The sequence below is a fragment of the Dactylosporangium sp. NPDC000521 genome, assembly GCF_042898305.1.
Taxonomy (GTDB): Bacteria; Actinomycetota; Actinomycetes; order Mycobacteriales; family Micromonosporaceae; genus Dactylosporangium.
In genome coordinates, this window is sequence record NZ_JBIAYW010000006.1 from 43,536 (window position 1) to 101,206 (window position 57,671).

Annotated in this window: 47 protein-coding genes (1 of these 47 only partly in view); 21 read left to right on the forward strand and 26 right to left on the reverse strand. The window is 72.2% G+C overall.

Annotated features, from left to right (window positions below):
* Window positions 1-481: hypothetical protein (locus ACFY3L_RS20875; RefSeq protein ID WP_389326227.1), on the reverse strand; the 481-nt coding region annotated here is incomplete at its 3' end.
* Between the two features lie 640 nt (window positions 482-1,121).
* Between ACFY3L_RS20875 and ACFY3L_RS20880 the strand changes: the two genes are divergently transcribed.
* The 4 genes from ACFY3L_RS20880 to ACFY3L_RS20895 all read left to right on the forward strand — a co-directional run bounded on the left by ACFY3L_RS20880 (window position 1,122) and on the right by ACFY3L_RS20895 (window position 5,773).
* Window positions 1,122-3,197 (forward strand): M4 family metallopeptidase, encoded by a 2,076-nt coding sequence (locus ACFY3L_RS20880; RefSeq protein ID WP_389326230.1) that lies wholly within the window; start codon window positions 1,122-1,124, stop codon window positions 3,195-3,197.
* A gap of 193 nt (window positions 3,198-3,390) precedes the next feature.
* Window positions 3,391-3,918 (forward strand): hypothetical protein, encoded by a 528-nt coding sequence (locus tag ACFY3L_RS20885; protein ID WP_389326233.1) that lies wholly within the window; start codon window positions 3,391-3,393, stop codon window positions 3,916-3,918.
* A 77-nt stretch (window positions 3,919-3,995) separates the two neighbouring features.
* On the forward strand, window positions 3,996-5,033 hold the full coding sequence (locus ACFY3L_RS20890; protein ID WP_389326235.1) for a sensor histidine kinase: 1,038 nt from the start codon (window positions 3,996-3,998) through the stop codon (window positions 5,031-5,033).
* Window positions 5,030-5,773 (forward strand): response regulator, encoded by a 744-nt coding sequence (locus tag ACFY3L_RS20895; protein ID WP_389326238.1) that lies wholly within the window; start codon window positions 5,030-5,032, stop codon window positions 5,771-5,773. Before ACFY3L_RS20890 ends, ACFY3L_RS20895 begins: the two co-directional genes overlap by 4 nt.
* A 13-nt stretch (window positions 5,774-5,786) precedes the next feature.
* On the opposite strand, the gene ACFY3L_RS20900 is transcribed toward ACFY3L_RS20895, so the two are convergent.
* The 4 genes from ACFY3L_RS20900 to ACFY3L_RS20915 all read right to left on the reverse strand — a co-directional run bounded on the left by ACFY3L_RS20900 (window position 5,787) and on the right by ACFY3L_RS20915 (window position 9,914).
* Window positions 5,787-6,467: a class I SAM-dependent methyltransferase gene (locus tag ACFY3L_RS20900; protein ID WP_389326241.1), complete on the reverse strand. Its 681-nt coding sequence runs from the start codon at window positions 6,465-6,467 to the stop codon at window positions 5,787-5,789.
* 452 nt (window positions 6,468-6,919) lie between these two features.
* Window positions 6,920-7,840, reverse strand: a complete 921-nt coding sequence (locus ACFY3L_RS20905; protein WP_389326244.1) for an alpha/beta hydrolase — start codon at window positions 7,838-7,840, stop codon at window positions 6,920-6,922.
* Window positions 7,841-7,938: 98 nt separating this feature from the next.
* Window positions 7,939-8,604 (reverse strand): response regulator, encoded by a 666-nt coding sequence (locus ACFY3L_RS20910; RefSeq protein WP_389326247.1) that lies wholly within the window; start codon window positions 8,602-8,604, stop codon window positions 7,939-7,941.
* Window positions 8,601-9,914, reverse strand: coding sequence for a sensor histidine kinase (locus tag ACFY3L_RS20915; protein ID WP_389326250.1), 1,314 nt, complete (start codon window positions 9,912-9,914; stop codon window positions 8,601-8,603). Before ACFY3L_RS20915 ends, ACFY3L_RS20910 begins: the two co-directional genes overlap by 4 nt.
* 105 nt (window positions 9,915-10,019) lie before the next feature.
* Between ACFY3L_RS20915 and ACFY3L_RS20920 the strand changes: the two genes are divergently transcribed.
* Window positions 10,020-12,665: an RNA repair domain-containing protein gene (locus ACFY3L_RS20920; protein WP_389326253.1), complete on the forward strand. Its 2,646-nt coding sequence runs from the start codon at window positions 10,020-10,022 to the stop codon at window positions 12,663-12,665.
* 129 nt (window positions 12,666-12,794) lie between these two features.
* Here ACFY3L_RS20920 and ACFY3L_RS20925 read toward each other — a convergent pair whose 3' ends face one another.
* The 6 genes from ACFY3L_RS20925 to ACFY3L_RS20950 form a co-directional block, all read right to left on the reverse strand.
* Window positions 12,795-14,372 (reverse strand): glycoside hydrolase family 13 protein, encoded by a 1,578-nt coding sequence (locus tag ACFY3L_RS20925; protein WP_389326256.1) that lies wholly within the window; start codon window positions 14,370-14,372, stop codon window positions 12,795-12,797.
* Between the two features lie 33 nt (window positions 14,373-14,405).
* Window positions 14,406-17,312: a CBM35 domain-containing protein gene (locus ACFY3L_RS20930; protein ID WP_389326259.1), complete on the reverse strand. Its 2,907-nt coding sequence runs from the start codon at window positions 17,310-17,312 to the stop codon at window positions 14,406-14,408.
* Between the two features lie 34 nt (window positions 17,313-17,346).
* Window positions 17,347-18,216, reverse strand: coding sequence for a carbohydrate ABC transporter permease (locus ACFY3L_RS20935; protein WP_389326262.1), 870 nt, complete (start codon window positions 18,214-18,216; stop codon window positions 17,347-17,349).
* The gene (locus tag ACFY3L_RS20940; RefSeq protein WP_389326265.1) at window positions 18,216-19,148 is read right to left on the reverse strand and encodes a carbohydrate ABC transporter permease; all 933 of its coding nucleotides are present in this window, start codon (window positions 19,146-19,148) and stop codon (window positions 18,216-18,218) included. Before ACFY3L_RS20940 ends, ACFY3L_RS20935 begins: the two co-directional genes overlap by 1 nt.
* A 2-nt stretch (window positions 19,149-19,150) precedes the next feature.
* Window positions 19,151-20,446 (reverse strand): ABC transporter substrate-binding protein, encoded by a 1,296-nt coding sequence (locus tag ACFY3L_RS20945; RefSeq protein ID WP_389326268.1) that lies wholly within the window; start codon window positions 20,444-20,446, stop codon window positions 19,151-19,153.
* Window positions 20,447-20,748: 302 nt separating this feature from the next.
* Entirely contained in the window at window positions 20,749-21,744 is a 996-nt protein-coding gene (locus ACFY3L_RS20950) for a LacI family DNA-binding transcriptional regulator (RefSeq protein ID WP_389326271.1), read from the reverse strand.
* Between the two features lie 95 nt (window positions 21,745-21,839).
* Between ACFY3L_RS20950 and ACFY3L_RS20955 the strand changes: the two genes are divergently transcribed.
* Window positions 21,840-22,841, forward strand: coding sequence for a nitronate monooxygenase (locus ACFY3L_RS20955; protein WP_389326274.1), 1,002 nt, complete (start codon window positions 21,840-21,842; stop codon window positions 22,839-22,841).
* A gap of 480 nt (window positions 22,842-23,321) precedes the next feature.
* The gene (locus ACFY3L_RS20960) at window positions 23,322-24,653 is read left to right on the forward strand and encodes an FAD-dependent oxidoreductase (RefSeq protein ID WP_389326277.1); all 1,332 of its coding nucleotides are present in this window, start codon (window positions 23,322-23,324) and stop codon (window positions 24,651-24,653) included.
* 100 nt (window positions 24,654-24,753) lie between these two features.
* On the opposite strand, the gene ACFY3L_RS20965 is transcribed toward ACFY3L_RS20960, so the two are convergent.
* The 7 genes from ACFY3L_RS20965 to ACFY3L_RS20995 all read right to left on the reverse strand — a co-directional run bounded on the left by ACFY3L_RS20965 (window position 24,754) and on the right by ACFY3L_RS20995 (window position 32,814).
* Window positions 24,754-26,127, reverse strand: a complete 1,374-nt coding sequence (locus ACFY3L_RS20965; RefSeq protein WP_389326280.1) for a pectate lyase — start codon at window positions 26,125-26,127, stop codon at window positions 24,754-24,756.
* Between the two features lie 141 nt (window positions 26,128-26,268).
* Window positions 26,269-26,613 (reverse strand): cupin domain-containing protein, encoded by a 345-nt coding sequence (locus ACFY3L_RS20970; RefSeq protein ID WP_389326283.1) that lies wholly within the window; start codon window positions 26,611-26,613, stop codon window positions 26,269-26,271.
* Window positions 26,601-27,611 carry a Gfo/Idh/MocA family protein gene (locus ACFY3L_RS20975; RefSeq protein ID WP_389326286.1) on the reverse strand — a complete coding sequence of 337 codons (1,011 nt, stop codon included), beginning with the start codon at window positions 27,609-27,611 and terminating at the stop codon, window positions 26,601-26,603. Before ACFY3L_RS20975 ends, ACFY3L_RS20970 begins: the two co-directional genes overlap by 13 nt.
* Window positions 27,608-28,912, reverse strand: coding sequence for a mannitol dehydrogenase family protein (locus ACFY3L_RS20980; RefSeq protein ID WP_389326289.1), 1,305 nt, complete (start codon window positions 28,910-28,912; stop codon window positions 27,608-27,610). Before ACFY3L_RS20980 ends, ACFY3L_RS20975 begins: the two co-directional genes overlap by 4 nt.
* Window positions 28,900-30,192 carry an enolase C-terminal domain-like protein gene (locus ACFY3L_RS20985; RefSeq protein WP_389326292.1) on the reverse strand — a complete coding sequence of 431 codons (1,293 nt, stop codon included), beginning with the start codon at window positions 30,190-30,192 and terminating at the stop codon, window positions 28,900-28,902. The genes ACFY3L_RS20980 and ACFY3L_RS20985 overlap by 13 nt, the downstream gene beginning before the upstream one ends.
* Entirely contained in the window at window positions 30,189-31,616 is a 1,428-nt protein-coding gene (gene uxaC, locus ACFY3L_RS20990) for a glucuronate isomerase (protein ID WP_389326295.1), read from the reverse strand. Before uxaC ends, ACFY3L_RS20985 begins: the two co-directional genes overlap by 4 nt.
* Window positions 31,609-32,814, reverse strand: coding sequence for a Gfo/Idh/MocA family protein (locus ACFY3L_RS20995; protein WP_389326298.1), 1,206 nt, complete (start codon window positions 32,812-32,814; stop codon window positions 31,609-31,611). The genes uxaC and ACFY3L_RS20995 overlap by 8 nt, the downstream gene beginning before the upstream one ends.
* A 146-nt stretch (window positions 32,815-32,960) precedes the next feature.
* On the opposite strand from ACFY3L_RS20995, the gene ACFY3L_RS21000 reads away from it, so the two are divergent.
* From ACFY3L_RS21000 to ACFY3L_RS21020, 5 genes are all read left to right on the forward strand, one after another.
* The gene (locus ACFY3L_RS21000) at window positions 32,961-33,941 is read left to right on the forward strand and encodes a LacI family DNA-binding transcriptional regulator (RefSeq protein WP_389326302.1); all 981 of its coding nucleotides are present in this window, start codon (window positions 32,961-32,963) and stop codon (window positions 33,939-33,941) included.
* A gap of 82 nt (window positions 33,942-34,023) precedes the next feature.
* Complete coding sequence (locus ACFY3L_RS21005; protein WP_389326304.1) at window positions 34,024-35,283, forward strand: ABC transporter substrate-binding protein; 1,260 nt, start codon at window positions 34,024-34,026, stop codon at window positions 35,281-35,283.
* Window positions 35,284-35,293: 10 nt separating this feature from the next.
* Entirely contained in the window at window positions 35,294-36,253 is a 960-nt protein-coding gene (locus ACFY3L_RS21010) for a carbohydrate ABC transporter permease (RefSeq protein ID WP_389326307.1), read from the forward strand.
* A complete protein-coding gene (locus ACFY3L_RS21015) occupies window positions 36,250-37,080 on the forward strand; it encodes a carbohydrate ABC transporter permease (protein ID WP_389326310.1) in 831 nt (276 codons plus the stop codon). Before ACFY3L_RS21010 ends, ACFY3L_RS21015 begins: the two co-directional genes overlap by 4 nt.
* A 5-nt stretch (window positions 37,081-37,085) precedes the next feature.
* Window positions 37,086-37,673 (forward strand): hypothetical protein, encoded by a 588-nt coding sequence (locus ACFY3L_RS21020; RefSeq protein ID WP_389326313.1) that lies wholly within the window; start codon window positions 37,086-37,088, stop codon window positions 37,671-37,673.
* 97 nt (window positions 37,674-37,770) lie between these two features.
* Here ACFY3L_RS21020 and ACFY3L_RS21025 read toward each other — a convergent pair whose 3' ends face one another.
* The 4 genes from ACFY3L_RS21025 to ACFY3L_RS21040 are packed head-to-tail and all read right to left on the reverse strand — an operon-like array spanning window position 37,771 to window position 40,857.
* Window positions 37,771-38,349 (reverse strand): TerD family protein, encoded by a 579-nt coding sequence (locus ACFY3L_RS21025; RefSeq protein ID WP_389326316.1) that lies wholly within the window; start codon window positions 38,347-38,349, stop codon window positions 37,771-37,773.
* Between the two features lie 34 nt (window positions 38,350-38,383).
* Window positions 38,384-39,019, reverse strand: coding sequence for a hypothetical protein (locus tag ACFY3L_RS21030; protein WP_389326318.1), 636 nt, complete (start codon window positions 39,017-39,019; stop codon window positions 38,384-38,386).
* Window positions 39,020-39,061: 42 nt separating this feature from the next.
* A complete protein-coding gene (locus ACFY3L_RS21035) occupies window positions 39,062-40,222 on the reverse strand; it encodes a DUF475 domain-containing protein (RefSeq protein WP_389326321.1) in 1,161 nt (386 codons plus the stop codon).
* A gap of 50 nt (window positions 40,223-40,272) precedes the next feature.
* Complete coding sequence (locus ACFY3L_RS21040; protein ID WP_389326324.1) at window positions 40,273-40,857, reverse strand: TerD family protein; 585 nt, start codon at window positions 40,855-40,857, stop codon at window positions 40,273-40,275.
* Between the two features lie 323 nt (window positions 40,858-41,180).
* On the opposite strand from ACFY3L_RS21040, the gene ACFY3L_RS21045 reads away from it, so the two are divergent.
* The 5 genes from ACFY3L_RS21045 (at window position 41,181) to ACFY3L_RS21065 (ending at window position 45,349) form a co-directional block, all read left to right on the forward strand.
* The gene (locus ACFY3L_RS21045; RefSeq protein WP_344504625.1) at window positions 41,181-41,759 is read left to right on the forward strand and encodes a TerD family protein; all 579 of its coding nucleotides are present in this window, start codon (window positions 41,181-41,183) and stop codon (window positions 41,757-41,759) included.
* A 58-nt stretch (window positions 41,760-41,817) separates the two neighbouring features.
* Window positions 41,818-43,017, forward strand: a complete 1,200-nt coding sequence (locus ACFY3L_RS21050) for a toxic anion resistance protein (RefSeq protein WP_389326327.1) — start codon at window positions 41,818-41,820, stop codon at window positions 43,015-43,017.
* Between the two features lie 7 nt (window positions 43,018-43,024).
* On the forward strand, window positions 43,025-43,522 hold the full coding sequence (locus ACFY3L_RS21055; RefSeq protein WP_389326330.1) for a hypothetical protein: 498 nt from the start codon (window positions 43,025-43,027) through the stop codon (window positions 43,520-43,522).
* A 118-nt stretch (window positions 43,523-43,640) separates the two neighbouring features.
* Window positions 43,641-44,210 carry a TerD family protein gene (locus ACFY3L_RS21060; RefSeq protein WP_389326333.1) on the forward strand — a complete coding sequence of 190 codons (570 nt, stop codon included), beginning with the start codon at window positions 43,641-43,643 and terminating at the stop codon, window positions 44,208-44,210.
* Window positions 44,207-45,349, forward strand: coding sequence for a hypothetical protein (locus tag ACFY3L_RS21065; protein WP_389326336.1), 1,143 nt, complete (start codon window positions 44,207-44,209; stop codon window positions 45,347-45,349). The genes ACFY3L_RS21060 and ACFY3L_RS21065 overlap by 4 nt, the downstream gene beginning before the upstream one ends.
* On the opposite strand, the gene ACFY3L_RS21070 is transcribed toward ACFY3L_RS21065, so the two are convergent.
* A complete protein-coding gene (locus ACFY3L_RS21070; RefSeq protein ID WP_389326338.1) occupies window positions 45,295-45,909 on the reverse strand; it encodes a CGNR zinc finger domain-containing protein in 615 nt (204 codons plus the stop codon). The genes ACFY3L_RS21065 and ACFY3L_RS21070 overlap by 55 nt on opposite strands.
* A gap of 78 nt (window positions 45,910-45,987) precedes the next feature.
* Here ACFY3L_RS21070 and ACFY3L_RS21075 point away from each other — a divergent pair, with 78 nt between their 5' ends.
* Window positions 45,988-47,619 carry an aminotransferase class I/II-fold pyridoxal phosphate-dependent enzyme gene (locus tag ACFY3L_RS21075; protein ID WP_389326341.1) on the forward strand — a complete coding sequence of 544 codons (1,632 nt, stop codon included), beginning with the start codon at window positions 45,988-45,990 and terminating at the stop codon, window positions 47,617-47,619.
* Window positions 47,591-48,448: an oxygenase MpaB family protein gene (locus ACFY3L_RS21080; protein WP_389326344.1), complete on the forward strand. Its 858-nt coding sequence runs from the start codon at window positions 47,591-47,593 to the stop codon at window positions 48,446-48,448. Before ACFY3L_RS21075 ends, ACFY3L_RS21080 begins: the two co-directional genes overlap by 29 nt.
* Here ACFY3L_RS21080 and ACFY3L_RS21085 read toward each other — a convergent pair.
* The 3 genes from ACFY3L_RS21085 to ACFY3L_RS21095 all read right to left on the reverse strand — a co-directional run bounded on the left by ACFY3L_RS21085 (window position 48,390) and on the right by ACFY3L_RS21095 (window position 51,677).
* Window positions 48,390-49,037, reverse strand: a complete 648-nt coding sequence (locus ACFY3L_RS21085; RefSeq protein WP_389326347.1) for a hypothetical protein — start codon at window positions 49,035-49,037, stop codon at window positions 48,390-48,392. The two genes, ACFY3L_RS21080 and ACFY3L_RS21085, sit on opposite strands and share 59 nt — an antisense overlap.
* A gap of 97 nt (window positions 49,038-49,134) precedes the next feature.
* Window positions 49,135-50,382, reverse strand: coding sequence for a sugar efflux transporter (locus ACFY3L_RS21090; protein ID WP_389326349.1), 1,248 nt, complete (start codon window positions 50,380-50,382; stop codon window positions 49,135-49,137).
* An 86-nt stretch (window positions 50,383-50,468) separates the two neighbouring features.
* Complete coding sequence (locus ACFY3L_RS21095; protein WP_344504613.1) at window positions 50,469-51,677, reverse strand: ROK family protein; 1,209 nt, start codon at window positions 51,675-51,677, stop codon at window positions 50,469-50,471.
* A gap of 313 nt (window positions 51,678-51,990) precedes the next feature.
* Between ACFY3L_RS21095 and ACFY3L_RS21100 the strand changes: the two genes are divergently transcribed.
* Both ACFY3L_RS21100 and ACFY3L_RS21105 read left to right on the forward strand, forming a co-directional pair.
* Window positions 51,991-52,890 (forward strand): DUF4132 domain-containing protein, encoded by a 900-nt coding sequence (locus ACFY3L_RS21100; protein WP_389326352.1) that lies wholly within the window; start codon window positions 51,991-51,993, stop codon window positions 52,888-52,890.
* A protein-coding gene (locus ACFY3L_RS21105; protein ID WP_389326355.1) for a hypothetical protein crosses the window boundary here: on the forward strand, window positions 52,887-57,671 show its 5' portion. The gene runs 9 nt beyond the window's last position; only the first 4,785 of its 4,794 coding nucleotides appear in the window; it begins with the start codon at window positions 52,887-52,889; its stop codon lies beyond the right edge, outside the window. The genes ACFY3L_RS21100 and ACFY3L_RS21105 overlap by 4 nt, the downstream gene beginning before the upstream one ends.

The window sequence follows — 57,671 nt, forward strand, 5'->3', positions numbered from 1 at the left end:
CAGCCAGCCCGGATCGCTCAGCCAGCCCGGATCGCTCAGCCAGCCCGGATCGCTCAGCCAGCCCGGATCGCTCAGCCAGCCCGGATCGCTCAGCCAGCCCGGATCGCTCAGCCGGCCCGGATCGCTCAGCCGGCCCGGACGAGTGGACCCGGCCGGAGACCTGCCCGGATGGGTCGGCTTGACGGGACAGATCGGGGGTGTCCGGTAAGACGGATTTGTCAGGCGATGGTGGTGAATATGGTTGCTTGGCGTGGGATTGGGTCGTGAAGCGGGTGCGGTAGGTGCCGGGTAAGCGGAGGGTGCCGTTGCGGGAGGTGTGGAGGTCGGGGCCGGCGGCGCGGAGCAGTTGCTCGGCGGTGCGGCGGGGCAGGGCATGCTCGCGGATCAGGTCGTCGAGGGTTGTCGGGGTGGTGGCCAGGTGAACGAGGGCCTCGCGGAGGCGGCGGGCGGCGATGCCGGCGGATTTGATCAGGTCGGTCACCGCGTCCAAGGGCGTCAGGCCCGCCGGGTTTTCGTCGGGCTGGGGCACCGACTCAGCAGCCGGGCCTACCGGAGCGGCAGCCGGACCCGCCGAGGAAGCAGCCGGACCCGCCGGGGCATCAGCTGAATCCCGTGCCGCAGCAGTCGAATCCGTCGCAGCGGCGGCCGGATCCGGTGTGGATGAGCCTGCCGCGGAAGGAGGGGGTGTGCCGGGGGTCGGGTGGGAATCCGATGCGGAGGGGGCGGCTGGCGGCGTCATCGTCGTTCACCTTACGGGGCGGGGCACAGCGGGCAAGACCGGTAAAGGTCATCGATGAGTTAAAAGTTAATGACCTGCAGTTATTCAACGACAGGAGCGTGAATTCAGTTAAACCGTTTCGGTGGTGTTTCGGGGCGGCGGTGGGGTTGAAGTACAGGGTGGCGGCAAGGGTGGGCGGAGGGCATCAAGTCTTGTCCCGGCGATTCCGGCTGTGTGATCGTCCTGAAATCGCCAAGAGTCGATGAAGCTTGCGGTTGGCCGATCGGCGCGCGCACGCCGGCCGTTGCTCCAGTGATTCGACGCTTGCGTGTCTCGATTGGTTCCGGCGCACACCCGACGTTGCACCCCCGGCACGGTGCGCCGCCCCGGAAAGAAGGCACCCTTGAAGCTGTCCCCACGGTTCGCTACAGCGGCCGGAGTGCTCGCGGTCGGGCTGGCAACAGCCGGCACCGCCGCAGCCGTTCAAGCCTCACCCCCGCTGCCGGCGCCCACAGGCGTCGAGGCAGCCAATGCCGTCGCGGCCAAGTCGGCCGAGACGTTCGTGTCCAGCCGTCCGAGCGTGCTGCAGCCCAGCAGCGACGACGCCTACGTGCAGAAGTCGGTGACCGCGTCCGGCAGCGCGAAGTACATCGCGTACGAGCGGACGTACAAGGGTCTGCCGGTCGTCGGTGGTGACTTCGTGGTCGTCACGGACGCGGCGGGCGCGACCAGGTACACGTCGGTGGCGCAGACGCAGGCGATCGGCAGCCTGTCGACGACGGCGAAGATCAGCTCGGCGGACGCCGAGGCGGCCGCGCGCAAGCTGCTCACGTCGGTGAACGCCGTCGAGAGCACCAAGCTCGTCGTCTACACGCTGGACGGCGCGGCGAAGCTGGCGTACGAGACGACGCTGAACGGCACCGGCGCGGAGGGCGCGAGCCGCCTCACCGTCAACATCGACGCCACCACGGGCGCCGTGCTCAGCAAGCGTGAGCGGGTCATGCACGGCACGGGCACCGGCTGGATCGTCGGCAACGTGTCGATCAACACGACGCTGTCCGGCAGCACGTACAGCATGAAGGACCCGAGCTACCCGACCATCGTCTGCCAGAACGCCACCGGCAACGCGACGTTCACGGGCCCCGACGACGTCTGGGGCAACGGCGACGGCACCAACCGGGAGACCGGCTGCGTGGACGCCCTGTACGCGGCGCAGAAGGAACTCGGGATGCTGTCGTCGTGGCTGGGCCGCAACGGCTTCAACGGCAGCGGCGGCGGCTGGCCGATCCGCGTCGGCCTGAACGACCAGAACGCGTACTACGACGGCACGCAGATCCAGATCGGCAAGAACACCGCCGGCAAGTGGATCAGCTCGCTGGACGTCCTCGGCCACGAGGTCGGCCACGGCATCGACGACACGACCCCGGGCGGCATCTCCGGCAACGGCACCCAGGAGTTCGTCGGTGACGTGTTCGGCGCGGCCACCGAGGCGTTCGCCGCCAACCCGAACGACCCGGCCGACTACCAGGTCGGCGAGGAGGTCAACCTCGTCGGCAGCGGCCCGATCCGCTACATGTACAACCCGTCGCTCGCCGGTGACGACAACTGCTACTCCAGCAGCACGCCGTCGCAGGAGGTCCACGCGGCCGCCGGCCCCGGCAACCACTGGTTCTACCTGCTCGCCGAGGGCACCAACCCGACCAACGGGCAGCCGACCAGCACCACGTGCAACGGCTCGACCGGCCTCGTCGGCCTCGGCATCCAGAAGGCCACGAAGATCTTCTACAACGCGATGCTGATGAAGACCTCGTCGTCGTCGTACCTGAAGTACCGCACCTGGACGCTGACCGCGGCCAAGAACCTGTACCCGGGCAGCTGCACCGAGTTCAACGCGGTCAAGAACGCGTGGACGGCCGTCAACGTCCCGGCGCAGTCCGGTGACCCGACGTGCACCGGTGGTGGCACCACCCCGCCGCCCACCACGTCGAACCCGCCGACCTCCAACCCGCCGACCGGCAACTGCTCCGGCCAGAAGCTGCTCAACCCCGGCTTCGAGTCGGGCACCGCGTCGTGGAGCGGCACCACCGGCTCCATCGGCCAGTGGGCCAGCCAGGGCCAGGCCGCGCACGGCGGCACCTACAGCTCGTGGCTCGACGGGTACGGCTCGACGCACACCGAGGCGATCCAGCAGTCGGTGACCATCCCGGCCGGGTGCAAGGCCACGCTGACGGCCTACATCCACATCGACTCGGCCGAGACGACCACGACCGTCGCGTACGACAAGCTGACCATCACGGCCGGCTCGACCACGCTGGGCACCCTGTCGAACCTGAACAAGGCGTCCGGATACGTCCTGCGCACGTACAGCCTGAACGCGCTCGCCGGCCAGACCGTGGTGATCAAGTTCAGCGGTTCTGAGGACTCGTCCCTGCAGACGTCGTTCGTCCTCGACGACCTCGCAGTGACGCTGAGCAACTAAGTCCGAAGCAACGCCGCACGAAGCAGCACCAACCCGAAGCAACGCCGCACGAAGCAGCACAGCAACACAGCAACATCCAGGGAGGAAGCCCGGGTCGCGCGCCGGCCCGGGCTTTTCCTGTGGGCGGATCCCCACCCGGTCTCCACCCGTGGGTGGCGGCGCTCCACCCGGCCCGAAACCTAGCGTCATCCTCATGAATCTCACCACGATCCTGCTGATCGCCGCCGCCATCGTGTACGTCCTGATCCGCCGCCTCACGGGCGAGCCCTTCGACGTGCGCCACCTGGTGGTGCCGCCGGTGCTGCTGATCGCGCTGGGCGGCTACCAGGTCTCGCACACCTTGCAGAGCGGCCTGTCGCACGCGGTCCGCGACGGGGTGGTCCTCGGCGCGGGTGCGGTGCTCGCCGTCGCGGGCGGCATCGTCAGGGGACTGACGGTCCGGGTCTTCGTCCGGCAGGGGTCGCTCTGGTACCGCTACACCGCGTGGACGGTCGTCGTCTGGGTCGCGGTCATCGGGGTGCGCTTCGCCGAGAGCTCCGCCGGCCTGGCGCTCGGCGCCGACACGGCCGCCGTCGCCGCCGCGCTGCCGCTCATGTTGGGGCTGAGCCTCCTCGGTGAGGCCACCGTCATCGCCCGGCGCGGCATCGCCACCGGGGTGCCGTTCGCGACGAACGTCCGTGCGGCACGGCGGGCGGCGCGCCACGATCTGATCAGCAGCTGAACGCCACCACGGTGGAGACTGGCACGGTGTTCACGGTCACCGATACCGCGGTCGCCAGATGGCGTCAGGCGCGCAGCATGGCGTTCCTCGTCTTCATGAGCGCCGCACTGGTGCACACCACCCCCCGGCCGGGACTCACCGGCCGGGGGCTCGCCGTCCTCGGATTCGGCGCGGTCGCCGCCGCCGCGTGGATCGCGATGACGTTGCTGACCGGCAACCGGCAGGCGGTGGGCGTCGGGGTGTGCGCGGCCGCCGGGCTGGCGGTGTCGGCGCTGGACACCCGCGGGTTCGCGCCGCTGTACCTCATCGCCGCCGGCACGGTCGCCGTGGCCGCGCTGCCGATCAGGCAGGCCGCGGGCGGCACGGTCGCCGCCGCCGGCGGCCTCACGCTCGTGCTGTGGGCGCAGGGCGAGGGCTGGCTGGAGATGCTCGTCTGGGCCGGGTCGCTGGCACTGGTGCTGCTGCTCGGCGTGGTCCGGCGGCAGCGGGAGGAGCAGGCCCGCCAGGCGAAGCAGGTCGCGGCCCTCGACGAGCGGGCCCGGGTGGCCCGGGAGATCCACGACGTGCTCGCGCACTCGCTGTCGGCGCTGTCGGTGCAGCTGGAGACGGCGGCGGCGCTGCTGGAGAAGGACCGGACGGCGGACGCGGCCGTGCTCGTCGAGCGGGCCGGCCGGCTCGCCCGTGACGGGCTCACCGAGACGCGCCGGGCCGTCGGGGCGCTCCGCGGGGATCCGGTGCCGCTCGGCGAGCTCGTCGGCGCGCTCGCCGACGGGTACCGCGCCGACCTGGACGCACCGGCGGACGTCACCGTGTCAGGCACCCCGCGGCCCCTGGCGGCCGAGCCGGGCCTGGCGCTGTTCCGCACCGCGCAGGAGGCGCTGACCAACGTGCGCAAGCACGCGCCGGGCAGCGCGGTCACCGTCCACGTCGACTTTCAGCCCGACGCGGTGCGGCTCACGGTCCGCAACGACGGCGACGCGCCGGCGGGTAGGAAACCGCCGAAGGGCGGGCACGGGCTCACCGGGATCCGGGAGCGGATCGGGCTCGCCGGCGGCACCGTCACCGCGGCACCGGACGGCGGCGGGTGGCTCGTCGATGCGAGGATCCCCGGATGATCAGGGTGGTGGTGGCCGACGACCAGACGGTGGTCCGGGAAGGCCTCGAGGTGCTCCTCGGTCTGCTCGACGACGTCGAGGTCGTCGGCACGAGCGGCGACGGCGACGGGGCCCTCGACCTCGTCGCCGCGCACGATCCCGACGTGGTGCTGATGGACCTGCGGATGCCGGGCTGCGACGGGGTCACCGCGACCGCCAGGATCCGGGCCGGGCATCCGCGGACGCGGGTGGTGGTGCTGACGACGTACGCCGACGACGCCGACATCCTCGGCGCGATGCGGGCCGGCGCGCTGGGCTACCTGACCAAGGACGCCGGCCGGGCACAGATCGCGCAGGCGGTGCGGGCCGCGGCGGCCGGGCAGTCCTTCCTGGACCCGATCGTCCACGCGAAACTCGTCGCCGCGGCGACAGGATCCACGGCGGCTGGGCCCGCGCCGGCCGGGCCCGCGCCGGCCGGACAGCCGCCGACGGGGCAGCCGCCGACGGGGCAGGCGACGGCCGGGCAGTCGGTGGCGCCGGTCGTACAGACGCCGCAACCGCTGCCAGACGGGCTGACGGCACGCGAGGCGGAAGTCCTGGGCCTGATCGCGGCCGGATTGTCGAACCGGGAGATCGCGAAGCGGCTGTTCGTGACCGAGGTGACCGTCAAGTCGCACGTGAACCGGCTGTTCGCCAAGACCGGGGTGCGGGACCGGGCGCAGGCGGTGCGGTACGCGTACCAGCACGGCCTGACCGGCTGAACAGGCGCCGGCGCTACAGGTAGGCGAACAGCATCGGGTTCGCCGTCGCCGCCGCGTGCACGGGGGCGGCCAGCCGCAGCTTGTGCTTGAGCCCGACGAGCCGGTCGTGGGTGTCGGGGTCGGCGGCCGGTGACGCCGTCAGGTGCCCGATGCCGTGCCGCCGCAGCCAGCCGAGCACGACGGCGCCCTCGCTGACCGGCCACGGGCGCCGGCCGTGGAACACGTCGTGCACGGCGACGGCGGCGCCCGGCCGGAGCCGTTCGAAGAGCGTCGCGGTGTACCAGCGGGCGAAGCGCACCGTGTGGGCGGCGTCGACGAGGACGAAGCCCGGGTCGTCGGGCAGCGGCCCGTCGCGCACGTCGCCGCGGGTGAACCGCCAGCGGTCCGCGCCGAGCTCCCGCGGCACGGCCGCCGCGGCGTCGCCGGTGAGGTCGAACGTGTGCAGCTCCCCGGTGCCGTTGTCCGCCAGCGCGCGCAGCAGCCACGTCGTGGACCAGCCGCGGGCGGAGCCGATCTCCAGGACGGCCCGCGGGCGCAGCGCCCGGATCGTCAGGTAGCTGATCTCGGCCTCGAGGTCGTCGAGCCGCGGCCGCATCGGTCGCTGGGCGAGCAGTTCGCGTTGGGCGTCGCGGGCGGCGCGGAGGTCGTCGGCGTACGTCCGGTACCAGCTGACGAGCGTGTCGAGCGGCAGCATCCAGGTCTCCGTTCGCGGTCGCGGTGAGGGCCGGAGGTCACGCGTGCCGGGCGGCGATGGCGGGGCGTTACGAGCGCCCCCCGATCTGGCCCTCCGGCCACCCGGCGTAGCCTCCACGTACCTCTCGGTGCCTCACGCTTTCGGGGTGTGGGCAGGGTAAACTACGGACAGCGATGACGCCGGAGATCAATTTCCTGGCGTGGGCTAAGGTCCTGGAGGAAGCGGAACCCAGGGCACACGACTTCCTTCGTCGCCCCGGTCACCGCCCTCGGAACGTTTCCACCAGTCACCGCCGACGCGGCATCGAGGTTCACCGCCGACGCGGCATCGAGGTCGCCATACGCGAGGGCCGGGCGTCACGCGTGCCGGGCGGTGGCATCGAGGTCGCGAGAGCCGGGCGTCACGCGTGCCGGGGCGGCGGCATCGACATCGCCGTACGCGAGAGCCGGGCATCACGCGTGCCGGGCGGCGGCATCGACGTCGCCGTTCGCGATGGCAGCGAGGGCGTCCAGGGAGGCGGTGCCGGGCACGAAGTAACCGTCATGGCCGGTGACGCCGTCGACGGGCAGTGGGGCCGCCCCGAACGCGGGGTCCGTCGGGTGCGTGCCATGGCCGGCGCCGAGGACGCGCAGCCCGGGCAGGCGGCGGGTCCAGTCCCGCGGCGCGCTCCCGGCCCAGACGCGGGCGGTGGTGCGCAGGTCGGCGGCCCGGTCGACGCCCATGCCGGGGCTGCCGAGCGCCACGATGTCGGTGACCCTGCCCCCGGTCCCCGCGTCGAGCCGCCCCGCCGCCAGGCCGATGACGGTGGAGCCGTAGCTGTGCCCGACGAGCACGAGCCGCGGCGCGTCCACGTCCCGGAGGAACCGCAGCAGCGCGTCCGCCCCGCTCGCCGCGGCGTCCTCCCGGACCGCGTCGAGCCGAATCCCGCTCGGCGGGTGGTACCCGAGCCAGGCGATCACCGCGACCCCGTCCCGCCCCGCCGCGACCCCATCCCGCCCCGCCGCGACCCCGTCCCGCCCCGCCGCGACCCCGTCCCGCCGCGCCGCGGGGCGTCCCGGTGCCGCCTCGGACCTGCCGGCGGGTGCCGCTCGCAGGTCGGCGGCGCGGGTGGCGAGCTGCCTGGCCTGCCAGGCGGGTGCGCGGCGCTGGACGCCGCCGAGCCCCCGGTCGAAGTTGCCGGCGGTGGTGGCCACGCCCGGGACCAGGACGACGACCGTCGCCGCGGTCGCGGGGTCGCCGACGACCTCGACGGCGAGGCCGTCCGCGAAGCGGGCGCTGTGGACGCCGACGGCCGGCAGGCCGGTGACCTGTGCGGGGGCGAAGACCGACCAGAGCACCGCGACCAGCGGCAGCGCGAGCAACCTGCGAAGCATGCGGCCGAAGGTATGCGCGCGGCAGCACCCGGATCGTCACTCCCGGGGACCATCTGCCGGGCGTCCGGAGGTAGTACCCCGGTACTACGGGAAGGACCCTACGCCCCGGCGCTGACGAGGCCGGTCTCGTAGGCGAAGACGACGGCCTGGGCGCGGTCGCGGAGGTCGAGCTTCGTGAGGACGCGGCTGACGTGGGTCTTCACGGTCTGCTCGGCGACGACGAGGTCCTCGGCGATCTCGGCGTTGGAGCGGCCGCGGGCGACGAGCCGCAGCACCTCCGTCTCGCGGGGGGTGAGGGCGGCGAGCCGGCCGGGCTCCTGGCCGGTGTGCTTCGGCCGGGCCGCGAACTGCTCGATGAGCCGCCGGGTCACCGACGGGGCGAGCAGGCCGTCGCCGGCGGCGACGACCCGGACGGCGTTGACGAGCTCCGCCGCGGGGGCGTCCTTCAGCAGGAAGCCGGACGCGCCGGCGCGCAGCGCCTCGAAGACGTAGTCGTCGAGGTCGAACGTGGTGAGGATGACGACCTTCGGCCGGTGCGTGCCGGGTGCGGTGGCGAGGATGCGGCGGGTCGCCTCGATGCCGTCGAGGACGGGCATGCGGATGTCCATGAGGACGACGTCGGGCGCGTGCTCGCGGGCCATCGTGACGGCCTGTGCGCCGTCGGGGGCGTCGCCGACGACCACGAGGTCGGGCTGGGCGGCGAGCAGGGCGGCGAACCCCTGCCGGACCATCGCCTGGTCGTCGACGATCATGACCCGGATCACGGCGTGACCTCCAGGGGAAGGGTGGCGTGGACGGTGTAGCCGCCGGCGTCGTCGGGGCCGGCCTCGAACGAGCCGCCGATCGCGATGGCCCGCTCCCGCATGCCGAGCAGCCCGTGCCGCTCCCCACCGGCATCACCCGCGTCACCAGAGCCCGCGCCGCCAGAGCCCGCGCCGCCAGAGCCCGCGCCGCCAGAGCCCGCGCCGCCAGAGCCCGCGCCGCCAGAGCCCGCGCCGGAAAGCGCGCTGGAGAACGGGTCGCCGGCGGTGTTCCGCACGGACAGCTCCAGTGCGGACGGGCCGAGGGTGAGGGCGATGTGGACGGGCGCGCCGGCGGCGTGGCGGCGGGCATTGCTGAGGGCCTCCTGGGCGATGCGGAACGCGGCCAGCCCGACCGCGGGCGGCACCGTCGCACCCGGCAGCGGGTCGAACGTGACGTCGACGCCGGCCTGGCGGGCGTCGTGGACGAGCCGGGTGAGGTCGTCGAGGACGGGCTGCGGCTCCACGAGCGGCGTCTCGGTGCTGCGCAGCACGCCGAGCAGGCGGCGCATCTCGACCAGCGCCTCGCGGGACGTGCCGGCGATCGCGGCGAGCTCCTCGGCGACCGCCGGTGGGACGCCGTCGATGCGGTACACGGCGGTCTCGGCGCGCACGGCGATGAGCGACATGTGGTGGGCGACGACGTCGTGCATCTCGCGGGCGATCCGGTTGCGCTCCTCGGCGATGGCGCGGCGGGCCTGGGCGAGCTCGGTGCGCTCCTCCTCCTGGGCGAGCGCGGCCTGCACCTCCCGGCGGCGGCGGACCTGGTCGCCGATGACGAGGATCGCGGTGACGGCGAGCAGCAGCCCGGCGATGTTCGCCGGCCTGACGAACCCGACCACGAGCACCGTCGCGGACAGCCCGGCCCACAGCAGGACGCCGCGGCGGTGGCGGACCGCGACGACGGCGAGCAGCACCGGGTACGACAGCATCTGCACCGGCGACCACGGCCACGGGGTGCCCTGGTCGAGGTCGACGGCCAGGTACGTGTACAGGGCGACGAGCCACGCGATCCGCCACGCGAGCAGCGGCCGGGTCGCGACAAGCCCGATCGGGGCGGCGATGAGGGCCGCGTCGAGGGCGAGGAACAGGGAGCCGACCTGGGGGCCGTTGCCGCGCAGGTACTCGTAGCTGCCGAGCCCGCACAGGATCGCGACGACGGCCCCGATCGTCGGCAGGGACCTGCCGAGCCGGGTGCGGGGACGCACCGGCGGGTCGGGGCCGACGAGGAACGCGCGGAGGTCCCGCAGCATCACCTTCCACACGCTCCGCACCCCGAAACCGTAACAGCGCCGCGCGGCCTCACCACGGCGGATGGGTCGGCGGCGCCTTCGGTTAACCGGTGGCCGGGGATTGCCGGCGGCGCCTACGATCCGGGCATGGCGAAGGGGCGTGGCACCGCGGGTCTGCGCCCCGTCCAGGACGTCGTGTCCCGGATCCGGTTCGACGCGACCCTCGACGCCACGCGGTTCGTCGTCGGTTACGAGGAGCGGGGCACCGGGGTCAGGGAGACGCCGCTGCCCCTGTTCGTCGCCGGCGGGGACGTGCCGTGGCACCGGGTGCGGTACGTGAAGGCCGGCGACCGCGTCGTCTGGGACCGGCAGGCGCGGATCGACCTGGTCTTCGGCACCGGGGACACGCCCGCCGAGGACCTGTCCGCCGTCCCGCCCGCCGTCCCGCCCGCCGCTGCCCGCCCCGTCGCGTCCCCGCGCCGGCAGGTGGCGTTCGACGCCTCCGCGTGCCTGCGGTTCGACCCGTTCGCCGGCGCGTGGGTTCCCGCGGGGCCCGCCGCCGACGTGCGGGCCGACGCGTTGCAGGTCGCCACGTTCAACGTGCTCTCCGACGCGTACGACCGCGACCTCACCTACCCCGGTCTGCGCATCCCCGCCTGCGTCGAGCTCCTGGCCGGCCTCGGCGCCGACGTCGTCGCGCTGCACGAGGTGACCCCGGCGCTGTGGGAGGCGCTGCTGGGCGCCGCGTGGGTCCGCGACGGCTACCACGTCTCCGCCGGCCCCGACCCGGACGCCGGCTACGGCACCGTGCTGCTGTCCCGGTGGCCGATGACGATCGAGGTGCACCGGCTCAGCACGTACAAGCGGACCATCGTCGGCAGGGCCGGCCTCAACGGCCGTCAGGTCGGGTTCGTCGCCGCGCACCTGACCAGTGACCACACCGCCGGCGCGGAGCAGCGCCGGGAGCACCAGCTGCGCATCATCGACGAGCGGCTGTCCCGTGGCGACCTCGACGGCGCCGTCGTCCTCGCCGACGTCAACTTCGGCGACGACACCCGCCCCGACGTCGCCGGCTACACCGACGCGTGGCGGGCGCTGCACCCGCACGACGCCGGTTTCACGTTCGACCCCGCCGTCAACCCGCTCGCCGCGGTCGCGTCCCGGACCGGGCGGTCGCTGCGCCTGGACCGGATCCTGATCCGCTCGGGCACCCCCGGTGGGCTCGTGCCCGTCGCCGTGGAGCGGTTCGGCGACCGGCCCTTCGACGGCGAACGGTTCGTCTCCGACCACTTCGGCGTCACCGCCCTGCTGCAGGACGCGGCACCGTCCACTGTGGTCACCGCGGCTGCCGTGCACACGTCGGCGCTGGTACTGCGCCCGCCGCCCTCGGTGTGGGCACCGCTGCAGGCGATCCGTGCGGCGCACGACCCGTCGTACCGGCGCTGGATGCCACACGTCAACCTGGTGTACGGCTTCGTCCCCGACTCCTCGTTCGCCGAGGCCGAGCGGGCGGTGCACGAGGCGGTCGCCGGCCTCGGGCCGCTGCGGATCCGCCTGTCGCGGTTCCGCACGTTCGCGCATCGCGGCAGCACGACGGTGTGGCTCGCGCCCGAGCCGGCCGAGCCGCTGCTGGAGCTGCAGGCGGCGCTGACGCGCCGGTTCCCGGGCTGCGTCGAGCAGGACAGCCGCGGCGGGTTCACGCCGCACCTGACGGTCGCGAAGCTCACCGGGTCCGACGTCGCGTCCACTGTGGAGCGCTGGCAGGCGGCGTGGCACCCGGTCGAGTTCACGGTCTCGGCGGTCGACCTGATCAGCCGCCGCGGCGACGAACCCTTCGAGGTCCGGCGGAGCGTGCCCCTGGGCCCTGCCACGGCACCCCATCCGGCGGTGGCGCCCATGCCCGCGTGGAGCGCCCTGCCGTCGCCCTCGCACCGGGTCGCGCTGGACGCCGTCGCCGACGCGTGCACGGCCGCCGACCCGGGCGGTCGGCTGCACGTCGCCGGGTCGGTGCGGCTCGGCGTCGGCGGCCCGGCGACCGACCTGGACCTCGTGTGGCAGACCACCGGCGCCCTCGGGGACCTCGCCGACCTGCTCCCGGGGGCCAGGCTCGCGGGCACCGTCGTCCCCGTCGTGCGCGCGACGATCGCCGGCGTCGGCGTCGACGTGCAGCGGGTCACCGCCGACCCGCTGTCGGACCTCGACCTGGGCTCCCTCGACGAAGCCGACCTGCGGGCGGTCCTGGCGATCCGCGACGCTGACGCGCTGCCCGCCGCGGACCCCGCGTTCCGGTCCCTGCTCACCGCGGTCCGCGCCTGGTCCCGCGCCCGCCAGCTCGACGGCGCCGCGTGGGGGCTGGTCGGCGGGTTCACGTGGGCGGTGCTCGCCGCCGAGGCCCGCGCCCACCACGTCACCGACCTGGCCGGCTTCCTGCGGCACTGCGCCCGCCACCCGCGCCGCCCCCGCCGCGGCGAACGCCACGCCTACTGGCCCGTCCACTCCCCCACCCCGCCCGGCGTGAACACCACCCGCACCATGACCCGCTCCACCGCCGCGGTGCTGCAGGACGCGTTCGAGGGCCGTGGCGGCTCGCAGGCCCACGAGCACCGCGTCCTGCTCACCGGCGACGTCGAGGGCCGCGTGCTGGGTCTGATCCTCGCGCTGGAGGACGCGGGCGCCCGGGTCCGCCCGTACCCCCGGGCCGGCGCCCTCGGCGTCGACGGCGGCGACCCGGACGCCCTGCGAGCCGCCATCGCCGAGTCCGGCCTGCAGGCCCGCCTGGTCCGGCCCGCGTAGGTGCGGGAACCACCCGAACGGTCGAGCGACGGACGGCCGCAAGATCCCTAGGGTGTGCCGATGTCGTCGTCCCCCGCTACTGGCTGACCGTCTGACGGGCGCCGCCGGCGCGGCGGCGCCCGTCGAAGGTCACACCCGCAGCCAGACCGACGTGTCCGGGGGCAGCAGGCCGCCGTCGAGGGGGCCGCTGGCGAGCAGGACGGTGCCGGGTGGCAGCGGGGCCGGGGTCTGGGAGAGGTTGACGACGCAGGCGAAGCCGCCCTCGCGGGTGAAGGCGAGCACGTCCGCCGGGGCGTCCAGCCACGTCATGGGGCCGTCGCCCAGGCCGGCCTCGGCGCGCCGGACAGCGAGGGCCCGCCGGTACAGGCTGAGCATCGACGACGGGTCGGACGACTGCCGCTCGACGCTGCACGCGGCCCAGTCGGCGGGCTGCGGGAGCCAGCCGGGCGCGGACGGCGAGGACGACCACGGCAGCGGCACGCGGCAGCCGTCGCGGCCGGGGTCGGCGCCGCCGGTACGGGCGAAGATCGGGTCCTGGCGGGCCGCGGCGGGCAGGTCCTCGACCTCGGGCAGGCCGAGCTCCTCGCCCTGGTACACGTAGACGGAGCCGGGCAGCGCCATGGTGAGCAGCGCGGCGGCGCGGGCGCGGCGGGTGCCGAGGGTCAGGTCGGTCGGGGCGAGGTGCCGGGTCTGCCGCAGGTGGTGTTCGAAGCCGGTCTCGGCCCGGCCGTAGCGGGTCACGTGGCGGGTCACGTCGTGGTTGGACAGGACCCAGGTGGCGGGCGCGCCGACGGCGGCGTGCGCGTCGAGGGTCTCGTCGACGCAGCGGCGCAGCGCCTTGGCGTCCCATGGGCAGCCGAGGAAGTCGAAGTTGAACGCGGCGTGCAGCTCGTCCGGGCGCAGGTACTGCGCGAAGCGGTGCGGGTCGGCGAGCCACACCTCGCCGATGAGGGCGCGGCCGCCGGGGTAGCTGTCGGCGACCCGGCGCCAGGCGCGGTAGATGTCGTGGATCTCGTCGCGGTCGTTCCACGGGTGCGGGTCCGGCGGCGACGCGGGGTCGAAGTCCGGCAGCGCCGGGTCCTTGGCGACCATGGCGGCGGAGTCGATGCGGATGCCGTCGACGCCGCGGTCGAACCAGAACCGCAGGACGTCCTCGAACTCGTCGCGGACGACGGGGTTGTCCCAGTTGAAGTCGGGCTGGCCGGCGTCGAACATGTGCAGGTACCACTGCCCGTCGGCGACCTGGGTCCAGGCGGGCCCGCCGAAGATGGAGCCCCAGTCGTTCGGCGGCTGGGAGCCCTGTGGTCCCCGCCCGTCCCGGAACCAGAAGCGGTCCCGGTAGGACGGGTCCACGAGGGCCCGCTGGAACCAGGCGTGCGCGACGGAGGTGTGGTTGGGCACGATGTCGATGATGATGCGGATGCCGAGGGCGTGCGCCTCACCGATCAGCGCCGTGGCCTCGTCCAGGGTGCCGAACGCGGGGTCGATGTCACGGTAGTCCGCGACGTCGTAGCCGGCGTCCGCCATCGGGGACGGGAACCACGGGCTGAACCAGATCGCGTCGACCCCCAGGTCCCGCAGATACCCGAGGCGGGCCCGGACCCCGGCCAGGTCGCCCACGCCGTCGCCGTCGTGGTCGGCGAAGGACCGGGGGTAGATCTGGTAGATGGCCGCGTCGCGCCACCATCGGGTGTCTGCTGTGGACACTGGAGGTCCCCGCTTTCTGTTCGCAGTTGAGGGTTAGAAGCCGGAGTTGCCGGGGCCGCGCACGAGCGTGTATCCGGTGTTGTTCAGCAGACCGCCCGAGGCGGCGCCGGACACCGTGACGGAGTTGAAGGTCGCGCTGCCCGCCGCCGAGATCTCGATGCCGTACGTGCCGGCGCCGGCGATCCTGACGTGGTCGAACGTGACGCCCGAGATGGTGCGCTGCCACGTCATGAGCAGGCCCTGGTAGGAGCTGTCGAGAATGTCGACGTCCTTGACGGTGAACGTTCCCGTGATGTCGCGGGCCTCGGCGTAGAACCACAGGGCCCCGATCGACGAGCCCCAGTTGCGCTCGTACCCGCCGGTGCGCGTCAGCGTGTTGCGCTGCACGCTCGTGGTGCCGGCGAACGGCTGCGCGCCGTGCCACGTGCTGATCGCGATGCCGGAGGAGGCGTACACCGTGTCGGAGAACAGGTTGTCCTCGATCCGGTTACCGTTGCCGCCGTAGATCGCGGCGGTGTTGGCGAGCATCGGCAGCTGCGCGGTGTTGAACGTGAACGCGCTGTTGGTGACCGGGGCGCTGTTGGACCACATGGCGAGGGCGTCGTCGCCGGTGTTGCGCAGGACGCTCTGGTCGACGCGGGTGTTGCGCAGGTCGCCGTTGAGGTTGACGCCGTCGGCGAACGTGTCGCGGATGCGCAGCCCGGCGACGTACAGGCCGTCGGTGCCGCTGGACGCCCACAGGCCGACCTTGGTGTGCTCGATCCACAGGTTGTGCAGCAGCGAGCCGGTGCCGAAGTTGCCTTCGAGGGCGGCGTCGAAGTTGGTGTCGTCGCGGTACCGGACGTCGCCGGCGATCGTGAAGTCGGCGAGCTGGACGCGCGGCCCGGTGGCGAAGAAGCCGCCCTTGCCGTTCGCGCCGCGGACCGTGGTGTGCCACATGCCGGCGCCGCGGACGGTGACGTTGTCGACGTTGATCCGGGACGTGATGTCCCACGTGCCGGCGGGCAGCCACAGCGTCCTGCCCTGCGACCTGGCGGCCGCGACCGCCGAGTTGAACGCGCCGGTGTCGTCGCCGCCGCCGGAGACCGCGCCGTAGTCCACGATGGACAGTGCGTTCGCGGGAGCGGTCAGCGCGGGCGCGACGACCTCGGTGTCGACGAGGTCGACGGTGATCGGGGTGGCGCCGTCGTTCTGCAGCTTCAGCACGGTGCCGGCAGGGTAGCTGGGCAGCGTGGTGCGGAACTCGTCGAAGAACCGGTGCGCCTCCCCGCCGGCGGGGTCGTTGTTGTACGGGTAGGCGCCGTACACCCAGCTGTAGGTGGAGCTGACCGGCAGGTCCTTGACCTTCGCGCCGCCGGCGTAGACGGCGAGGTTGGCGATGGTGCCGGTCCCGGCGGCGTTGTCGGGCACCGACGCCCGCACGACCAGCGAGTTGGTCGGCTTCGTCAGCGTGAACTGCACGTACTTGCCGGCGTTGTCGAGGCGGACCGCCCGGCGGCCGGACGCCTCCGCGGCGACGGTCAGGTAGGCGCGGTCGGGGCCGATCGTGGTGGCGTTGGTGCTGCCGTTCTCCGCCTCGTACTCGGTGTAGGCGACGGTCGCGCCGCGCGCCGCGAGGGCGACCGCGCCGGCGACCGCGACGTTGTCGAGGGCGACGTTGCCGGAGTCCCCGCTGTCGTACTGGTAGCCGATCAGATTCAGCCCGGCCCGCAGCGGCAGGGTCTGCGCCGCGGTGAGCCAGCCGCTGCCGGCGGGCAGGGACAGCTGGCCGACCTTCACGCCGTTGGCGTATGTCGTGAGGGTCTTCGTGCCGCCGGTGCTGTTGGTGTACCGCAGGGTGGTGGCCGCGTTCCCGGCGGCGGTGACGTTGACGGTGCGGATGACGCGGGCCCCCACGGCGGTGAAGCCGGTCGCGTAGCCGGTGCCGGTGTACCCGCCGATCGCGGTCGCCGTGGTCGCGCCGCCCGACAGGAACGCGGTCTCCAGCTCCGCCCCGCCGGACGGCGGTGGCGTGGACGTCGACGGGGTCGGCGACGTGGCGACGCTTGCCACGACGAGGTTGTCGAGGTTGACGTTGCCGGAGTCGGTGCTGTCGAACCGGTACGCGACGCTGTTGCTGCCGTTGTTCAGCGTGACCGTGTCGGCGCGGGTGCCCCAGGTGTCCCAGTTCGCGGTCGCCGGCAGCGACACCTGCGTGACCTTCGAACCGTTGACGTACAGGGAGAGCGTCATCGCCGACCCCGTGCCGTTGGCGTAACGCAGGGTCAGCGACGACGAGCCCGCACCGGAGCGGCTGATGGTGAAGGTGGTGGCTGCCCGGCCCTTATTGCCGTCGGTGTAGCCGCCGACGAATCCGGTGCCGGAGTATCCACTGTGGTCGGTCGCGACGGCCGCGCCGCCGGACAGGGCTGCCGACTCGGCCTCGTAGGTGCCGGCGGGCGGTGCCGGGACGTCGGCGACGACGAGGCTGTCGAGGTTGACGTTGCCGGAGTCGGTGCTGTCGAACCGGTACGCGACGCTGTTGCTGCCGTTGTTGAGCGTGACCGTGTCGACGCGGGTGCCCCAGCTGTCCCAGTTCGCGGTCGCGTCGAGGCTGACCTGGGTGACGCGGGTGCCGTTGACGTACAGCGACAGGGTCTTGGCGGAGCCCGTGCCGTTGGCGTAGCGGAGGGTGAGCGTGCGCTGCGCGGTACCCGAGACGCTGACGCCGAACGTGGTGGCGGCGCTGCCCTGGTTGCCGTCGACGTAACCGCCGACGAAACCCGAGCCGGTGTATCCACTGTGGTCGGTGGCCTTGGCGGCGCCACCGCTGAGGGTGGCCGACTCGGCCTGGTAGGTGGTGGTGGCGGCCTCGGCGCGCATCGTGGCGGCGAGGGTGATGGAGGTCGCCGCGACCAGGGTGGCGGCCCCGATCGCGAGCAGGCGGGATCGTCGGAGCATCGTGAAGATCTCCTTGCGGTGGAAGGGGGTGTATTCAGCCTTTGAGCGCGCCCGCGGACAGGCCGCTCAAGATGCTGCGTTGGAAGACGGCGAACACGACCACCATCGGGACGCTGGCGATGGCCAGGCCGGCGAACATCTCGTTGGGGGTCACGTAGCCGTTGAACGCCAGCCGGCTCAGCGCGACGCTGATCGTCTGGCTGCCGGGGTCCTGCAGCACCAGCAGCGGCCACAGGAAGTCCTTCCAGGCGCCGATGATCGCGAAGATCGAGACCACGGCGAGGACCGGGCGGGACAGTGGCAGCACCACGTGCCAGAGCATGCGCAGCCGCCCGGCGCCGTCGATGCCGGCGGAGTCGAGCAGCTCGTCGGGGATCTGGTCGAAGAAGCGCTTCAGGACGTAGATGTTGAACGCGTTGGCCGCGCCGGGCAGCCACAGCGCCCACGGGGTGTTGAGCAGGTTGAGGTGCAGCAGCGGCACGTCGGCGACGGTCAGGTAGCTGGGGACGAGCAGCGCCGCCGCCGGCAGCATCAGGCTCGCCAGCATCCCGCCGAGGATCAGCCCGCCGAAGCGCGGGCGCAGCTTCGACAGCGCGTACGCGGCGGCGACGTCGACGATCAGCTGGAAGAGCCAGCCGCCGAGCGCGTAGAACGCCGTGTTGAGCAGGTAGCGGCCGATGTCGAGCTTCCGCCACGCGTCGAGGTAGGTCTCCGGGTGCCAGCTGTGCGGGACGACGGTCGGCACCGGCTGGGCCAGCTCCACCGGCGTCTTCACGGCCCCGGTGACCATCCAGTACAGCGGGAACACGAACACCACGACGAACAGCACCGCGAGGGCGATGAGCACGACCCGGTACAGCACCGGGCGGCGGCGCAGCTCGCTGTCGGAGATAAGAGAACGCATCAGGATTTCCGGGTGAGTCGCAGGTACACGGCGGAGAACGCGCCCAGCACGACGAACAGCAGCACGCTCATCGCGGCGGCCATGCCGAAGTCGTTGTTGACGGTGAACGCGTAGCGGTAGATCAGCACCATCACCGTGATGGAGTCGGGGTTGGTGGTGCCGGTCAGCTGGTAGGGCTCGATGAACACCTGCATCGTCGCGACGATCTGCAGCAGGAGCAGGACCAGCAGGAGGAACCGCATCTGCGGCAGCGTCACGTGCCGGATCCGCTTCCAGACGCCGGCGCCGTCGAGCTCCGCGGCCTCGTAGAGCTCACCGGGGATGCTGGCGAGGCCGGCCAGGTACATGATGGTCGCGCCGCCCATGTTGGCCCAGGTGCTCACCAGTACCAGCGACACCATCACCATCCGGGGTGACTGCGTCCACCCGGAGTGCGGCAGGTGCAGCGCGTCCAGGACCGCGTTGAACAATCCGTTGCCGGGGTCGTAGAAGTACTGCCACAGGATGACCGTGACGATCGGGGGCAGCATCACCGGCAGGTAGACGGCGAAGCGGAAGAACCCCTTCAGGTGGCGCAGCTCGTGGACGACGATCGCCACGGCGAACGGGACCAGGTAGCCGAACACCAGCGCCAGGCCCGTGAAGAACAGCGTGTTCTTCCACGCGGTCCAGAAGAGCGGGTCGTCCAGCACGGCCTGGAAGTTGGCCAGGCCGACCCACTCCGGCTCGGTGACGAAGTTGTCCTGCTGGAACGCGAGCATGATGCCCTTGATGAGCGGCCACCAGCTGAACAGTCCGAAGCAGAGCAGGCCCGCCGCCAGGAACGTGTACGCGGTGGCGTTGTCGGCGATCCTGCGCCGGCGCTTCGCGCTCGCCGGGGGCCGTTCCCGCGCGGCTGCCGTGGGCCGCGCGGGGCGGGTGATCGTCGCCATCGTTACTTGACTGTCGCCAGGATCTGGTTGGCCTGGGTCTCGGCGTCCTTGAGCAGCTGGTCGATGTTCGCGTTCGGGTCCGTGAGGACCTTCAGCATCGCCGTGTCGAGGACCGCGTAGAGCTGCTGCGCGTTCGGCGGCTCGACCTTCAGCGGGACGCCGGCGCTGGCCGCGTTGAACGGCTTGTAGTTCGCGGCGGGCACGTTGGCGTACTTGGTGTTGGCGGCGATGAGCTTCTGCTCCGACGCCCCGGTCCAGATGTTGGGCTCCGGGATGCCGACCGGCTGGTTCTTCTCCTTGTCGAGGGCCTTGTCGGCGTCGACGCGGTCGGGGTCGAGCTTGCGGAACGCGAGCCACTGCAGGCCCGCCTTGATCTTCGCCGGGGACAGGCCGGCCTTGAACATGTAGCCGTCGCCGCCGCCGAGGGTGGCCTTGCCGTCGGGGATGACACCGAGGCCGTAGTCCTCGTACTTGCCCTTGTACTGGTTGACGATGTTCGGCAGGTCACCGGTGCCGCCGACCATCATGCCGAGCTTGCCCGACGCCATGTGGGTCAGCAGGTCGGCGTACTCGAGGGCCTGCTTCTCGGCCATCGACCTGTCCGTGAACCGCATGTCCTTGAGCTGCTGCAGGACCTGCTTGCCCTGGGCGGTGTTGAAGCCGGCCTTCCACGTGTCGCCGTCCTTGACCGCGACGTCGCCGCCGATGGAGTACAGCTCCGCGGTGAAGTGCCAGCCGCCGGTGTTGTTCTTGCTGAAGTCGCCGTAGCCGGTGATGCCGTTGCCCAGCGCGGTGATCTTCCTGGCCGCCTCGCGGACGTCGGCCCAGGTCGTCGGCGGCTTGTCGGGGTCGAGCCCGGCCTGCTGGAACAGGACGCGGTTGTAGATCAGGCCGAGGGAGTAGTTGGCGGAGGGCAGCCCGTACACCTTGCCCTTGGCGTCGCTGAAGACCTGCATCAGGACGGGGCGGACGTCCTTGATCGCGGGCACCTCGCCGAGGTACGGCGTGATGTCGGAGACCTGCTTCTTCGCGATGAGGTTCTGCGGGTCGGTGAAGTAGACGTAGAAGACGTCCTCGAGCTGGCCGCCGGCGAGCTTGGCGCTGAACGTCTTCGGGTCCATCTGACCCTCTTTGGCGTCGATCTTGATGTTGGGGTGCTTCGCCTCGAAGTCCTTGATGTCCTTCTCGAAGTTGGCCCGGTTGTACTCGTCGGTGGCGGCGGGCATGCCGTTGACGGTGATCGTCACCGGCCCGTCGGCCGCCTCCGAGTTGTCGGACTTATCGCTGCATGCGGTCAAAAATAGTGATGCTGCCAGAGCGGCGGCTGTGGCGACGCGCTTCATGGTGCCTCTCTCTCCACGAGCGGGCGGCGGGCCCGAGGGGGTGTGGCTTCTCGCTCACGAGGTGCCGGCGGCGCACGTGCGACGCGCTGGCGGCGCTCGCGATGCGCTCACGACGCGTGAGGGCCGCGCCGTTGTCACCGGCGCGTGGAGACGAGAGTAGGGCCATGGACATCAGAAAGTCCATAGCTTCTTGCAATCGGATGCAAGAACTCACTACTTCACTTGCGTAGCCTTGCAAAAGTAGTTGTTTCCGCAGGTCAGGATGGGTTTTTCACCGGCCCGGTGGAGTCGCGGACGATGAGCTCCGGGTCGTAGAGCTGCTCGTCGAGGGCGACCTTGCGCCCGTCGATCTGGGCCACGAGCGACGCGACCGCGGCCGCGCCGATCGTCTCGATCGGCTGGCGCAGGGTGGTCAGCGGCGGGTCGGTGTAGGCCATGTACGCCGAGTCGTCGAACCCGATCACCGACAGGTCCGCGGGCACGTCCAGGCCCTGCTTGCGGGCCGCGCGGATGGCGCCGAGCGCCAGGGCGTCGCTGGCGCAGACGACCGCGGTCGCACCCTGCGCGAGCAGGCCGTTCGTCGCCGCCTGGCCACCCTCCATCGAGAACAGCGTGCGCGCGACCAGCTTGCGCGACGGGCCCTTCACCCGGGCCAGGAACTCGGCGACCTTCCGGTCCGACGGCACGTGCCCGCCGGGCCCGACGACCAGGCCGATCCGCTGGTGACCGAGGCTCTGCAGGTGGCTCAGGGCCAGGTCGACGGCCATCGCGTCGTCGACGCCGACCCGCGGCACGTCCCGGTTCTCGTCCGCCGGGTTGATCAGCACCAGCGGCAGCTTGCGCTTGCGCAGCGCCTCGGCCTGCTCGGGCCCGGCGTCGGCATAGCTGGCGGCGACGAACACGATGCCCGCGACCTGCCTCGCCAGGAGCATCTCGATGTAGTGCGCCTCGGAGACGCCGTCGGACGTGCGGGTGCACAGCACCGGCACCAGACCCTGCCGGAACAGCGCGCCGGCCATCGCCTCGGCGTAGGCGGGGAAGATCGGGTTGTGCAAGTCGGGCAGCACCATGCCGACCAGCCGGGCCATCTCGCTGCGGTGCTTGAACGGTCGCTGGTAGCCCATCACGTCGAGCGCGGTCAGCACGGAATCCCTGGTCGCGGCGGCGATCCCGGGCCTGTCGTGCAGCACCCGGCTGACCGTCGCCTCGCTCACGCCGGCGTACTTCGCGACCTTCGACAGTCTCGTGACCACGGCAGCAGTCTAACTGCCGGTCATGCAAAAACACCATCCGTCTCTGCAACGACTTGCACAACTCAGGGTAGCCGCGAAAGTTGTTACATTGGAACGTGACCTCGATTCCCGGTCCGGTCCTCGCCGCGCCGATGGCCGGCGGCGCCGGCACCCCGGCTTTGATCGCCGCGTGCGGCGGTGGCTTCCTCGCCGCCGGCTACCTGACCCCCGCGGACCTGGCGTCCCGGATCGCCGCGGTCCGGGCCACCGGCGCCTGGTTCGGCGTCAACCTCTTCGCCCCGCCCGCGGGCCCCGTCGGGGACCTGGTGGCGTACGCGGACGAGCTGAGGCCGGAGTTCGCCGTGTACGACCTGGCGCCCGTGGTGTCACCGGACGCCGACGACGACCACTGGGCGGCGAAGCTCGACCTGCTGCTGGCCGATCCGGTCCCGGCGGTCAGCTGCACGTTCGGCATCCCTTCGCCGTCGGCGGTGGCCGCGCTGCGCCGCGCCGGCACCCTCGTCCTGCAGACCGTCACCACCCCGGCGGAGGCGGCCGAGGCCGCGGCGGCGGGCGTCGACGCGCTGGTCGTGCAGGCGCCCGCGGCGGGCGGCCACTCGGCGACCCTGACCCCGTCGGCGCCGCCACCGCCGGTGCCGCTGCCGGACCTGGTCGCGGCGGTGCGGGCCGCCGTGCCCCTGCCGGTCGTCGCCGCCGGCGGCATCGCGACCACCACGGACGTCGCCGCCGCCCTGCACGCGGGCGCCGCCGCCACCATGGTCGGCACGGCCCTGCTGCGCACCGCCGAGGCCGGCACCTCCGCCCCGCACCGGGCCGCGCTGGACTCGGCATCCGGGTGGCCGGCGCACGGCACGGTGGTGACCCGCGCGTTCACGGGCCGGCCGGCACGGGCGCTGCGCAACGGCTTCATCGACCGGCACGACGCGACCGCGCCCCTCGGCTACCCGCAGATCCACCACCTGACCGCCCCGCTGCGCAGGGCCGCCGCCGCGGCCGGCGACACGGACCGCGTCCACCTGTGGGCCGGCACCGGCCACCGCCACGCTGCCACCGGCCCCGCCGCCGCCGTCATCACCACCCTGACGGCGTCCCTGTGACTGTCCGTGCCGATACCGGCGTTCGGCTCCTGCGGCGAGGAAGGCCGGCGGCTGCCGGCTTCCCACCCTGCCGAGCAGATCATGGCCGCGGTTGCCGGCGACCCGCCTCCGCACCGGATGCTGGGCGCGATGAGCCGGGCGCCGGCCCAGCCGACGACCGCCCCATGGCCCGGTTCCTCGCCCCGGCTCTGCGCCGCCTGCTCTGACCGCACCGGACGCTCACGGCGGTGCCGGCCCGCACCGGAGGCCCGCGCCGGTGCGGACCCGCGCCGGAGGCTCACGGCGGTCAGGTGCGCGACAGGTGGCCGGCGAACGTGCAGCGTGCGCGGCTGATACATGGGCGTGAGGGCGGCCACTGTCCCGTAGCGGACGGTGACGAAGGCTTCCGTGGATGGATCCGCCGTGGTTACGGTGAGCGCACAGCCAACCACATCTCCGGAGGATCCCTTGTCATCCAAGGACCGGTCCGGTCATGCCGTCGTGCTCGGAGCAAGTATGGCCGGGCTGCTCGCCGCGCGTGTCCTGAGCGAATCATTTGCGAACGTCACCATTTTCGACCGCGACACCCTGCCCGACGGCGCCGCCGACCGCAAGGGCGTGCCGCAGGGCGAGCACTCGCACGGGCTCCTGGCAAGGGGCCGGCAGGTGCTCGAAGAGCTCTTCCCCGGCATCGTCGCCGACCTGACCGCCGAGGGCGCGATCCCGGTCGACCTCATGCGTGACTGCGTCTGGGTCACCGGCGACCGGCCGATGCCCCGGGTCGCGTCGGGACTGGCCGGGCTGTGCGTGAGCCGGCCGCTGATCGAGGCCGGGGTCCGCCGCCGGGTCCGCGCCCTGCCCAACGTCGTGATCCTCGACGGTCACGAGGCGACCGGCCTGCTCTTCGACGGGCGGAAGGTCACCGGCGCGAAGGTCCTGCCGGTCGGGGGCGGCGAGCACGACGTCGCCGCGGACCTCGTCGTCGACGCGACCGGCCGTGGCAACCGCGGCCCGACGTGGCTCGCCGCGCTCGGGTTCGAGCGGCCCGCCGAGGAGCGGGTCGACCCCCTCACGGTCTACGTGTCCCGCAACTACCGCCGGGTCCCCGGCCAGCAGGACTTCGCGGCCATCGTCAACTCCCCCAACGCGGGCCGCCCGTTCGGCGCGGTCGCGATCGCCGCGGACGGCGACCGGTGGATGGTGACGCTGCTCGGTGTCGGCGCGGGCCAGGCGCCGCCGACCGACCCCGACACCTACGCGGAGTTCACCGCGAAGCTCCCCGACCCGCGGCTGCACGAGCTGCTCAGCACGGCCGAGCCGCTCGGCCCGCCGCTGCGGATGCGGCTCCCGGCGAGCGTGCGGCGGCGGTACGAGCGGATGGACCGCCTCCCGGACGGGCTCGTCGCGATCGGCGACGCCATCTGCGCCTTCAACCCCGCCTACGGGCAGGGCATGACCGTCGCGGCGGCGGAGGCCATCGAGCTGCGCGCCGCGCTGCGCAAGGGCCGGGCGGGCCTGCCGCGCCGGTTCTACGCGAAGGCGGCGAAGGTCGTCGACGTGCCGTGGGACATCGCCGTCGGCGCCGACCTCGCCAACCCGGAGATCCAGGGCGAGCGGACCGGCAAGACCCGGTTCCTCAACGCGTACGTGGCGAAGATCCAGACCGCGTCGGGGCGCAGCGCCGCCGTCGGGCGCCGGTTCCTGCAGGTGGCGAACCTGATGCAGGCACCGCCGGCCCTGTTCGCGCCGGGCATCCTGGCCCGGGCGCTGTGGTTCGGCCGCCGGCGACCGGCCGCGGCGCAGGTGCCGCAGCGGCAGAAGGTAGCCGCATAAACCAGACGCACGACCAGACGCACAACCAGTCGCGCAACCAGTCGCGCAACCGGACGCACAACCAGACGGAGGGGCCCGTGCGGGGCCCCTCCGCCGACGGTCACGCCCAGATGATGTCGGTGTCCGGGTTGTAGAGGCAGTTGGTGCTGTCCGGGCCGCTGCCGATGTGGCTCGGCTCGCTGCCCTTCGGCACGCCCTTGTACTTGTCGCAGATGATCGTCTTGTGGGAGCTGTCGCCCACCACCGTGATGCGGCTGAAGCGCGCGGTGTCGCCCCAGTTGGTGTTGATGCCGGCGATCACCTTCGTGGACTTGACGGTGATGTTGTCCACCACGACGTTGCGCTGGTAGGAGTTCGTGCAGTTGCCGCAGGCGCGGTACAGCTTGCCGGCGTTCTCGACGGAGAAGCCGGAGATGTTGACCGTGCCGTTGCCGTTGTGCTGGAACACCTTGTCGCTCGCCGACTTCGCGCCGCCGCCGATCACGTAGCTGGTGCCGCCGCCCGTGCCGAGGAACGTCGCGGCGTCCTCACCCACGTCCTCCCACCACACGTTCTGGATCGTGCACGTGCCGAGGCAGTGGATGCCGTCACCGGCCGGCGCGCCGATGATGACGTTCTTGATGGTCGCGCCGTTCGCCAGCTCGAACATCGGGTCCTGGCTCTCGCTCTGCCCACCGTCACCGATGCAGCAGTAACGCTTCATCCCGCCGTCGAGCGTGCCCGACACCTTGATCGTGCCGCTGACGCTCGCGTCGCCGGTCTTCGTCGGCCAGCCGCTGCTGGGCGGCGGCGGGGACGACGACGTCGGCGGCGGGGTGTCGGAGACCGTCGGGCCGGGCGTGGTGGGCCCGGGTCCGGCGGCGTCGGTCACCGTCACGTCGTCGAAGGACGCCGACGCGTAGGCGGTCTGCACACCGATCCGGCCGGTCGCCGCCACCGAGCTGGTGCCGGTGCCGATGGTGGCGCCGTCGACCTTGCCGGTGATGCTGCTGCCCGAGACGGTGATGCCCAGGGTGTACCAGCTGCCGGTGCTGACCGTGCGGCCGGCGGACCCGAGGACCGTGACCGAGCCGCTGCTGACGGCCTGCAGCTGCACCGAGTTGCCGGGCAGCAGCGCCAGCCGGTAGAAGGTCGTCGAGCCCGTCGCGCGGGCGAGCAGCCCGACGAAACCGTTCGACGCCAGCGACAGCGGCTTCACCCGGGCGGTGACCGTGTAGCTGGTCCACGAGGTGCTGCCGGCGAAGTTGCGGGCGTTCTCGCTGCCCGCGTTGCTCTGCTGCATCGCGCTGCCGACGACCGACCAGGTGCCGCCGGACTTCGACCAGTCGTTGGTGTCGCCGTCGGAGAACGTGTCGCTGAACAGTGTCGCGGCGAACGCGACCTGGGTGCTGATCGCGGCGACGGCGGTGAAGGCGGCGACACCGGCGGCCAGGATCGGCCACCGGCGGCGCCGGTGCTTGCGGGGTGGTTCCATGCGAGGCCTCCGGAAGGAGATCGGTGGGGGCGCCGCGTGCATGGGGTGTACGGCTCTGTGGCGGACTGGGCGGGTCAGCCGATGCGCGCTGTCCGGAATCGATGAGGAAAGCGCATTCCTAGTAGCAACGTAGACCGCTGCCTATGCCTGGTCAAGCTTCCCGAGGTGCATCCAGGTGAAAACCAGGGGGACGTCGCCGTCGCTGACGAGGTGGTGGTCCTCGCCGGGCGGGATGATGAGCAGGTCGCCGGCGTGGAAGGTGTCCGCCCGCGCGCCGTCGATCTCGACATAGCCGCTGCCCTGCACGATCGTGAAGATTTCGGGGACGTCGTGGGTGTGCCGGTCGGACTCGGCGTGGGTGCGGTGGCCGGGGGCGTCGTAGCGGCTGATGCCGCCACGGACGACGGGGCCCCAGCCGGCGCCGAGCGCGGCGAGGGTGGCGGGGGTCCCGCCGTCGGGCAGGTCGGCGACGGTCAGCTTGCGCATGGTAGGTCTCCTACTTCACTGAGCAGTGCGTGCCGCGCGGCGGCGGTGCGCACGAGGTCGGCGATGCCGGGCAGGGCGATGCCGTCGCCGGTCGGTGTCCCGGCGAGCGGAACAGGGTCGGGCGACGCCATGATCTGTTCGGCGAGGGCGGTGAAGGGCAGGGTCCGCGACAGCGGCGCCAGCAGCGGATCGCCGGAGAGCAGGTTCTCCAGGAGGCTGACCCGGCCCGGCAGGACGGCGCCGTCGAGGCGGTCCTCCGGGTACACCACGTGGGCGGTGCCGCGGGTGCCGGTGACGGTGATGTCGCCGGCGATGAACTCCGTCGAGGCCAGGGTGACCGCGACCGTCACGACGGGGCCTTCCGCCGGGGTGAGCCGCAGCGCGGCGGTGTCCTCCACCTCGATGTCCCTGGTGCGGAAGCGCTCCAGCTCGAGCGTCCACGGTGGACGGACACCGCCGATGGCGAGGGCCTGCATGAGCGCGTGCGCGAACGGGTTCACGAGCGCCCCGTCGACGGCGCGCCGGCCGGACCACGGCGAGCGCGTCCAGTAGGTCGCGGGCCGCCACCACGCCCCGGCGACCGCGATGTGCGTCAGCTCGCCGAGGTCCAGCGCGCCGAGCGCGGGCAGTGTCGGCGAGCCGAGCGCCTGGAAGCCGACCTGGCACCGCCGCCCGGTCGCGTCCAGTGCGGCGGACAGCTGCGCGTGCGCGTCGAGGTCGAGCACGGGCGGCTTCTCCAGCAGCAGGTCCGCGCCGGCGTGCACGGCGTCGAGCGCGATCTGGAGATGGGTGTGCGGCGGGGTGCAGATGATCACGTAGTCCGGCTTGTGCTCGGCGAGGAGCAGCCGGTGGTCGTCGTACACCGGCAACCCCTCGCCGAACATCGGCTGGACCTCACCGAGGGCGACGAGCCGGACCCGGTCGCCGAGGTCGGCGATGTTCTGCCGGTGCCGGCGGCCGTGCCCGGCGGCACCGATGAGCGCGATCGTGGGGGTCACAGTGCCGCCAGGGTCGCGGCGGCGCCGTGCCGCTCGAGGTCGCGCAGCCACCGGTCGATCTCGGCGCGCAGCGGCGCGTCGTCGGCGAGCCCGGGCGACAGCAGCTCGAGGGCACGCGCCGGCGACGCGCCCCGCAGCGTGCCGGCCAGGGGGTCGTCGAGGGGCAGCTCGGTGCCGTCGTCGGCGCGGCCGCCCACGAACCGGATCCAGGCGGCGAGGACGAGCGCGGCGTACACCGGCACCTCCCCCGCGGCGCGCCGGTCGGCGACGGTGCCGAGCAGGCGCTGCGGGAGCTTCTGGCTGCCGTCCCCGGCGACCTGCAGCGTGCGGTACCGCAGCGCGCCGTTGGCGAAGCGGGCGAGGACCTGCTGCCCGTACTCGTGAACGGGCAGCGACAGCGTCGGCGCGATGTCGGACTCGATGAACGCCTCCATCGCCGCGCGGTAGCCGGGCAGCGCGAGGGCGGCGTCGATGGTCTGCGCGCCGGCGAGGACGCCGAGGTAGGCCAGGGCGGAGTGCACACCGTTGAGCGCCCGGAGCTTGCGCAGCTCGTAGGGGGCGGTGTCGGTGGTGAGGGTGACGCCGGCGAGCTCCAGCGCGGGCCGCCCGCCGGGGAAGTCGTCCTGCACGACCCACTCCCGGAACGGTTCGGCGGCGATGGCCGCCTCGTCCCTGGCGCCGATGAGGGACTCCACCGTTGCCAGGGTCTCGGGTGTACTGGCCGGCACGATCCGGTCGACCATGGTGCCCGGGAAGCTCAGCAGCGCCATGACGTCGGGATCCTGCAGGGCGTCGCCGACGAGCCGGCGCAGCAGCTCGCCGTTGCCGTTGATGTTGTCGCAGCTGACCAGCGCGAGCGGCGTCTCGCGCAGCCGCAGCCCTCGCACCAGCAGGTCGAGCACGGCGGAGCCGGGCGCGTAGGCCTTCTCGGTGACGGTGAGCGTGACGACCTTGATGGCCGGGTCGGCGATGCGGCCCAGGACGGCACCTGGCTCGGACCCGGCGTGCAGGACGCTGTCGAACGCGCCGACCACACGGGCGCTCGCGTCCGGCCCGTCGACGGTGAGCACGCTGTACAGCATGTCCTGCGCGCGCAGGGCCGCCAGGACGTCCCGGGAGCTGGGCGCGACGCCGACGATCCCCCAGTCGCCGCCGCCCTTGACGATGGCGTCCTCGATGTAGACCGCCTGGTGGGCCCGGTGGAACGCGCCGAGTCCGAAGTGCAGGATGCCGGCGCCCACGTCGCCGGGCCGCACCAGCGGCTCGACCTTCAGGGGCGCCGAGAGGCTCAGGCGCGCCATGCCGGCCCGTCCGGGAAGGAGAACTCCGCGATCGACTCGGGGCGCAGTTCGACGCTGTACCCCGGGTTGACCGGCAGCCGGTAGCGGCCGTCGACGACGGTGACCGGGTCGGTGAAGTGCTCGTGCAGGTGGTCGACGTACTCCACCATCCGGCCGTCCATGCTGCCGGTGATGCGCAGGTAGTCGAAGAACGCGAGGTGCTGCACGTATTCGCACAGGCCGACCCCGCCGGCGTGCGGGCAGACCGGCACGCCGAACTTCGCCGCCATGAGCAGCTCGGCGAGGACCTCGCCGACGCCGGCGACCCGGCACGCGTCGATCTGCATGACGCGGATCGCGTCGGCCTGCAGCAGCTGCTTGAAGATGACCCGGTTGGCGGCGACCTCGCCGGTCGCGACGCGGCACCGGCCGCCGGTGATCCCGTCGAGGGCCTGCTGGATGCGGGCGTGGCCGAGGACGTCGTCGGCGTGGGTCGGCTCCTCCATCCAGTACGGGTCGACCTCGGCGAGCCGGCCCAGGTTGGCGATCGCCTCGTCGACGTCCCACACCTGGTTGGCGTCGAGCATGAGCAGCGCGTCGGGGCCGATCTCGGACCGGATGATCCGGGCGCGGCGCACGTCGTCGTCGATGGCGCCGCCGACCTTCATCTTCACCGCCGTCCAGCCGTCGGCGACGGCCTGCCGGGTCAGCGCGCGGACCTTGTCGTCCGGGTAGCCGAGCCAGCCGACCGACGTCGTGTAGGACGGCAGGCCGGCGTCGCGCGCGTGGGCGAGGCGCTCCTCGTACTCCGGCAGCCCCTTGTCGAGGATCGCTGCGGCCTCGTCGCGGGTGAGCGCGTCGGTGATGTGCTGGAAGTCCACGGCTGCGAGGAGGTCCGCGGTCGGCAGCTCGGCCAGCAGCTGCCACATGGGCTTGCCGGCGAGGCGGGCTCTCAGGTCCCACACGGCGTTGAGGATCGCGCCGGCGGCGAGGGCGATGACGCCCTTCTCCGGGCCGAGCCAGCGCAGCTGCACGTCGGCGGTGAGGGTGCGGGACCCTTCGGCGGTGCACAGCTCCTCGACGGTGTGGCCGACGACGTGGTGCTTGAGGGCCTCGACGGCGGCGCAGGTGATCTCGTTGCCGCGGCCGTTGGTGAACGTGAGGCCGGTGCCCGTCACGCCTTCGTCGGTGGTGAGCTCGACGTAGGTGGCGGAGTAGTCGCCGCGGTTGATCGCGTCGGACCCGTCACCCGCCGCGGCGGTGGGGAACCTGACGTCGTGGACGGTCAACCCGGTGATCATCGTGCTCCTTGGGCGAGGACGGTGCGCGCGTAGACGCGCTTCGGCAGGTGGTAGGCGAGGTCGGCGATGGTCTCGGCGGCCTCGTCCAGGGGCAGGCGGTGCTCGGCGACGAGCCGGGCGAGGAACCCGGCGTCGACGCGGCGGGCGACGTCGTGCCGGACGGGGATGGAGCAGAACGCGCGGGTGTCGTCGACGAACCCGGCGGTGTTGGCGAAGCCGGCCGTCTCGGTGACCGTCTCCCGGAAGCGGCGCAGCCCTTCGGGGCTGTCCAGGAACCACCAGGGCGCGCCGAGGAACACCGCCGGGTAGCCGCCGGCGAGGGGCGCCAGCTCACGGGTGAACGTGGTCTCGTCGAGCGTGTAGAGCACGACGCGGAAGCGCGGGTCGGTGCCGAACGCGTCCAGCAGCGGCTTGAGCGACCGCACGTACTCGGTCGGCGAGGGGATGTCGCCGCCGACGTCGCGGCCGTGCCGGGCGAAGAGCGCGGTGTTGTGGTTGCGGACCGCGCCCGGGTGCAGCTGCATGACCAGGCCGTCGTCGATGGACATCCGCGCGAACTCGACCAGCATGTGCGCGCGGAAGCGCTCCGCGTCGCGGCTGTCGGACTTGCCGGTGAGCGCTTTGTTGAACAGGGCGGCGGCGTGCGCGGGCGGCAGCGCGAGGGTCGCGGCGGTCGGGTGGCCGTGGTCGGTGGAGGTGGCGCCGGCCGCGATGAACGCCTGGCGCCGCTCCCGCAGCCGCTCCAGGAACTGCGGGAACGTGGTCACGCCGAGCTGCTCGATCCGGCCGGCCCAGCCTGGCCAGTCGAAGTCGACGACGTCGTCGGGGCGGAACGTGGTGATGACCCGCCCACCCGGCCCGCCCCAGCCGTCGGCCTCGAGCTTGGCGTGCGCGGTGAGGTCCGACAGCGGCGACTCGGTGGTGGCGAGGACCTCGAGGTTGAACCGCTCGAACAGCGCCCGCGGCCGGAACGCGGGGTCGGCGAGGCGCTCGGACAGCAGGTCGTAGACGAGGTCGGCGGTGTCGACGCGCAGCGGCACGGTGACGCCGAAGACGTCGCTGAGGACCCGCTCGGTCCACAGCCGCGACGGGGTGCCGCGGAACAGGTGCCAGTTGGCGGCGAGGAGTCGCCAGATGGTGCGCCCGTCGGTCTGGGTGGGGCTGCCGTCGACGGTCGGCACGCCGAGCTCGTGCGGGGCGATGCCCTGGCTGGCGAGCATCCGCGTCACGTAGTGGTCGGGCACGACGATGAGCCTGGCCGGGTCGGGGAACGGCCGGTCGTCGGCGAGGATCGCCGGGTCGACATGGCCGTGCGGGCTGATGAGCGGGAGGTCCTTCGCGTGCTGGTACAGCTCCCGCGCGATCGACCGGAGGCCGGGCTCGGCGGGCAGCAGCTGGTCGTCGTGCAGCAGGGTCTTAGTCATTGCGAATCCTGACGGGCAGTCCGAGGGCGATGGACTCGTTGGCGGCCAGGCCGATGCGCAGCGCGCGGGCGCCGTCCTCGGCCTCAGCGGCGGCGACGCCGCTCGGTGGTCCCTCGCCGAGCAGGTCGGCGAGCATGCGGGCGTCGCCGCCGCCGTGGCCCTCCCGCTCGTAGGGGATCGGGATCTCGCGCGGCTCGCTCCAGTGTGGATGGACGCGCAGCGTGGCCCGGCCCGGCTCGTCGCCTTTGATGAGCCCGGTGGCGCCCGGCGCGACGTGGTCGCTCTCGACCACCTCCAGCTCGAGGCGGCCCTTGCTGCCGTTGACCATCACCCGGTAGCCCTCCCAGGGGGCGTAGGCGGTCAGGTGATAGGTCATCGTGGCACCGCGGGCGTAGCGGACGAGGACGGCGAGGTCGTCCTCGATGGTGATACCGGGCGCGAAGACGTCCTGGTCGCGGCGGTAGCCGTCGCTGGTGCCGGTGTAGAGCTCGTCGCGGTGCGGGTCGTGGCCGAGCGCGAACCGGTCCCGGGGCGCGCCGGCGCCGGCGCCGGAGTCGCCGTAGAAGAACAGCCGGCCCTGCGCGTAGACCTCGGCGGGCTCGTCGTCGAGCCACCAGTTGACCAGGTCGAAGTGGTGCCCGGACTTGTGCACGAGCAGGCCGCCGGAGTTGGCCTTGTCGCGGTGCCAGCGGCGGAAGTAGTCGGCGCCGTGCCGCACGTCGAGCAGCCACTCGAAGTGCACGGATCCGACCTCGCCGATCTCGCCTGACGCGATCAGCCGCTTGAAAGTTTCATGCAGGGGGTTGTACCGGTAGTTGAAGGTCACCCGGACGCGGCGGCCGGTACGCCGCACCGCGTCGAGGATTCTGGCGCAGCGCTGCGCGTCGACCGTCATCGGCTTCTCGGTGAGCACGTCGCAGCCGGCCTCCAGAGCGGCCACGATGTACTCGTCGTGGACCCGGTCCACGGTGGTGACGATCGCGACGTCGACCTTCTCCTCGTGCAGCATGCGGCGGAACTCGGTGGCTGGGTAGGTGGGGACCGGCGCCGGCAGCCGCGCGTTGTGCACGGCGAGGCGGTGCGGCTCCGGATCGGCGAGCGCGACGAGCGCGCAGGTGTCGCGATGCGGCCCGGTGAGTGCGCGCGTGAACATCTCGGCGCGCGATCCGGTGCCGACGATCGCGTAGCGGGTGTGCATCGGTTGTCGCTCCCTGGAACTGCTGCAGGTGACTGCAAAGGGTTGCAGCGACACTGTGCTCCACCGCCACACTTCGGGTCAATACCCCTGGATTTTCTGCATTCACAGGCGTTGACATGACAGCAACCGTTTGCATTAATGGCTCCGTGCCCGCCACTATTCGAGATGTAGCCCGCGCCTCCGGCGTCCATGTCTCCACCGTGTCGCGCACGTTCTCAGCACCGCATCTGGTCAACCCCGACACCCGCAGCCGGGTGCTGTCCACCGCGGAGAGCCTCGGCTACCGACCCAACCGTGCGGCCCGCGCGCTCATCACCGGGCGGACCCACAACATCGGCCTGATCGTCGCCGACATCGCCAACCCGTTCTTCCCGCCACTGATCAAGGCGGCGGAGTCGCAGGCCCGGCAGCGGGACTACCACCTCTTCGTCGCCGACACCAACGAAGACCCGGTGATGGAGGAGCAGCTCGTGCAGGCCCTCGCCAAGCAGGTCGACGGCGTGCTGCTGTGCAGCCCGCGCATGAGCAACGACCTGATCGAGAAGCTGCGCCGCGAGGTGCCGCTGGTCGTGGTGAACCGGGCCGTCGAGGGGCTTCCCGCGGTGGTGATGGACGTGTCGAACGGCGCGAAGGCCGCGATCGAGCACCTCGTCGGTCTCGGCCACACCGACCTCGCCCTGCTCGGCGGGCCGCGTGGCTCGTGGACCAACCGGGAGATCCGGCGGTCCGCGACGGCCGCGGCGAAGGCCGCCGGGGCCAACCTGATCGTGCTCGGACCGCACCAACCGACCGAGGCCGCCGGAGCCGCCGCGTGCGACGCCGTGCGGGCCACCGGAGCGACCGCCGTGCTGGCCTACAACGACCTCATGGCGATCGGACTGCTCGAAGCCCTCCACGACCGGGGCGTCAGCGTCCCGGGTGAGCTCAGCGTCGTCGGCATCGACGACATCTCGCTCAGCCGTCTGATCCGCCCCAAGCTGACCACGGTCTCCACCCCGACCGCGGCCGCCGGGCGGGCGGCCGTCGACATGCTCCTGCAGCACGACGATGAACGCCGCACGAACGCGCTGGTGACGCTCCAGACGGAGCTCATCGTGCGCGACTCCACCGGGCCCAACCCACATTGATCCCGAGACTTCCACCGTCAGGGAGTGACACGCCATGTCCGGAACACCCCGCCGCAGACTTCTGGCAACCGCCGTCGCAGCAGTGTTGCTCGCACCTCTCACAGGCCTGGTCGCCGCCTGCGGCGACGACGGCGGCGAGGCACCAGCGGTCGACTCGACCAAGCCCGTCGAGCTGAGCATCTTCTGGTGGGGCGGCGACGCCCGTGCCAAGCTCACCGAAGAGGCGCTCGCGCTCTACACGAAGAAGCACCCCAACGTCACGTTCAAGAAGACGTGGCAGGCCAACCAGGGGTACTTCGACAAGCTCGCCACCCTCACCGCGGGCAACGACGCACCCGACATCTTCCAGATCGACGACAACTTCCTCACCGAGTACGCGTCGCGCAACGTCACGCTCGACCTGACGTCGTACCAGAAGTCGAACAAGCTCGACACGTCGAAGTTCCCCGAGAGCCTGTGGAAGTACGGCGTCGTGGACGGCAAGCTCGCCGGCGTCGCGTTCGGCGAGAACACGCAGGGCCTGGTGTTCAACAAGACCAAGCTCACCGCGGCGAACCAGCCGCTGCCGACCACCGGCATGACGTGGGAGGCGTTCGTCGACTGGGCCGCGGCGGCGACCACGGCCACGAAGGTCCCCGGCACGCAGGACCCGAGCGCGGACTACAAGGCGTTCTGGATCTGGCTGCGCCAGCAGAACAAGGACCTGTACAAGGGCAAGGAGCTCGGCTTCACGGCGCAGGACGTGACCGCCTGGTTCGACCTGTGGAAGGGCGCGCGGGACCGCAAGGCCACCCCCACCGCCGACGTGATCCGCGAGGGCAACGCCACAGACATCACCAAGCAACTTGTCGTGACCGGGAAAGCGCTTACCTCGTGGGTCTGGGTGAACCAGCTGCCCGAGCTGCAGAAGAACACCAAGGACGAGCTCGGCGTCGTGGCGTACCCGGGCGACCCCAAGGCACAGTGGGCCCGCGCGGCGCTCTACTTCTCCGTCTACCGGGGCAGTGACAAGAAGGACGTGGCGGTCGACGTCATCAACTTCCTCGCCAACGACCCGGAGGTCGGCAAGGTCCTCGGCACCGACCGCGGCCTGCCGCCGAACCTCGACATCCGCGCCTCGGTGCTGAGCAGCGTCACCGACGCGTCCATGAAGACCTCCATCGAGGTCGAGAACACGCTCGGCAAGACGTTCGGGCCCTCGCCGCAGGTCCCGCTGAAGGGGCACAGCACGCTGCGCTCCGAGCTGATCAAGGCGGCCGAGTCGGTCCAGGCCGGCAAGGCCACCCCCGCGCAGGCCGCCGAGGCCTTCGTCACGGCCGCGAAGTCCGCGATCTCGAAGTGAGGCTCTTCCAGTGGCGCTGACCACCGCGCCGGCACCTTTGCACCGAGCGGCGAAGGGGCCCCGCGTCGAACCGCGGGGCCCCCGTCGCGAAGGGCTCGCCGGCTATCTCTTCCTGACACCGTGGCTCATCGGGCTGGCCACCATCACGGCGATCCCGATGCTGATGTCGCTGGTGCTGAGCTTCACCGACTACGACATCCTGTCGGACTGGTCCGAGCTCAACTGGGTCGGGTTCGACAACTACCAGCGGATGTTCACCGAGGATCCGACGTTCTGGCACGCCGTGCAGGTCACGGTGCTGTTCGCGGTCATCGCGACGCCGCTGAAGCTCGGCGCCGCGCTCGGCGTCGCGCTGCTGCTCAACAAGGCCGTCCGGGGTGTCGGGCTGTACCGCAGCCTGTTCTACCTGCCGTCGCTGCTCGGCGGCAGCGTCGCCCTCGCGATCGTCTGGGTGTCGATGTTCAGCCGGGACGGCTCGTTCAACGAGCTGCTGTCGGTGTTCGGCATCGCCGGCCCCGGCTGGGTCAACGACCCCGACTACGCGCTCGGCACGCTGATCCTGCTGGCGATCTGGCAGTTCGGTGCGCCGATGGTCATCTTCCTGGCCGGCCTGAAGCAGGTCCCGGTGGAGCTGTACGAGGCGGCGTCGGTCGACGGCGCGGGCGCGTTCCGCAAGTTCCGGTCGATCACGCTGCCGATCCTGTCCCCGGTCATCTTCTTCAACCTCGTGCTGGAGACGATCCACGGCTTCCAGGGCTTCACGTCCGCGTTCGTCATCAGCGGCGGCACCGGCGGGCCGGTCGACTCGACCCTGATGTACACGCTGTACCTGTACATCAAGGGCTTCACCGACTACGAGATGGGCTACGCCTCCGCGCTCGCCTGGGTGTTCCTGCTCGCCGTCGGCCTGCTCACCGTCGTGCTGTTCAGCACGGGCCGGTTCTGGGTGCACTACGGGGATGAGCGATGAGGTCGATCCTGCGCACGGTGGTGATCCTCGCGCTGCTCGGGGTCATCCTCTATCCGCTGTTCTGGGTGCTCGGCAGCTCGCTCAAGAGCCAGCCGGAGATGCTGAGCAACGCCGGGGTCATTCCCGAGGTCTTCACCCCCGGCAACTACCCGAAGGGCTGGTCGCACCTCGACACCAGCTTCGGCCGGTTCTTCGTCAACAGCACGATCGTGTCGCTGCTGGTCGTGGTCGGCAACGCGCTGTCCTGCCTGCTCGCGGCCTTCGCCTTCGCCCGGCTGCGGTTCCGCGGGCGGGCCACCTGGTTCGCGATCATGGTCGGCACGCTGCTGCTGCCCGGCCACGTGCTGATCGTCCCGCAGTTCATCGTGTTCCGGCAGCTCGACCTGGTCGGCGGCGAGTTCCCCTACCTGCCGCTGATCCTGCCGCACTTCCTGGCCACCGAGGCGTTCTTCGTCTTCCTCATGGTCCAGTTCATGCGCGGCATCCCCCGCGAGCTCGACGAGGCCGCGAAGATCGACGGCTGCACCACGTTCGGGGTGTTCCGCAACGTGATCCTGCCGCTGAGCCGCCCGGCCCTCGTGACCACGGCGATCTTCTCGTTCATCTGGACCTGGAACGACTTCTTCCGGCAGCTGGTGTACGTGTCGGACCTGCCGAAGTACACGGTGCCGGTCGCGCTGCGGCTCTTCATCGACTCGCAGGGCCAGTCGGAGATCGGGCCGATGTTCGCGATGTCGGTCCTGTCGCTGCTGCCGGTCTTCCTGTTCTTCCTCGCCTTCCAGAAGATGCTCGTCGAGGGCATCAACACCTCCGGCCTGAAGGGGTGAGTGCCGTGACGCGTCGCGGGTTCACGGAGACGGTCACGGTGGCGGCCGACCTCGCCCTGGTCGGCATCGCCGTCACGGTGTGCAGCCTGCCGCTGCTCACCGCCGGCGCGGCCGTGCACGCGGGCTCGGTCGCCGTGCGCGACGTCATCGAGGGCTCCGCCGTGCGGCCGTCGCGGCTGTGGCGGGTGTTCGTGCGTTCGCTGCTGCCCGGCGCCGTCTGCACGGTCGCGGCCGTCACCCTCGCATGGCTCCTGCTGTTCAATCTCGGCGCCGTCGCCTCAGGCCGGGTCCCGGGCGGGTTGCCCGTGCTCGTGGCGACCGGCGCCGTCGCCGCCGCACTGCTCGCCGCCGGCGCTCTCGGCGTCGTGCACCTGGCCCACCACGATTCGTGGTCCGGCGCACTGCGCTGGGCGGCTGGCACCGTGTGGCGGCAACCGCTCACGGCGGCGATGGTGGCCGGGGTGTCATCCATCGCCGCCGTGATCGGCGCGATGATCCCCGTGACGGCCCCGCTGCTCGTCGGATATCTGTTGTTCGCCGTTCACGTCCTGGCGGCGCGGCGCCTTTCCGGACCGGTCACGGTGGAAGGCTGAATCGCTTTCCCGTCGCATTCCGCGACCGTTTCTCCGGCCCTGAAGAACACGACACCCGCCCTGCGGAATCGCAGAGCGGGTGTCGTCGTACCACGGATCAGAGGTGGCCGGCGACCGCGGGAAGCAGGTCGCGGAACGTGCGCCCCGAGGCCTGGGTGCCGATGGCCGTCATCGTCCAGCCCTGCTGGTCGCGGGTCACCTTGGCCATGACCTGCGCCGTGTGCGGGCCCGAGCCGCTGAGGTCGAAGCGGGCCAGCTCGGCGCCGTTCGTCTCGTCGACCAGCCGGCAGTACGCGTTCTCGATCTGGGCGAAGCTCTGCCCGGTGAACGAGTTGACCACGAACACCAGCGTGCGGACGTTCAGCGACAGCGCGACCAGGTCGACGATGATGCTCTCGTCGTCACCCTCACCCGCGCCGGTGACGTTGTCGCCGGTGTGCTGGACGGCGCCGTCGTTGCTGCGCAGCTGGCGGAACCACACCTGGTCGACGAGCTGGTTGGCGCTGTCGAACAGCAGGCAGGACGCGTCCAGGTCGATCGACTGGGTCTTCAACCCGCCGAACAGGCCCTTCTTCTTCATCGCGTCCCAGCCCAGGCCCATGCGGACCTTGGTGAGCGTGCCGCCGCCACCCTTGACGAGGGAGACGGACTGGCCCTTGCTCAGACTCACACCCATGCGTATACCTTCCCGATTGCTGTCGGCGAAGCTGTCATTTCCGGCCGGCCGCCCAGCGCATGCCCCAGCCGTAGGTCTCGTCGAGCAGGCGCTGGCCGCCACGGATGTAGCGGACCTCACGGCGCACCGACACGTCGGAGCCGTTGCCCTCGATCATGGCGATCGCGCACGTCATCGCGGCCGGGTCCGGCTCGTCGAGGTGGATCTCCAGCTGGGGGCCGGCGACCGGGAACAGGGTCACCACGGCCTGGGCGGCGGCCCAGTTGGGGGTGCCCTCGTAGATGAACGCGAACACCAGGATGCGGCGGATGTTCGCCGCGTACCGCAGGTCGACGAAGAGGTTCTCCCCGCCGGTGCTGGTGCCGCTCCGGTCGTCGCCGTCGAGGCGGCAGATCGGGTCGCGGCCCAGGGTGTGCACGTCGCGCAGCGAATCGCCGAGGGCCTGGACCACGCCCTTGGAGCCGTCGCTGTACTCGTAGAGGCAGCCGAGGTCGAGGTCGACGCCCTTCGGCTTGCGGCTGAACAGCCCGCCCTTGGCGGCGGGCTGCGCCCAGTTGAGGTTGACCCGGAGGATGCCCGCGGCCCCGCCCTGTTTGGCGAGCGAGACGGCCGGCGCCGCCTTGGTCAACGTGACCTTGGACAGCGAGACCGGGTTGTTCGGGTTCGTCACGGCGTTGCCTGCCTTCCCGGGGCGGGATCGGGGTCGGGTGGATTACGAACGGCCGGCGAGGCTGCCGGCCCGCTCCTCGGCCGCCTCAGCGGCGCTGTTGCGCCGGTTGAGCACCACCGAGGACAGGAACGCGGCGAGGATGAAGCCGACACCGATCAGGCCGGTGACGACCTCGGGCACCTCGTACTTGATCCCGACCAGCAGGATCGCGGCGAGGGCGCCGATCGCCCAGTGCGCGCCGTGCTCGAGGAACACGTACTCGCTCAGGGTGCCCTTGCGGACCAGGAAGACCGTCAGCGACCGGATGTACATCGCACCGACGCCGAGGCCGGCGGCGATGACGAAGATGTTCTGGCTGATGGCGAACGCGCCGATGACACCGTCGAAGGAGAACGACGCGTCGAGGACCTCGAGGTAGAGGAACAGGAAGAAGGCGGCCTTGCCGGCCACCTGCACGACGGCGTTCGGGCCGCCGCTCTTGCCCTTGTCGATGTCGCCGGCGTCGCCGTGGATCCCCGCGGCGGCCTTCTCGTCCTCGTCCTCTTCGTCGTCGTCGCCCAGGCCACCGGCGTTCTCGAAGAGCTCACCGAGGCTGTTGACCAGGATGTACACCCCGATGCCGAGCACGCCGGAGACCATGACCGTGCCGACGTCCTTGGCGAGGGTCTCCGCCGCGATGACGAGGACGGCCAGGGAGATGACCACGGACAGCTGGTCGAGCTTGCCGATCTTGGCGAGCGGCTTCTCCAGCCAGGTCAGCCAGGTGTGCTCGCGGGTCTCGAAGATGAAGTCGAGGAAGAGCACGAGCAGGAACATGCCACCGAAGGCGGCGATGCTCGGGTGCGCCTCGTGCAGCAGCGCGGCGTAGGTGCCCGGCTCGTCGACCGACCCGCCCTCCAGGGCGAGCCGGACGACGTCGACCGGGTTGAGCTGGGCGGTGACGCCGACCAGCAGCAGCGGGAAGACCAGGCGCATGCCGAAGACGGCGATGAGCACACCCACGGTGAGGAACAGCCGCTGCCACCAGGCGTTCATCCGCCCGAGCACGGTCGCGTTGACCACGGCGTTGTCGAACGACACCGAGATCTCCAGCACGCACAGGATCGCGACGATCAGGAAGGCGGAGGGCCCACCGAGGAAGAAGGCGGCTATGAGTGTCGCCACGGTGACCGCCAGCGACCAGCCGAATGTCTTCAGGAACATCTGTCACACCGTTTCGGGCTCATCGGGGATGTTGCGGTGCGCCGACCTTACTATCCGACGTTGACGCCGAAGTCCTGGGCGATGCCCCGCAGCCCGGATGCGTATCCCTGACCGACGGCACGGAACTTCCATTCGTCGCCATTCCGGTACAATTCGCCGAACACCATCGCGGTCTCGGTGGAAGCGTCCTCGCTGAGATCGTACCGCGCGAGCTCGACGCCGTCGGCGCTGTTGAAAACGCGGATGAAGGCGTTGCGGACCTGGCCGAAGGACTGCGAGCGGGTGTCGGCGTCGTAGATGGACACCGGGAAGACGATCTTGTCGACATCGGCGGGCAGGCCGGCCAGGTTGACCTTGATCTGCTCGTCGTCGCCGCTGCCCTCACCGGTGAGGCTGTCGCCGGTGTGCTGGATGTGGCCGTCCGGGGTGGCGAGGTTGCCGTAGAAGACGAAGTGCTTGTCGGAGTAGACCTTGCCCTCGGCGTTCGTGGCGATCGCGGAGGCGTCGAGGTCGAACTCCGTGCCGGTCGTCGTGCGGACATCCCAACCGAGGCCGACGGTCACCGCCGTCAGACCGGCGGGACCCGCCTGCTTGGTCAGTGAGACGTTGCCACCTTTGGTCAGGCTGATGCCCATACCGATCTCCCAGTCATTCGATGTTGTCGACAGGTTTGCCTGCAGTTCCCCCGGCGTCAGGCGGCGCCGGGGGGCTGATCATGATGTTGCCCGCCCGACAGTATCGTCCGGCCGCCAGTGGGGGCCGGTTGTTCACCGTTCCTGCGGGCGCGTCCGCTTGAAGGGTTGGGGTAGGCTCCGGCTTGTTCGATCAATGTTCGACAGTAGCCGGAAGCGCGTTAGCTTTGAAGGCGGCTCCGGTGTCGTCGATCAGCCGGATGAATATATCCGACAGGCCGATCGGACACGGTTGACGACCACAACGAGAGCGCGAGGAGAGTTCCATGTCCGTGACCCTCACCAAGGGCGGCAATGTCTCGCTCACCAAGCAGGCGCCGAATCTCCGCGCGGTGATGATCGGCCTTGGGTGGGACGAGCGGGCCACGACCGGCGCCGAGTTCGACCTCGACGCCAGCGCCCTGATGCTCGGTGAGAACGGCAAGATCCTGTCCGACCAGCACTTCGTCTTCTTCAACAACCTGAAGAGCCCCGAAGGCTCGGTCGAGCACACGGGCGACAACCTCACCGGCGGTGGTGACGGCGACGACGAGAAGATCCTGGTGGACCTCGCCGCGGTGCCCGCCCAGTGCCACAAGATCGTGTTCCCGGTCTCCATCTACGAGGCCCCGCAGCGCGGCCAGTCCTTCGGCCAGGTCCGCAACGCCTTCATCCGGGTCGTCAACCAGGACGGTGGCGCCGAGCTGACCCGCTACGACCTGACCGAGGACGCCTCCTCCGAGACCGCGATGATCTTCGGCGAGCTGTACCGGCACGGCGGCGAGTGGAAGTTCCGGGCCGTCGGCCAGGGGTATGCCTCGGGTCTCGCCGGGATCGCTCGCGACTTCGGCGTCAACGTCGGCTGAACCGCACCAACGCAAGCTGATCGGCACCAACGAAAGTTGATCGGAGAGGGTTCCCGCGATGTCCGAACTCGATCTTGGTGGTGACGCCCCGCAGCAGGGCGCCCTGGTGCTGACTCCCCCCGCGCCCGTCGTGGTGGTGGAGCCGCAGCAGGCGGCCGGTGCCGTGCCCGTGCAGACGGAGAAGCAGCAGGAGCTGCGCCGCAGGGCCGCCGCCTTCGTCGAGGAGCTGGCGGCCATCGACACCAACTCGCCGGCCTTCCAGCAGAAGGTCGCGTCGATCACGTCGATGGGCGAGCAGGACATGCGCGCGGCGGCCGGGATGTCCAACCGCATGTTGGAGCGTCCCGCCGCCGCCCTCGGCCGCGGCCGCGGCGCCACCGGCGACGCCCAGACCAGGGTCGCGACCACCCTGGCGGACCTGCGGGTCACGATCACCGACCTGGACCCCAACCGGGCCGACCTGACCGGCGTGCAGAGGGTCCTGAAGTGGCTGCCCGGCGGCGACAAGATCGACCGGTACTTCGCCAAGTACAAGTCGGCCCAGTCGCACCTCAACGCGATCATCGTCGCGCTGGAGTCCGGTCAGAACGACCTTCGCAAGGACAACGCGGCCATCGAGACCGAAAAGGTCAACATGTGGACCACGATGGGGCGCCTCAGCGAGTACAACGAGCTCGCCGCGGCCCTCGACGAGGCCATCGCCGCCAAGGTCTCCGCGCTGGAGGCCGCCGGGCAGACCGAGGCGGCCGCGACGCTGCGCTCCGACGCGCTCTTCCCGGTCCGGCAGCGCCGGCAGGACATCATGACCCAGATGGCGGTCAACGTGCAGGGCTACATGGCCCTCGACCTGGTCCGGCGCAACAACCTGGAGCTCATCCGGGGCGTCGACCGGGCGCAGACGACCACCGTCGCCGCGCTGCGGATCGCGGTCATCGTGTCGCAGGCCCTGGCCCGGCAGAAGCTCGTGCTGGACCAGATCACCCAGCTCAACACGGTCACCTCCAACCTGATCGAGGCGACGTCCCAGCAGCTCAAGACGCAGGGCGCCGCGATCAACGAGCAGGCCTCGTCGGCCACGGTCGACATCAACAAGCTCCAGGCGGCGTTCGACAACGTCTTCGCCACCATGGACGCGGTCGACACGTTCCGCGCGCAGGCGGTCGAATCGATGGCGCAGACGGTCCACGCCCTGGAGGGCCAGATCGAGCGGGCCAGGCCGTACATGGAGCGCACCCTGCGCGGCCAGCAGACCGGCTGAGCCGACCGTGCGCTGGCTACGATGGTGGGGGGACGACGACGCCGCGCCGCCCCCTGCCACCGAACCCACCGCGGATTCCTCCGGGGACCCGGCCGGTGACACCGCCCAGATCCTCAAGCGGATCACCGACGCCGAGCACTTCGTCAACCAGCAGGCGTCCCGGTTGCCGGCGGCCGCCGTGGTGAAGTCGCGCTGGCTCACCGACACCCTCCGCGAGATCCTGGACACCTCGGCGACCCGGCCACTCGACATCCACGCGGTGCTGCTGGTCCGCAACACCGTCGAGGACTTCCTGCCGACCACCCTTCGCAGCTACCTGACCCTGGAGGCGTCGATGCGCGACCGGCCGGCCCCCGTCCCCGAGCTGCTCGCGCAGCTCGACCTGCTGCAGGAGGCCTCGTCCAACATCCTGGTCGCCGTGCGCGCCCAGGACCGCGACGCGCTCACCACTCAGGGCAACTTCCTGCGCACCAAGTTCTCCGGCTCGGACCTGGACCTGCCGTGAGCGGGCCGGAGCGCAGCGGAGGTGACGGCATGAGCGGGCCGGAGCGCAGCGGAGCGACCGCTCACCATGGGCACAGTGCCGGCTCAGGCCCGCGCAGGAGCGCAGCGGAGGTGACGGCATGAGCGTGAAAGAGATGAAGCGGGGGGCGAACGTCACCCTGACGCGGGAGATCCCCGACCTGCGCGGGGTCGTGCTCGGGGTCCAGTTCAGCGCCGGTCTGGAGCACGTCCTCGCGGACAACATCGTGGTGGCCGCGATCCTGTGCCGGGGCGACGGCGACGCCGTCTCCGAGCGGCACTTCGTGTACTTCAACCAGCTCTCCTCCCCCGACCTGTCGGTGCAGCAGCTGCGTGAGGTCGTCGGCGAGGACCACGACCAGATCGAGGTCGACCTCCTGGCCGCGCCGGCCGAGGTCACGCGGATCGTCATCGTCATGTACGTCAACGAGGGCACCGCGGTCCGCCGCACCCTCGGCCGGCTGAAGACCTGCGTCATCAGGGTCCTCAACCTCGACGGCAACGCGGAGCTGATCCGGTCGGAGAACCTCGCCCCCGCGCTGGACCTGGAGATGGGTCTGGCGCTCGGCGAGCTGTACCGGCACAGCGGCGGCTGGAAGTTCAAGGTCCTCGGCGACGGCTACGCCAACGGCGTCACCGCGCTCGCGGCCGACTACGGGATCCGGTTGTGAGCACGGACGATCTGTCCTGGATCCGCCACCGCGCCGTTCCCGCCCGGACCGGTGGCACCGACGACCTGTCCTGGATCCGTCACCGCCGGCTTCCCGCGACCACCACCGCCCCCGTCACGCCCACCGCCACTCCGCCGGCCGCCGCCTCCCTGGACCTGGCCGCGCCTGCCCCGCCGGTCAGCACGTCGCTGGACCTGTCCGGCCCCGCCGCGCCCCCGCCGGCGCCTGCCCGGGCCGGTGGCAGCACATCGCTGGACCTCTCCGGCCCCGCCGCGCCGCCGTCCAGCAGCACGTCGCTCGACCTGTCCGGGCCGGCCACGCCGCCCCCGCCGGCCGGGAACACCTCGCTCGACCTGTCCGGCCCGGCTGCCCCGCCGCCCCCGCCGTCCGGCAGCACCTCCCTCGACCTGCCCGGACCCACGCCGCCCCCGGCCGCGCACTCCGGCGGCACGTCCCTGGACCTGTCGGGGCCCACGCCGCCGCGGGCCGCACCGCACGGCGGGACGTCGCTCGACCTGTCCGGGCCACCTCGCGGTCCCGCGCCGCGGACGCCCGTGCCGGCCGCTCCCCCGCCCGCGACGGCGTTCACCCCGCCGAGGACGAACGCGTCGGCGCCGACGGTGCTGGGGCCGCGGCACCCCTCGGTCATGCTGAGCCGGCTGCAGTCCGGGATCGGCGCGCTGACCTTCGAGGCCGCGTGGTCGCCGGACGAGGGGTTCGCGCTGGGCTGCGCGTTCCAGCTGGACTCCGGCACGTCGTCGGTCCTCAGGCCCGGCGAGACCTTCGGCCCGCTCACCATGGACCGCCGGGCCGGGCACCAGCGGCTCCGCCTGGACCTGCTGCACGGCCGGCACCTGCGGCGGCTCATCATCTTCGGCGTCCCCACCGCGGACCCCGGCCCCTACTGGGCCGGCACCCTGCTGATCAGCACCCACGGCCATGCCCGCATCGAGGTGCCGGTCCAGCCCCCGCCGCCCGGGCCGACGGTCCTGCTGTCCCTCTACAACGTAGACGGCGAGATCGTCCTGCGTGCCGAGGCCCAGACGGTGCCGGGCCGCACCCGGGACGCCTGCCTCGCCTTCGGCTACGACCGCATCGCCTGGCGCGACGCCGACACCGCCATCCCACCGGCCGCCTGAGCACCGCCGCCGCCCGCGCCCCGGCGGGCCCGGTACGACGCCGCCTTGACCCTGTTGCCGCACTCCTCCATGCCGCACCAGGTGCGGTTGCCGGCCCTGGACCGGTCCACGAACAGCCTCGTGCACTCGTCGAGGGCGCACTCCCGCACGGTGACCGACCCGAGGGAGCCGAGCAGCTCGACCGCGGCGACCGCGACGGCGGCCCCGATCGACGCGCCCGCCGCCGGCCCGCCCGCCCGCCGGACCCCGCCCGCGGTGAGCGTCACCCTCGGCGGCGGTGCCGCGGCGGCCGCGTTCAGCGCGCGCAGGTCCCCCGGCGGCCACGGCTGCCCCGCCAGCCCCGCCACGACGAGCCGGTAGACCGTCTCCCGCAGCTCCAGCAGCCCGGCTAACTCCACAGTGGACAGTCGGGGCGCGGTGGACAGTACACCGGCCGCCACCGCCCATCGGGCCGCCTCGGCCGGGCCGGTGAGAAGCTCCTCCGGTGCGGCGGTGCGGCGCCACTTCAGCGTGCCGGCGAAGTCGAGCGCGAGGTCACCACTGACGAACACGAACGTCACGTCACCACCTTGACAGGTGACGCACCCCCGGCGCAAGGTTTGCGTCACCGGTCAAGCAGGTGACGCGAGAGGACGGACATGATCAGCGCCGAGGAGTACCTGTACTACACCGACCGCGCGCTGGACGGCATGGTCCGCATCGTCACCGAGCTCGGCGACGAGCGGGCGAACCGGCGGCCGCTGCCCGGGGCCAACTCGCCGTTCGCGCTGCTGACGCACTGCCTCGGCGTGGTCGAGTTCTGGGCCGGGACGCTCGTCGCGGGCCGCCCGTCGCAGCGCGACCGCGACGCCGAGTTCACCGCCGAGGGCCGCGTCGAGGACCTCCTCCGCAAGGTCGAGGCCGTCCGCGAACGCTTCGCCGCCGACGTGCGCGCCGCCGCGCCGGACGAGCCGATCCAGGGGACGCCACCCGCCGGGTTCCAGGGCCCGGACCGGGTCGGCACCCAGGGCGCCGCGCTCCAGCACGTCTTCGAGGAGCTCGCCCAGCACCACGGCCAGATGGAGATCCTGCGCGACTGCATCGCGCCCGCCCCCGCACCGCGGTGCGGCGACGAGACCGCGCGGCTGCGGGCCGGGCACGGCGTCAAGTGGGGCTCCACCGCGCCGGACACCATCGCCGCGTGGGTCGCCGACATGGACCTCGGTGTCGCTCCCGCGATCCGCGACGGCCTGCTGGACCTCGTGCACCGCGAGGACTTCGGCTACCCGTTCTGGCGGGGTGAGGACCCGGTCGTCGCCGCGTTCGAGGACTGGATGCGGCAGCGGCACGGCTGGAGCCCCCGCCCCGGCCGGACCCGGGTCTTCACCGACCTGCTCCAGATCCTGCAGGTGATGGTCGAGCACACGACCGCGCCCGGCGACGGGGTGGCGATCCACGTCCCGGCGTACCCACCGTTCCTCGCCAGCATCGAGCGGGCCGGGCGGCGGATCGTGCCGCTGCCGATGGTGGACGACGGCGCACGGTGGACGTTCGACACCGGGCGGCTCGCTGAGCGGCTCGCCGGCTGCAGGCTGCTGGTGCTCGTCAACCCGCACAACCCGACCGGCCGGGTCTTCGACCGGGCGGAGCTGGCGGCCGTCGCCGAGGTCGCGGAGCGCCTCGACCTCGTCGTGCTCGCCGACGAGATCCACGCCGACCTGACGTACGAGCCGCACCGCCACACCCCGTTCGCGTCGCTGAGCGAGGAGACCGCCGCACGCACGGTGACCGCGACGTCGGCGACGAAGGCGTTCAACCTGGCCGCGCTGCGGCTCGCCGTCGCGCACGTCGGCCCGCGGGCGGTGTGGCGGTCGCTCGACGCGCAACCGATCGACCTCTACGGTACGCCCAGCATCGCCGGGAGGGTCGCGACGGTCGCGGCGTGGCGGGAGTCGTACACCTGGCTGAACCGCACCAGGGAGCTGCTGCGGCGCAACCGTGACACCGTCGCCGCCCGCCTCCCGCACCGTGCGCCCGAGGCCACCTATCTGAGCTGGATCCCTTGGGGCGGCACGGATCCGGCCGGGCACCTGGAGCGGGCCGCGAAGGTCAGGCTGAGCTCGGGCGCGGACTTCTCCGCGGGCACGACCGTGGACACCGCCGGGTTCGTCCGGCTCAACTTCGCCACCGGACCGGGCGTGCTCGCCGAGATGCTGGACCGGCTCGAACAGGCGGCGGCGGAGTCTCCTAGACTGCTCGACCATGCGGGGGATCAGGCGGGGTCGATATGACAACCTGCGGCGCATCGAGGCCGGCGACCCGGAGACCGACTACCTGCTGATCCACCAGGTCACGCTCCGCGAGGAGTTCCCCTGGGACATGCGGATGGCGTTCAACCTGGCGTTCAACCGGTCGTTCGCCCTCCCCCGCGTCGCCGCGGAGCTCGTGCGGACCGGGCGGGTCCTGACCGAGCCGCGGCGGCGCGCCGACGCCACCGGCATCATCATGTTCGAGATCCTCATGCACGGCTTCGAGCACCCCCGCGGCCGGCTGGCGCTGCGGCTGCTCAACGAGGCGCACCGGCGCGTCCCCGCCGACAACGACGACAGCGTCTACGTCCTGGCCGCGCTGGTGGTCGTCCCGATGCGGTGGTTGCGCCGGTACGGCTGGCGCGCCCCCGCCGAGCAGGAGCGCGAGGCGGCCGCCCGGTACTACCGCGAGGTCGGCCTGCGGATGGGGCTGCGCGGCATCCCGGCCGGCTACGCGGCGTTCGAGGCGTGGTTCGACGCGTACGAGGCGGCCCACCTGCGGCACACCCCGGAGGCGGAGCGGATCGAGCGCGCCACCCGGGAACTGCTGCGCGGCCGCATCCCGAGGCCGTTGCGCGGTGCGGCCGACGCGCTGATCGCGAGCCTCTACGATCCGCCGTTGCGCCGTGCGTACGCGGTGCCGGACCCGCCGGCGTGGGCGCGGATCGGCCTGCACGCGGCGCTGCGGTCGCGGGCGCTGCTGCTGCGGCTGGCGGGCCCGCGCACGACGCCGCTCTTCGCGGACGGGATCGTCACGAAGTCCTACCCCGACGGCTACGACCTGGCGAGGCTGGGCCGGCCGCCGTCGTGACCGTCGTCGTCACCTTGGCCAGCGACGGGGTCCGGGGCGTGGAGCCGAAGCCGAAGCGGACCGGCGGGTCGACGTCGGTGAGGGGGCCGAGGTCCTCGCCGTCCCAGGTGGCGGTGGCGGCGACGATGCGGTGGAGGTCCTGGACGCCGTACCACTCGTGCCGGTCGTTGCCGGCGCTGCCGTGGGTGCGCACGCCCGGCTGGAGCAGGCGGGCGGGGCGGTCGATCACGGCGACCCAGCGGGGGTGCCGGGCGAGGGCCGGCGGGACGCAGCGCAGGAGCGTGCCGAGCCACCCGCGTCCGCCGGTCGCGAACCGGAGGCTGAGCGGGCCTGCGTCGGCGGCCCAGGTCGTACCGACGCGGACAACGAGGACGGGAACGACCCGGACGTCGTCGAAGCGGTAGGTCTCCGCGACGAACGCGGCGAGCTCCGCCGTGGCGGCCAGCAGGATCCGGTGACCGCCGGGGCGCTCCACCATGACGTCGCTGACCGGGCCGAACGGGGAGCGGGGCCAGTGCCCGAGGACGAGCCGGGTGCCGCCGCCGGTGCCGACGCCGGCGATCCAACCGTCGAACCGCATGGTGGTCATTTGTTCCAGTGTGCCGTCAGGCTTCGGCGTTTGTCGTCCAGGTCTCCGCGTGTGCCGTCAGGATTCGGTGTGCGCCGTCAGGATTCGGTGTGCGCCGTCAGGATTCGGTGTGGGCCGTCAGGGTTTTCGCGGGTGTCGTCAGGTCTGCGCGTGTGCCGCCGGGTTTCCGGTGCGCCGTCAGGAGCAGCACGGCGCCGGTGAGGCAGAGGGTCGCGGCGGCGGCGTAGGCGTAGCGGTAACCGAAGTGCTGTGCGAGGCCGAACAGGGGGCCGACGAGGATCGCGGCGACCGGGTAGGCATTGCCGGCGAGGGTCGCGGCGCGGCCGGGCTCGCCGGGCAGCATCTCCTGCACGTACGAGATGCCGAGGCCCTGCACGGCGGCGATGAAGCTGGCGTTGACCAGCTGGGCGGCGGCGACCTGCCAGGTGTGGGCGGACGCCGTGACGAGCGCGTAGTAGAGCACGCCGAGGGCGGCGCCGACGACGACCAGGCGGCGCAGCGGCCACCGGGTCGACAGCGCGCCGAACCCCAGCATCAGCGGGATCTCCAGCGCCGCGCACAGGCCGAGGACGAGACCGGCGTCGCGCACCGAGCCGTGCAGGTCGTGGCTGAGGAACAGCGACATCGCCTGGACGCCGAGCCCGCCGGCCGCCTGCAGCAGGGTGAGCGCGGCGACGACCTGCAGCACGCTGGACGGCGCGTGCTCCGGCGCCTCGCGTGGCGTTTTCGGCGCCGGAACGACGTCGCCGAGCACGAACACGGCGACGAGGACGGCGGCGGCGTACATCGTGGCCGCGCTCAGGTACAGGACGCGGAAGCCGCCGAGCTCGACGAGGAACGCGGCGGCGGGCGGGCCGGCGACCCACGCGATCGAGAACAGCATCCGCAGCGTGCTGATGGTCATCGCGGCGCGGGTGGAGCCGCGCTGCTCCAGGGCCTCCCGGGCGTAGGCGAACGCCTGCGGGAAGAGCGAGCCGCTGATCGCGGTCACCGTCACCGTCAGCGCGAGCAGCACCCAGTAGTCGCGGACGAACGCGGTGGCGGTGGCGCTGACCCCGCCGGCGGCGGCCGCGACGGCGAGGATCTGTCGGCGCACGGGCCGCCGGTCGGAGAGGCGGCCGATGAGCGTGGAGGACACGATCATCGACACCGGGCCGGCGACGAGGAACGCGGCGACGTGGACCGGGTCGGCCTCGACGGCGGTGCTGAGGAACAGCGACACGAACGGGCCGACGACCGCGGTGGACAGGCCCACGAACAGGAACATCACGCCGAGCGGCACCAGGACCCTGGGGAGTCCGGGGGCGTTGCTGACAGGGGCGTCCGCCGGTGCGCTCGTTACCACGAGCGTTGACCTTACCGCTAAAGAAGATGCCCGGGCGCGGGTTCGCTCGTGGTTTGGGTCACCCGCGGGCCTGTCAGCGGGCTTGTTCAGAGGGCGGGCGCCGCCGCGGCGAAGGGGACGGTGTCAACGCCGAGCGCGAGCGCGACCCCGCCGAGGGCGGCGGCGCGCAACGACAGGGCACTCTGGGCGACCTCGACCGACGCCGCGGCGGCCGTGAACGCGGTCTCGGCGAGCCCCCGCTGCAGCGGCTCGCGCAGGATGTCGGTGGCCGCGCCGAGCTCGTCGCCGAGCAGGACCCGCTGCGGGTTGATGAGGTTGACCAGGTTGCCCAGGGCATACCCGAGCTGGGTGCCGGCATCGGCGAGTAGCCTGCGGCAGCCGGGGTCGCCGGCCTGCGCGAGCGCGATGAGGCCGGCGAGGTCGGTCAGCTCGGGGTGCGACAGCCGGGCGTGGCTGAGCAGCGCCCGCCCGCCGACGGACAGCTCGACGCAGCCGCGGTTGCCGCACCGGCAGACCGGCCCCCGGGCGTCGAGGGTCACGTGGCCGAGCTCGCCGGCGGTCCCGGCGGCGCCCCGGTAGAGCCTGCCGTCCAGCACGATGCCGGCGCCGATGCCGGTGGCGAGCTTGACGTAGACCAGGTCGGCGCAGCCGCGGCCGGCGCCCCACACGTATTCGCCGAGCGCCGCGAGGTTGGCGTCGTTGTCCACCCGTACCGGCAGCGAAAGGCGATCGGTGAGCTCGTCGGCGGGCAGCACGTCCGCCCATCCCGGCAGCATGCCGGGGGACCCTATGCGCCAGTCGCGGGTGATCGGTGCCGGCACCCCGAGCCCGACGCCCACCACGTCGGCCCGGGTGGCGCCGATGCCGTCGAGGGCCGCGTCGACGAGCGTGGTGCCGAGGTCGAGCGCCTCGCGGGGCCGGTCGTCGATGTCGAAGTCGGTGCGGGACTGCCGCTCGGTGAGCACGGCGTGGCCGAGGTCGGCGAGCGCGACCCGGACGTGCCGGCGGCCGACGTCGACGCCGACCGCGATCCCGGCCCGGCGGGTCAGCCGCACCACGGAGGCCGGCCGGCCGCCGACGGGCTTGGCCGCGGCGCCCACCTGCTCGCTGACGAGGTCGGCGCCGCCGAGGTCGGCGAGGGCCGAGGAGACCGTCGGGCGGGACAGGCCGCTGAGGTGGACGAGCTCGGCGCGGGTGCGCGGCCCGTACAGGCGCAGCGTCTCGGCCACCCTCCGGCCGGCGCCGCCGGTGTCGGGGTGCCAGAGGGTGTGAGGGTCGATCCGCTGGGCCACCACGGCGGAATCCTCATAGGACGCGCGTGTTCTGTCAAGGACTTACTGAAACTATCGCCCCAAACCGGTATGCAGCGGCGGCATCTGTCAGCTCTTGACAGAACTGAATTCCGGCGTGACCCTCCGGCGAAATCTACACCGTCCACTGTGGATCCCGGAAAGCGGGTGGTGGATCTTTCCGGTATCTATCCGGACTTCCCGGTCATCCCGGTCGCCGGCCGGTCCCACGGACGCAAAAAATGTCGCACCCGGTGACTAACGTGCCGGGGGTCAACGTGACGCAGGGACATTCGGACCCCGATGAGGCAGGGATCGCATGACGTGGCTGACCGCCGGCGGCGGCTATCAGGTCACCCTCGAAGGCGGGCGCATAGCGTGCCGCAACGCCAAGGGCAAGCTGCTCAAATCCGTTCCGCCGGCGCTGAAGGACGACGCCGTGGTGTTCGGGCTCAAGCAGCTGCAGGAGTGGCTCGGCCGGCACGAGGCGCAGGTGCGCGAGCAGGTCGACCGGTGGATGGTCCGGTCACTGCCTGTGCCCGCCGAGGTGCTCGCGCGGGTCTGGGCCGACGAGGTGTGGCGGGCCGCGCTGACGGACCTCGTCGTCGCCGTCCTCGACGACGACGGCGCCTTCGACCCCGACGAGGTCGGCTTCCTGCGCGACGCGTCCGGCGGTGGCGCGGCAGGTGGCGACGGCACGATCGGCATCGTCAACCTCGACGGTGAGACGGTGCGCCTGCCCGCGAAGCGGGTCGCGATCCCCCACCCGGTGACCCTCGCCGACCTCGACGACCTGCGCGAGTTCGCCGCCGACCTGGGCGTGAAGCAGTCGGTCGACCAGCTGTTCCGCCAGACGTGGCAGCGCGGCCCCGACGTCGAGCCGACCGCGACCAGGGTCTCCGACTATGCCGGCGGCAAGTTCGCCGAGCTGCGGCACCTGACGGCGCGGTCCTCCTCGCTGGGCTATCCGGTGAAGGGCGGCTCCGCGATCTGCCGCGTCTTCGAGGGCGGCCGCACGGTGGAGGCCCGCAGCTGGGTCGGCTCCGACGACCCCTACTACGCGACCGAGACCGGCGACCTGGTGTTCGTCCGGGAGGACGGCACGTCGGTGCCGCTCGGTGAGGTCGGGCCGGTCGCCTGGTCCGAGGGCATGCGCATGGCCGCGGCACTGTATGCCGGCCGGGTCGTCGAGGAGACCAAGGAAGAGGAGCAGGCATGACCGACGAGGCTCTGCTGGATGCCGGCGCGGTGCTGCCCTCCGCGGCGGGCGCGGCGCAGGACACGATCGACACGCTGACCACCCGGGCCTACCGGCACCCCGTGCTCGGCGAGCGCACCGTGGTGCGCCTCGTCCCCGGCACCCTCGGCGCGGCCGAGGACCTGACCATGGAGTTCCTCGGGTTCGAGGCGCCCGAGTCCGTCGCCGAGGTCGGCGTCGTGCGCCAGCAGGCGCTCGGCTTCCCCGCGTGGGCGCTCGTCAACGACCCCGCCAACGGGCATCACGCCCTGGCCCTGGTGAAGGACATCGAGCGGCTCGTGCGGATCGCGAAGTCGCGGATCGGCCCGGCCCGCGACGGCTTCGTCGAGCTCGGCGACCGTCTCGCCCGCTCGGTGCCGCACTTCCTGCCGACGTTCTACGAGGAGGCCGCGCGGGCGTTCCTCGCCGCCGACAGCCCCACCTATGCGGCGTCGATGTTCGGCAAGGCCCGCGACGCCGAGCGGGCGTTCGCGCTGAAGATCGACGAGGACCGGCAGCACACGGTCTTCCTGGAGTTCGCGCTCGCCGGCGCGCTCACCGCGAAGGCCCTGTCGGCCTATGCCCGCGACCTCGCGGCGCGCGCCGACGCGGCGACGGCGTATGAGCGCTTCCGCCGCCTGTGCGTGGAGCGGACCCTCGGCGGCATGCCGCCCTACGCGTCGATGCACACCGACCTGCGCCGCCTCGCGAAGGCCGCGAAGCTCGGCCAGGACGAGGAGGAGGCGCTGCTGCGGATCCTCCTCACCGCCACGTCGATCGTCCGCGCGCCCGGCGGCTTCTGGACGGCGTACCGCGCGACGCTCGTCTCCATCGCCCGGCAGGATCCCGCGGTACGCGGCCAGCTGCTGACGATGTTCCCCGGCAACTGCCCCGACGAGACCTGGCTGGAGATCCTCGACGAGTCGGGCGCGACCGAGGCGCTCACCGGCCCCGCCGGCACCGCGCCGGCCGAGGCCGAGCCCGCCGACGGTCCGGCCGGCTGGCTGACCCGGCTCGACCGGCACCGCTCCGGCTGGCGCCGGAAGCGGCTGGTGGCCCAGGCCGCGCTCGTGACCCGGATGGCGGAGCGGCTCAAGGCCGATGGCGCCCCCGTCGACCTGCTCTCCTCGCACTACGTCGACCTCGACGTCGCCGACCTGTGCCTGGAGCTCGGGGTGCCCCTCGGCGAGGTCACCGCCAACGCCCGCTGCGCCGTCGAGCAGTGGCTCAAGGACGACACCGCGGGCCGCCGCGACCTCGCCCACGTCGCCGCGCACCCCGGCCTGCTGCCGAAGGTCGCGGCCAGCATCGAGGACCACCTGCGCCCGGGCTGGCACGGCAGCACCGTGCGGCCCGAGGAAGTCGCGGCGGTCGTGGCCGTGCCGGGGCTGCGCACCGCGCTGCACTGGTGGATGGACGGGCTCGCCGACAGCGTCGTCGAGCAGGGCCTGCCCGGCATCGACGACCAGCTCAAGCGGCTGTCGCTCGTCGCCTGCCCGGAAGGTCTCGCGGTCAACCCGGAGGCGGTGCGCCGCATCACCGAGCACGACCTCGGCCCGGTCCTCGCCGCCACGCTGCGCGCCGGGGTCTTCGACGAGTTCGGCTGGCCCGCCCTGGAGGCCGCCGTCGAGTCGCTGATCGGCGACAGCGCGATCGAGTCCGACGACGACACGTATGACGCGAAGGTGCGCCTGCTGCGCCAGTGGCCGCAGCTGGTGGTCCGCGCCGGTGACCAGGTCGCCGTCGTCGGCCCCGACGGCGTCGAGCTGGAGCACACCCTGCGCATCCCGGCCGACCAGCGGCACTACGACTGGAGCACGGTCCTGCGCTTCGTCGACGGCCAGCTGCTGGTCAGCTGGGACAAGGGCGAGGAGCGCGCCGGCTACTGGAGCGGCACCGCCGACGACGTGTTCACCACGCCCGACGAGGCGTTCAACACCAACACGTACCTGTCGCTCGCCCTGCCCGGTGGCGGCCGCACCGCCGGTGGCCGGCCGCTGCGGGTCGGTGACCGGTCCGCGCAGGAGCGATCCGCGGTCTGCGGCGACGGCCAGCACTACTGGACGCTCGCCCAGGCCGCCGACGAGAGCTGGCGCTGGCACGAGTACGACCCGGCCACCGGCGCCATCGGCCGGCCGTCGGTGCCCGCGTTCTTCGAGGCCGACGCCGTCGACGGCCAATCCCTGCAGCACGGGCGGTCCCACCTGATGCCGGCGCCGCCGCAGGCCGCGTCCAGCCCGCTCGGGCAGCGCGACGGCCTCGTCGGCTGGCGCGTGCGCACCACCGAGTCCGGCACGGAGGTCGGCACCGGCGTCGACGGCCGCACGTTCACGCTGCCCGAGAAGTTCGCGCGGGGCCACCGGCGGCACGGCCAGCAGGTCGGCGCGATCCGGTTCCCGGGCTCCGACACCGTCTACGGCATGGTCTACCAGGAGTTGTGGCGGGACAACAGGATCATCCTGTGCACCCAGGACGGCACGGAGATCGCCACCCTGAAGACCAACCTGAAGCAGGACCCGTTCCGGGAGGGCACCCGCATGATGCCCCCGCCGACCTACTGGCACTACCTGCGGGTCCGCGACGAGGCCGGCTCGGCGGCGCTGCGGGCCGTCACCGACGAGCAGGCGGCGCGGCTCCTCGCCGCCGTCGTCGACCTCGTCGGCCCCGACGCGAAGGTCGACGCCGACGCGGCGCGCAAGCTCGTCGGCGAGGCATTCCCCGAGGTGGGCGCGGCGCCGCTCGTCGCCGGGATCGCCGGGGTCGTCAAGCAGGCGGCCCGCTCCACGGCACGGCTCGTCGAGCTGACGACCGCCACCGCGGCGATCGCCGGGCAGGCGGTGCGGGACGACCCCGACGCGCACCTGCCCGACGACCGCACGCTCAACTCGGCGCTGCACGGCCTGATCCCGAACTGCTACGACTACAGCCACGTCGCGGCCAACCTGCTCGGCAACGTCGGCGCCGTGCTCGCCGGCCGGGAGCCGCAGCGGCCGATCGCACCGATCGCGCAGCAGGCCGACCTCGACTGGTTCTACGTCGTCGGGGCGCTGCCCGCCGTGCTGTACCGCGCCGTGTCGCCGATCATCTCCGCCGAGCGCCACACCCACCTGCTCGGCCTGCTCGACGTGATCGCCGCGTCGGGGCTGCTCGCACCCGGCGGGCGGCTGCGGCGGCTCTGGCTGACGGCCGACGACCGCGCCGCGATGCCGAAGGTCGGCGACGTCATCGACTCCGGCGACCGGCGACTGGTCGTGCTGCGCACCGACACCTCCGACGGCGAGGTCCAGGCGGTCGAGTACTCCCCCGGCGGCCGGTTCGGCGCGGTCGCCGGCCACGTCATCACCGCCGAGCACGTGCTCGACCCGGGCGGGTGGGACACCGGGCGGCTCACCGCGTTCGTCGAGACGGCCCGGGAGCGCGGCCGGCTGCCGTGGCGCCCCCAGCTCGTCCCGGCGGTGTCCGCGGCGGCCGGCATCACCCTCGCCGACGCGGCGGTCCTGCTCGCCGACCCGATCTCGGCCAAGGACTGGCAGGAGAACCAGCCGGCCGAGTGGGAGATCGACCCGGCGCTGACCGACGACGCGATGGAGGGCGCCGTCAGCGACCGCGACGCCCTCTCCCGCGCCGAGCGCCGCTCGCTCGCCATGGCGATGCTGCCCTCGGACCCGTCCCTGCTGTGGACCGCCGGGCCGTCGGTCGAGTCGATCGGCGCTTGGCACGTGGCGCGGCACGGCACCAGGACCCCGCTCGACGACGCGCTGATCGTCGAGGTGCGCAAGGCCCGGGTCACCTCCGGCATCCGCGCGTCGGCGTTCGTGCACGGGCTCGCCAACCCCGAGACGTGCCGCTGGCTGCAGGGCACCGTCGACGAGGTCAGCCTCGACGACCTGCTCAAGGCCGTCACCCGGAGCATCCCGTGGCTGGTGCGGCGGCTCCCCGCCGGGCACGCCCTGCGGGCCAACCTGCCCCGGGTGCTTGACCTCGTCAAGCAGCGCCTGGCCGACCCGGCGCTGGAGGTGCCGATCGGCACTGTCTACGAGGACGACCTGACCGAGTTCATCGCCAAGATCGGCCTGCCGGTCACCACCGACGGCACGGTCCGCGACGCCGGCCTGTACACGATCGTCCAGGACCGGCACTGGCCGCGGATCATGCTGCGGCCGGCCCGGCTCGCCGGCCCCGACGACCCGCGGCTGGCCGCGCTGCTCACCGGGCTCGGCAGCTCGCCGCGCTTCATCGTCGCGATGCGCGCGATCCTCACCGGGCAGCTCGACGCATGGGCCGCGGCGGCGTCCACCGGCACGGAAGGCGCCGACGTGGACCACGACCCGTCCCGCTCCGCGCCCGACCTGGTCGCCGAGGTCGCCGCGAAGCACGGGCTCGGCGCCGACGCGGCCGCGCTCTACCTGCAACTGCTCGCCCTGCCCGACCCGACCGACCGCAACGTCGCGGCCTGGACGGGCTGGAAGCCGGCCCGCCTGAAGACGGCCCGCGCCGAGCTCGCCGCGACCGACCTGGTCGTGGAGGCCAAGCGGGCGCGCGCCGGGCGGTCGCTGTTCCTGCCGGGCGGCTGGGTCGCGCTGTCCAGCCCGCACCTGCCGTTCGAGCTGTGGAAGCTGCCGCTCTTCATCCGCGACGGCGACGACGTCACCGGCCTGGGCGCCGTCATCCCGGTCGCTCCGGCACCGGACCTGTTCACCGTCGCCTGGTCCAGGGTCACCGGCGGCGACCACCCCCGCTTCGAAGAACTCACCACGAGAGGG

Excerpts from the sequence above, each read along its gene's own strand:
- ACFY3L_RS21075 (WP_389326341.1), top strand. The coding sequence starts at position 45,988 with ATGATCAGCGCCGAGGAGTACCTGTACTACACCGACCGCGCGCTGGAC.
- ACFY3L_RS21035 (WP_389326321.1), bottom strand. The coding sequence starts at position 40,222 with ATGTTCCTGAAGACATTCGGCTGGTCGCTGGCGGTCACCGTGGCGACA.
- ACFY3L_RS20920 (WP_389326253.1), top strand. The coding sequence starts at position 10,020 with ATGGCGAAGGGGCGTGGCACCGCGGGTCTGCGCCCCGTCCAGGACGTC.
- ACFY3L_RS20890 (WP_389326235.1), top strand. The coding sequence starts at position 3,996 with ATGGCGTTCCTCGTCTTCATGAGCGCCGCACTGGTGCACACCACCCCC.
- ACFY3L_RS21040 (WP_389326324.1), bottom strand. The coding sequence starts at position 40,857 with ATGGGCATCAGCCTGACCAAAGGTGGCAACGTCTCACTGACCAAGCAG.
- ACFY3L_RS20980 (WP_389326289.1), bottom strand. The coding sequence starts at position 28,912 with ATGGCGCGCCTGAGCCTCTCGGCGCCCCTGAAGGTCGAGCCGCTGGTG.
- ACFY3L_RS20965 (WP_389326280.1), bottom strand. The coding sequence starts at position 26,127 with ATGGAACCACCCCGCAAGCACCGGCGCCGCCGGTGGCCGATCCTGGCC.
- ACFY3L_RS21085 (WP_389326347.1), bottom strand. The coding sequence starts at position 49,037 with ATGACCACCATGCGGTTCGACGGTTGGATCGCCGGCGTCGGCACCGGC.
- ACFY3L_RS20885 (WP_389326233.1), top strand. The coding sequence starts at position 3,391 with ATGAATCTCACCACGATCCTGCTGATCGCCGCCGCCATCGTGTACGTC.
- ACFY3L_RS21080 (WP_389326344.1), top strand. The coding sequence starts at position 47,591 with ATGCGGGGGATCAGGCGGGGTCGATATGACAACCTGCGGCGCATCGAG.
- ACFY3L_RS20930 (WP_389326259.1), bottom strand. The coding sequence starts at position 17,312 with ATGCTCCGACGATCCCGCCTGCTCGCGATCGGGGCCGCCACCCTGGTC.
- ACFY3L_RS21045 (WP_344504625.1), top strand. The coding sequence starts at position 41,181 with ATGTCCGTGACCCTCACCAAGGGCGGCAATGTCTCGCTCACCAAGCAG.
- ACFY3L_RS20905 (WP_389326244.1), bottom strand. The coding sequence starts at position 7,840 with ATGCTTCGCAGGTTGCTCGCGCTGCCGCTGGTCGCGGTGCTCTGGTCG.
- ACFY3L_RS20895 (WP_389326238.1), top strand. The coding sequence starts at position 5,030 with ATGATCAGGGTGGTGGTGGCCGACGACCAGACGGTGGTCCGGGAAGGC.
- ACFY3L_RS20995 (WP_389326298.1), bottom strand. The coding sequence starts at position 32,814 with ATGCACACCCGCTACGCGATCGTCGGCACCGGATCGCGCGCCGAGATG.
- ACFY3L_RS20900 (WP_389326241.1), bottom strand. The coding sequence starts at position 6,467 with ATGCTGCCGCTCGACACGCTCGTCAGCTGGTACCGGACGTACGCCGAC.
- ACFY3L_RS20985 (WP_389326292.1), bottom strand. The coding sequence starts at position 30,192 with ATGATCACCGGGTTGACCGTCCACGACGTCAGGTTCCCCACCGCCGCG.
- ACFY3L_RS21060 (WP_389326333.1), top strand. The coding sequence starts at position 43,641 with ATGAGCGTGAAAGAGATGAAGCGGGGGGCGAACGTCACCCTGACGCGG.
- ACFY3L_RS20970 (WP_389326283.1), bottom strand. The coding sequence starts at position 26,613 with ATGCGCAAGCTGACCGTCGCCGACCTGCCCGACGGCGGGACCCCCGCC.
- ACFY3L_RS20940 (WP_389326265.1), bottom strand. The coding sequence starts at position 19,148 with ATGGCGACGATCACCCGCCCCGCGCGGCCCACGGCAGCCGCGCGGGAA.
- ACFY3L_RS21015 (WP_389326310.1), top strand. The coding sequence starts at position 36,250 with ATGAGGTCGATCCTGCGCACGGTGGTGATCCTCGCGCTGCTCGGGGTC.
- ACFY3L_RS21025 (WP_389326316.1), bottom strand. The coding sequence starts at position 38,349 with ATGGGTGTGAGTCTGAGCAAGGGCCAGTCCGTCTCCCTCGTCAAGGGT.
- ACFY3L_RS20935 (WP_389326262.1), bottom strand. The coding sequence starts at position 18,216 with ATGCGTTCTCTTATCTCCGACAGCGAGCTGCGCCGCCGCCCGGTGCTG.
- ACFY3L_RS21050 (WP_389326327.1), top strand. The coding sequence starts at position 41,818 with ATGTCCGAACTCGATCTTGGTGGTGACGCCCCGCAGCAGGGCGCCCTG.
- uxaC (WP_389326295.1), bottom strand. The coding sequence starts at position 31,616 with ATGACTAAGACCCTGCTGCACGACGACCAGCTGCTGCCCGCCGAGCCC.
- ACFY3L_RS21100 (WP_389326352.1), top strand. The coding sequence starts at position 51,991 with ATGACGTGGCTGACCGCCGGCGGCGGCTATCAGGTCACCCTCGAAGGC.